The sequence below is a fragment of the Streptomyces sp. NPDC037410 genome (genome assembly GCF_055602235.1).
In genome coordinates this window covers 1-56374 of sequence record NZ_JBVJWR010000020.1, presented here as the reverse complement: position 1 = coordinate 56374, position 56374 = coordinate 1, and the positions used below count along the sequence as shown (strand labels likewise).

Here is a 56374-nt window from a genome sequence, read left to right as displayed (position 1 = left end):
GTGCGACAGTCGTCTACGGGCCACCTTCCACACCTGGCCGCGCCGCGCCTGTATCGGAGTACGACATGCCGTCCCATCTGTTCGCGGACCGCCCCGCCCAGCCGCCGGAGCCGGGCGCGGTGGACGCGCTGATCTCACAGACCCGCCGCCTGCGCGGGGAGTTGGACGCCGTCCGCCGGGATGCCGTGGCGGACGAGGACGACCTCCAGCAGCGGTGGCAGCGCGCCCTGTGCGACCTGGCGGTCCATCAACTCGACGACTTGGGCGCCCACTTGGGTCAGCTCCGGGCCGGAGTCCCGGCGAACGCCGACTTCGTGGACGCGGCCGAGGAGATCGACGTCCCCGTCGGCACCGCGCGCGCGTCCGCCCCCGGCACGGCGTACGGTGTGGCCGCCCCGCCCCGGACCGGCTCGCTGCTCTCCCGGGTCGGCAGCGCCGAGTGGAACCTGCTCACCGACGAGGTCAGCTGGTCCGAGGAGCTGTTCCAGATCTTCGGACGGCTCCGCGAGAGCGGCCCGATGTCGCTCGACGAGATGCCCACGATGGTGTTCGCCGAGGACCAGTCCGTCCTGCAGAGCATGGTGACGGACTGCCTGATCGACGGGAAGCCGTTCGACGGCGAGTTCCGGATCGTACGGACGGACGGCCGGGTGCGCACGGTCCACATGACCGGCGAGCCCGTCCTCGACACCGACGGCTGCACCGCCTCCATGTGGGCCGTCCTGCGCGACGTCAGCGAGCTGCGGCGCAGCGAGCGGGCCGTCCGCGAGAGCCGGGACAGCCTGGAGCGCAGCCGCCACATCGAGCTCACCGAGCGGCGGGTCGCCGTCGAGCTCCAGGAGGCGGTCCTCCCGCCGTGGCGCGGCTCGCTCCGCTTCGCCCACGACGGCCCCGCCCCGCTCGACGTGGCCGCGCACTACCTCCCGGCCGCGAGTACCGGTCTGATCGGCGGCGACTGGTACGACGCGCTCGCACTGCCCGACGGGGACGCGCTGCTCACCGTCGGCGACCTGACGGGCCACGGGGTCGCCGCGACCTCCTCCATGGCCATGCTCCTCGGCGCGCTGCGCGGCATGGCCGTCGCCGGCATCCGCCCCGCCGCGCTGATGGGCCACCTGAACCAGCTTCTGGAGACCTCCGTACAGCCCGCGCTCGGCAGCGCGATGTGCTGCCGCTACGACCCGGTGGCCCAGTCCCTGGCCTGGGCGCAGGCCGGACACCCCGCCCCGCTGCTGTTCCGCGACGGGACGGGGCACGTGCTGCGGCGGCCCGAGGGCGTCCTGCTCGGGGCGACGACCGGCGCCTTGTACGGCGAGGCCGAGACCCGGCTGCTCCCGGGCGACCTCCTCGTCCTGCACACCGACGGGCTGACCCGCGGCACCGGGGCGGACGACGACACGGGCACCCGACGGCTGCTCGCCCTCGGCCCCCGGCTCGCGGAGGCGCGCGACGCGCAGGACGGCGTGCGCGCGGTGGTGGAGGAGTTCGGCGAGGAGTCACGTGAGGACGACGCCTGCGTGATGGTGGTCCGGGTCGCCCGCCGAGCCTGAGCAGGCCGGCCACCCGACGAGCCCGAGGCAGCCGAACCGGAAGCCGCCGAGCCACCCCACGCGCGTGAAGCCACCGAGCCACCGCCGGCCCTGAATCCGCCGAGCCACCCGCCTGGCCCCGACCGAGCCCCGACCGAGCCTCCCGTCCCGCAGGACCGGGAGGCTCAGGCCCGCCCGGTCCTGGGGCGGTTGACGGGGGACCTCGGGAGGGCCAGCTCGATCTCCTCGCGCAGGTCCTCGATCCTCGAGTAGCCCGCGTACTGGCCGGTCAGCCGGTACATCTCCCGCAGCCGGTCCCAGGTCCGGTGGGACGAGGTGTCCCCCATGGACATCAGCGCGAGCCGGGCGTACCGGTCGGCCTGCTCCGGGTCGTCGGCGATGAAGCAGGCCGAGGCGAGGGAGATGTGGTCGAAGAGCTTCGACCGGTCGTGCCCGCCGTGCCGCAGTTCGATGGCCAGCTTGGCATGGCGCTGCGCGGGGATCGCGGCGGTCGGGTCGTGCTCGGCGAGGGTGCGGTAGGCGAGGGCCTGCATGCCGTGCATGTCGGCCTCGTCGAAGTTCTGCATCCAGCTCGGCTTCTCCTCGCCCGTGTCGGAGACGAAGAGGTCCTCGGCCTCGCCGAGGGTCCGCCGCATCGCCTGCCCCCGCCCCATGGAGGCCTGCGCCCAGGCCTCGATGGTGTGGAACATGGCCTGGGTCCTGGGCAGTACCCGTTCGCCCGAGCCCGCCTTGGCGAGCTTCATCAGGTCGAGTGCGTCGTCGGGCCGGCCCAGGTGCACCATCTGGCGGGCGGCCCGGGACAGCGCCTCGCCGGCCCGGGGCCGGTCGCCGCCCTCGCGGGCCGCGTGGGCGGCGATGACGAAGTACTTCTGCGCCGTAGGTTCGAGGCCGACGTCGTGGGACATCCAGCCCGCGAGGACGGCGAGGTTGGCGGCGACGCCCCACAGGCGCCGCTGGAGGTGGTCGGCGTGGCGGTAGGCGAGCATGCCGCCCACCTCGTTGAGCTGGCCCACGACCGCCTTGCGCTGCAGACCGCCGCCCCGGGAGGCGTCCCAGGCGCGGAAGACGATGACGGAGTGCTCCAGGGCCTCGATCTCCTCCGACCCGATGGGGGCGGCCTCGTAGCGGTCGAACCCAGCGGGGTCGGCGTGGAGGGGATCGGTGGCCCGCGGGGCGACGCCCGTGCGCGTGGGTTCGGTCTGCAGCCAGTCGTGCATGGCGTTGCTGAGTACGGAGCCGGCGGCAAGCGCGGCACCCGCGCCCACCAGGCCGCGTCGGTTGAGCATGAGGTCCATTCCCGTGAATTCGGTGAGGACCGCCGCCGCACGATCGGGGGGCCAGGGCAGCCCGTCAGGGTTGTCCGTCTTCCTGACGTCCTGCTTCTTTCCGGCACGCCCGTGTCGTACGAACCCGAGGTCCTCGATGGTCACGACACGGCCGAGTCGCTCGGTGAACAGTGCTGCCAGCACCCGGGGCACGGGATCGCGCGGGGTCTCGCCCCGGTCGATCCACCGCCGCACCCGCGAGGTGTCCGTCGCCAGCTGGGGGTGGCCCATGGCCGCCGCCTGCCGGTTGACGAGTCTCGCGAGTTCGCCCTTGGACCAGCCGGCCAGGCCGAACAGGTCTGCCAGGCGGGTGTTGGTTTGTCCGGTCACGTCTAAGCCCCCAGGTTCTCGGCTGAGTTGACAGTAGCCCGCTGTCATAGGCCTGGCGACAATTCGCCAGGCTTCGCCAGGGTGCGCGAGATGTTCCGCCACCCGCGCCCGGGTGTCAGGTAGGAACGCGCCACCCCGCCCCGCCGACCGGCCCTCATTCCCCAGGGTGCGGACCGGGGGCGGGCGGGGCGACGCACGCAATTCGTCGGCGCACGAAGGGATCTGTCACCTCCATGTACACAGCATCGTCCTCCGTGTCCGCCCCGCCCCGGCCGCAGCACCGCATCGTCCCGGCAGGCGCCGGACCGTACCTCGCCCCCGCGCCCCAGGCCGTCCGGCCGAGGCGCTGGGCTGGCGGCACCGGCACCCAGCCGGTCAGCGGGAGAATCGATCTGTCCGGCCCCCAGGGGGCGCAGTTGAAGATGGCGATCGCGTCGGTCCACCGGATCTGCCCGGAGTTCAACCCGGTGCAGGTGCTGCGGCGCAGCGGCCGTTCCGTACTGATCGTCGGGACGACCGGGCGGATGACGGCGGTCGCCAAGTGTTTACTGGACCACTCCCCCGCGTGGGTCGAGCGGTTCCGGCACGAGATAGCGTCCTATCGCTCCTTCGTCCGCCACCGTCCGCCGGTGCGGGCACCGCGGCTGATCGCAGCGGACCCGGAGAACGGCACGCTGGTGATCGAGCGGATGCCCGGGCGGGCGGCGGCGCTCTCGCGCCACCCCGTCGAGGCCCCGCCCCGGGCCGACGTGCGGGCCGCGCTCGGTGCGATCGCCCGGCTCAACGCCTGGCGGCCGCCGGCCGGGACCTTCGACGCCCCGCTGGACTACGGCGCCCGGATCGCCCGCTACCACGAGCTCGGGCTCTTCACGGACCGGGACCGGGACGACCTGCAGAAGCTGCTGCACGGTCTGGCGCACGCGGGCGGCCGACAGGGCATGGGCCAGTTCTGTCACGGTGACGCCCTGCTCTCCAACATCCTGCTCTCCCCGGCGGGACCGGTCCTCGTCGACTGGGAGCACGCGGGCTGGTACCTGCCCGGCTACGACCTGGCGACCCTGTGGGCGGTGCTCGGTGACGCGCCGCTGGCCCGGCGGCAGATCAGTCAGCTCGCCCAGCAGGCGGGCCCGGCCTCCCGGGACGCCTTCCTGGTGAACCTGATGATCGTGCTGACGCGGGAGATCCGTACCTACGAGACGGCGGTGCAGCGCACCATGAAGGAGGCTCCGCCGGCCGGTTCGGTGCCGGTGCCCTCGGGGGCGCTGGCGCCCGGCGAGGAACAGCGGCTGCTGCTGAGGCGGCTGCACGACGACTGCGCCATGGCACGGCGGGCCGTGCGCGCGGCGGTCGGGACGCGTTGAAGGGGCGGGTCCGGCCGACCACACGGGGGCGGTGCGCCGTGAGCCCGGTGCCGACACACCGGGACGCGGCGCACCGGCTTGTCCGCACCGTCCCCGCCACGAGAACCGCTCCATTGGTCCAGTCCGTTGACGCGTCCCAGGCCCGGGGCCCGTCTTCGCGAAACTCCGCCACACGGCCTCCATTCCCGCCCTGACGTGGGAACTTCCTTTTGTGCGGGTGTGATTGACGCAGCGTCCGGGAGCCGATACCCCTGTACGGGTTCGGCCCCGCACGCCCCCGTGTCACCCCCTGCCTCTGGAGGCTGCCTTGCTCCGTTCCGCCGCGCGCAGACGCCCTGAGCCGATCCGTGTACGAGGGAGGGCGGGCGCCCTGGCGTCCGCCGCCCTGCTGCTTCCCCTGCTGTCCGCCGCTCCGCCCGCCGGCGCCGAGGTGCCCGAGGCGGGTGTCCTGCAGGGGCAGTTCGCGCGGGCCGCCGAGCGTCAGGGCGTGCCCGAGAGCCTGCTGCTCGCCGTCTCGTACCTGCAGTCCCGGTGGGACACCCACGGCGGGGCGCCGAGCGTGACCGGGGGCTACGGTCCGATGCACCTGACGGACGCGGTGACGGCGCTGGCCGGGACCGCCCCGCACCACTCGGAGGGCGGGGAGGACGCCCGGGGCGACGACTCCCGCCCGGCCCGCGCCGGCGGGGACGTCCCGGTCCCCGCGCCGGAGGAGCTGCCCGAGCGGCTGCGGACCCTGGAGCGGGCGTCCGCGCTGTCCGGGATCCCGGCCGGGGAGCTGCGTACCGTACCGGCGGCGAACATCGAGGGCGGGGCGGCGCTGCTCGCCGCGGCGCAGCGCGAGGCCGGCCTTCCGGAGAGTGCGGACCCGGCCGACTGGTACGGGGCGGTGGCGCGCTACTCCGGTGCGGACGACGCGGCGACGGCGGCGACGTACGCGAACGACGTCTTCGACGTGATCCGGAGCGGGGAGACGCGGACGACGGACAGCGGGCAGGTGGTGACGCTCCCGGCCGCCCCGGCGGTGTCGCCCGCGACGGGTCAGGTGGCGGCCCTGGGGCTGCGCCGGCCGGCCGCCGGACCCGTGGAGTGTCCGGCGTCGGTGACCTGCGAGTGGGTCCCCGCGCCGTACGAGGAGTTCGGCGACGGCGACTACGGCAACCACGACAAGGCGAACCGGCCCGCGTCGCAGTCGATCGACTACATCGTGATCCACGACACCGAGGCCGACTGGAAGACCACCCTCAAGCTGGTGCAGGACCCGACGTACGTGTCCTGGCAGTACTCGCTGCGGTCCTCCGACGGGCACATCGCCCAGCACGTGCCGCTGAAGGACGTGGCCTGGCACGCGGGGAACTGGTTCGTGAACGCCAAGTCGGTGGGTCTGGAGCACGAGGGCTTCCTGACCTCGCCGGACTCCTGGTACACGGAGGCGATGTACCGGTCGTCGGCGCGCCTGGTGCGGTACATCGCCGCGCGGTACGCCATCCCGCTGGACCGGCAGCACGTCCTGGGTCACGACAACGTGCCGGGCACGGTGACGTCCACGATCAAGGGCATGCACACCGACCCGGGGCCGTACTGGGACTGGGCGCACTACTTCCAGCTGCTCGGCCGTCCGCTCACGCCGAGCACCGGTCCGCAGGCGGGCGTGGTGACGATCCGGCCCGACTACGACTCCCACCAGCCGGTCTACACGGGCTGTCTGACGGCGGGGCAGGCGTGCGTGCCGCACGGCAGCGGGGCGGTGCGCCTGCACACCGCGCCGAGCGCCGACGCGCCCCTGGTGAAGGACATCGGTCTGCGGCCGGGCGGGCAGGACTCCACCACCGGGGTCAACGACACGGGCGCGCGGGCCTCGACCGGGCAGAGCTTCGCGGTGGCGGAGCGCCGGGGGGACTGGACGGCGGTCTGGTACCTCGGGCAGAAGGCGTGGTTCGGCAACCCGGTGGCGGAGCCGACTGCGGTGAACGTGCGGGGGCAGGTCCTGACGCCCCGGGAGGGTCTGGCGGAGGTGCCGGTGTACGGGCGGGCGTATCCGGAGGCCTCGGCGTATCCGGCGGGTGTGCCGGTGCAGTCGGTGTCGCCGCTGCCGTACAAGCTGCTCGCGGGTCAGCGGTACGTGGTGGGGGGCCGTACCCCGGGCGAGTACTACTTCGCTCCGGTGTTCGATCCCAGCGGGCACACGGTCGTCCGGGGTCAGGAGGAGTACTACCAGATCCAGTTCGGCCATCGGGTCGCCTTCGTGAAGGCTGCCGACGTGCGGGTTTCCGCGGGCTGACGGAGGGCTGGCCGAAAGGAGCGGGGTGGTGCCGGCAGTGGGGTCCGGCACCACCCCTTCGGCGTTCATACGACTATTCAGGAGATCGCGTGCGGCCTCGGGGAGACGGGTAAGGCTGGGCCGAATAGCCGCAGCTCACCGGAAGGTCCCCCAGGAAATGCCTCAGCCCTTCGTCATGCCGGATTTCTATGTTCCGTATCCGGCCCGGCTCAATCCCCACCTGGAGGCCGCCCGCACGCACACGTGCGACTGGGCGCGCGAGATGGGGATGCTGGAGGGCTCGGGGGTCTGGGAGGAGGAGGACCTCCAGTCCCACGACTACGCGCTGCTCTGCTCGTACACGCACCCCGACTGCGACGAGCAGGCGCTGAACCTCGTCACCGACTGGTACACCTGGGTCTTCTTCTTCGACGACCACTTCCTGGAGGTCTTCAAGCGCACCCAGGACCGGGCGGGCAGCAAGGCCTATCTGGACCGGCTCCCGCTGTTCATGCCGGCGGACCCGGCGACCGGCATGCCCGAGCCGACCAACCCCGTCGAGGCGGGTCTCGCGGACCTCTGGCGGCGGACGGTCCCGTCGATGTCCGAGGGCTGGCGGGTGCGGTTCGCGGAGGCGACCGAGCACCTGCTCTACGAGTCCCTGTGGGAGCTCGACAACATCAACGACGGGCGGGTCGCCAACCCCCTGGAGTACATCGAGATGCGCCGCAAGGTGGGCGGCGCGCCCTGGTCGGCCGGTCTCGTCGAGTACGCGGCGGGGGCCGAGGTCCCCGCCCAGGTGGCGTACTCCCGGCCGCTGCGGGTGCTCAGGGACGCCTTCTCGGACGCCGTGCACCTGCGCAACGACCTCTTCTCGTACCAGCGGGAGGTGGAGGAGGAGGGCGAGAACAGCAACGGCGTCCTCGTCCTGGAGCGGTTCCTCGGCTGCACGACCCAGGAGGCGGCGAACGCCGTCAACGACCTGCTGACCTCGCGGGTCCAGCAGTTCGAGAACACCGCGCTCACCGAGGTGCCGCTGCTCGCCGCCGAGAAGGGGCTGAGCCCGGAGGAGTGCGCGGCCGTCGCGGCGTACGCGAAGGGGCTCCAGGACTGGCAGTCAGGCGGTCACGAGTGGCACATGCGCTCCAGCCGCTACATGAACGAGGGCATGGTCGGCGGGCCCTCGCACCGGGACGGGCTCATCGGGACCTCCGCCCTCGACATCCGCACCCTCTTCGGCCGGCCGGCGGCGGCGCGGCACCGGGCGTTCACGCATGCCCCACACCAGCACGTGGGTCCTTCGCTGCTGCCCGAGTTCGACCTGCCGTACCCGCTCACGGTCAACCCCCACCACGAGGCGGCGCGACGGCACACCGTGGACTGGGCGGAGCGGATGGGACTCCTCGACGACCTGTGGGACCGGCCGATGGCCGAGGGCTTCGACCTCGCGCTGTGCTCGGCGGGGCTCGACCCGGACGCGTCCCTGGAGGAGCTGGAGCTCAGCGCCGACTGGCTGACCTGGGGAACGTACGCGGACGACTACTACCCGGCCGTCTTCGGGCGGGCGGGCAGCCTGGCCGGCGCGAAGGAGCAGACCGACCGGCTCAAGGCGTGCATGCCGCTCGACGAGCCCGCGGCCGGCGCGGCGTGCGCGGTGAACCCGCTGGAGCGTTCGCTGGTCGACATCTGGGAGCGGACCGCCGCCCCGATGGCGCCGGAGGCGCGGGCGCAGCTGCGGACCGCGCTCGACGTGATGCTCGACAGCTGGATGTGGGAGATGCACAACGTGGTGCAGCACCGGGTGCCGGACCCGGTCGACTACATCGAGATGCGGCGCAGCACCTTCGGCTCCGAGCTGACCATGCTGCTGTGCCGGCTGCGGCAGGACGTGGCGCTGCCGCCGGAGCTGTTCCGGTCGGGCACGGTGCGCAGCCTGGAGAACTCGGTCATGGACTACGGGGCGCTCGTCAACGACCTCTTCTCGTACCAGAAGGAGATCGAGGTCGAGGGCGAGGTGCACAACGGCGTCCTGGTGCTCCAGAAGTTCTTCGACTGCGACTACCCGACCGCGGTGTCGATGGTCGACGACCTGATGCGGGGCCGGCTCCGCCAGTACGAGACCTTGAAGCAGCGTGAGATCCCGCTGCTGTTCGAGGACTTCGGGCTCGACGCGGCGGGCCGCGCGGCCTTCGGAGCGTATCTGCGGGAGCTGGAGGACTGGCTCGCGGGCGTCCTGAACTGGCATCAGAAGGTACGGCGTTACGGCGCGCAGGACGTGCACGCGGGCAGCGGCAGCCCGCTGCTGCTGCGGGGGCCGAGGGGGCTCGGCACCTCGGCGGCCCGGATCACGGACCTGCTCGGCGCGGGACGCCGCTGACGCGCGACATACGCCGAAGGCCTCCGGGAGGACTCCCGGAGGCCTTCGGGTCGGCGGATCAGGGGCGACGGCCACGCAGCCCGCGTCAGAAGCTACGGCGACGCGGCTCGCCTCAGGAACGACGGCCATGCAGCCCGCCTCAGGAACGACGGCGACGCGGCTCGTCTCAGAAGCGACGGCGACCCGGCTCGTCTCAGGGGCGCCTTCCGCGCAGGTCGTCGAGTTCGCGGCGCTCGCGCTTCGTGGGGCGGCCGGTGCCCCGGTCGCGCACGGCGGCGACGGCGACGTGTTCGCGGGGCGGCGGGGGCGGGCTGTTGTCCACGTACGCCTCGGCGGCGACCGGCGGGCCGACCCGCTTGGTGTGGAGCTCCTTGACCTCGACGATCCGCTCCCGGCCGCCGTGGTAGATCCGGACCTCGTCGCCGGGCTTCACGGCCTGCGCGGGCTTGACCCGCTCGCCGTTGACCTTGACGTGTCCGGCCCGGCAGGCGGCCGCGGCCTGCGAGCGGGTCTTGGTCAGGCGGACCGCCCAGATCCAGGCGTCGACGCGCGCGCTCATCGGCCCCCGCTCCCCCGTCAGCCCTGCTGGAACAGCTCGGCGGGCAGCGGCTTGAGCAGCGCGTACAGATCGTCGGTGATCGGCCGGTCCCAACTGGCGATCGTCACGAGGACGTTGTCGCTGCGGTCGAACTGGACGCAGGAGATGCGACTCTCGGAGAGCTTGAGGCGGCGCACGATGAGGAGGTTGTCGCCCTGCATGACGGGCATGTCCTCGGTGTCGAGGAGCTCGACCGGCTCGTCGTTCTCCAGGGCCACGAGGAGCTGGGCGACCTCGAAGGGGATCTGGCCGTCGACGAGCTCGCGCGCCGGGGAGCCCTCGGGGAGGTTGCCGATGATCATCGCGGGTCCCCGGCCGCCGAACAGGTCGTAGCGGAGGAACACGCCCTGGCAGGAGCCGTCGGGTGCGGGCAGCAGGCCGGCGCCGAGATTGCCGGGCCAGTCCCCCGGATCCATGGCCAGGACGTCGAAGTCCGGGCCCGCGGGTGTGGCGGCGCTGCGGCGGCGGAGGAAGGACATACGGCCATGGTACGTGCCTCCGCTCGTGGCGCGACGCGCCGGGCGGCCGCCTCCGGTCGGCGCCTCTCAGCGGGGCCCCAGTGCCTGCGCCAGGCCCGAGCGGTCGGTGCCGAGCTTGCGGTAGACGGACGACAGGAGCCTGCCGAGGGTGGTCGTGTCGACGCCGAGGGCGGCGGCCGCGTCCTCGTCGCGGACCGTGAGCTCGGCGGCCGCCCGCTCACGGGCGGTGAGCGCGTCCGTGCCCGCCGGGTGCAGGGCGCGGGGGCGCAGCCCGGCCGCGCCGAGCTCGGCCCGCGCCTGGTCGACGAGGCCGTCGGCGCCGCAGTCCTGGGCCGTCTCCAGACCCCGGTAGAGGTGGTCGGCGGCCTCCCCGGCCCGTTCGGTGCGGCGCAGGGCGGTGCCGAGGGCGACGAGGGAGCGGGCCAGCTCGTACGCGGCGGGTGACTGGTCGAGCCAGTCGACGGACTCCTCCAGGAGCTTCACCCGCGCGGAGGGCTCGGAGACCTCGGCGGTCACCCGGAGCGCCTGGCCGATCGCGGAGGGCGCACCGTACTGGCGGGCGCGGGCGACCGCGTCCTCGGCGGTGCGGCGGGCGCGGACCGGGGTGGTGGCGGCCTCGGCGAGGGCGAGGTGGAGCTGCCAGGGGCACCAGGCGGGGTTGCGCATGCCGCGCGGGTCGAGGCGGCGGCCGACGGCGGCGAGCTCGGCGGCGGCCTCCTCGGTGCGGCCCCGGGCGAGGAGCAGTTCGGCGTGGACGGTCTGGGAGTCGGGGAAGGTGACGGCGGCGGGGAAGGGTTCGCCGAATTCGTGGTCGAAGGCGATCCTGGCGGCCTCCTCCGTACGCCCCCGGGCCAGGAGGACCTCGATCAGGACGCCGACCGCGTACCACTGGGCGGGGGTGCGGGGTCCGATGCGTTCGGCGAGGCGCAGGCCGGAGCGGACGAAGTCCTCGGCCTCGACGAGCCGGCCGCGCCGGTGGCGGATGTACCCGAGGAGGGTGTACGCGAAGGAGAGGTGCGCCCCGCGCCAGCCCTGGCGCTCGAACTCGGCGGTGCCGGCGGCGAAGAGCTCCTCGGCGCGGCCGGGGCGGTCGGCGTAGAGGAAGGTGACGGCGGTGAGGACCGGGACCTCGAAGCCGCGGCTCTCGTCGGCCCAGCTGAGTCCTCCTTCGAGGGCGCGCTCGGCGTGGCGCAGGGCGGTGGCGGAGGGTTCGCCGCGGAGGGTGGCGTCCCAGGCGCGCAGGCCGATGACGTACCGCTCGGTGAGGTCGCGGCCGGTGAGCCGGTCGGCGAGGGCCGCGAGGCGGCGGGAGCGCGCGGGCGACTCGGGTTCGTCGGCGCGGAACGCGTCCCACATGAACTTCTCGGCCTGCATCCGCAGTCGGCTGCGGGCGTCGGTGGTGCGGCCCGCCTCGCGGCCGAGGAGCTCGGATGCCTCGACGAGCCGGTCGCTGTGGGCGAGGACCTGGGAGAGGCGGTAGACGATGCCGTGCCGGAGCGCCGGGTCGGCGACCGGCTCCTCCAGGGCCGCGCGGAGGTGGTTGACGGTGGTGGCGGGTTCGGTGAGGAGGGACGAGCAGCCGAGCTCGTAGAGGACGGCGGCCCGCTCGTCGGCGGCGGGCGGCTCGCGCAGCGCGCGGGCGAGGAAGCGGCGGGCCGCGTCGGGGGCTCCGGCGCGGAGGTTCTCCCCGGCGGCGGCGCGCAGCTGGTGGACGACCCAGGGGTCGCCCTCGGGGTGGGTCTCCAGGAGGTGCCGGGCGGCGGCGGTGGGGCCGAGTCCGGCGTCGACGACGCACCAGGCGGCCTGGCCGTGCAGGGCGACGCGGGTGGCGGCGGGGATGGAGTGGTAGACGGTGGTGGCGATGAGGGGGTGGACGAACTCCAGGGGTTCGTCGGGCCCTTCGGCCTCGGCGAGGACACGGGCCTCGCGCAGCCGGGCGGCGCTGTCGGCGACCGCCTCTCCGCCGAGTCCGGCGACGGCCCCGGCGAGCTGCGGGGAGATCTCGGTGCCGAGGACGGCGCAGGCCCAGGCGAGGCGGACGGTGGCGGCGCCGAGGCGTTCGAGGCGGGTGACGAGTCCGCTGCCCTTGAGGGCGGCGGCGAGGTCGCGCAGCTGGCGGGCGCCGTGGGCGGTGGGTTCGAGGCCGCGGTCGCGGACCTTGGCGGCGAGTTCGACGGCCTCGAAGGGGTTGCCCGAGGTGACGGTCCAGAAGTCGCGGCAGAAGGTGTCGTCGGCGTGGGCGCCGACGCGGTCGCGGACGAGGTGCGCGACGGCTGCGGAGGTGAGCGGGGCGAGCCCGTGGGGCCGCAGCCCGGACCGGTGTCCGGTGAACTCCTTCCCCTCGTCGGGGAGTTCGTCCGGCCGGTAGGCGGCGACGAGGAGCATGGGCAGCTCCTCGGCGCGCGGGGCGAAGGCCGCGAGCCAGCCGAGGGACTCGGGGTCGGCCCAGTGGACGTCGTCGAGGACGACGACGAGCGGGTCGCGGCGCACCGCGAGGTGGGTGAGGACCCAGTCGAGTCCGTCGCGCAGGCCCTGGGGGTCGGGCGGCGCGCCCTCGTCGGCGGCCCGGAGCCCGAGCGCGGGGCCGACGATGTCGTACCAGGAGCCGAGGCGTTCGCGCAGTTCGGCGTCGGAGGCGTGGGCCAGCTGCGGCTGGAGCAGCTGCCGGGCCACGTGGAAGGCGACCCGCTGTTCCTGGTCGCCGCCGCGCGCGGAGAGCACGGTGCAGCCGCGGGCGGCGGCGCGACGGCGGATCTCGGCGAGCAGGGTGGTCTTGCCGAGCCCGGCGGGAGCGGCGTAGGCGAGGACGCCGCCGCGCCGGGCGGCGGTGCGGGCACCGGCGGCGGGCGAGGTGGACCCGGAGGTCACCGTCTCCCCGTCCACGCGGGGGCGGGGCGCCCGCACGGTCATGGCTTCGCGGTCCGCACGCGCGTGAGGTCCCGGCGCTGTCACGGTTTCGCCGTCCACGCGCGCGTGGGGGCCGCTCGGGACCACCACGAGGTGCGGGCCGGTGGCCTCGCGAGGGGCGGGGATCCGCTCGGGCCGGGCCGACTCGTCGATGAGGGCCGCCGGCCCGGGCGGCCCCGCCGGATCCCTCTGTCCCGTCAGCGCTGCCAGTCCCGCCAGTCCTGTCAGTCCGGTCGGTCCTGTCAGTCCGGTCGGTCCCGTCAGCCCTGTCAGTCCCGGCGGTCCCGTCAGTCCCGTCAGGAGGTCGAGCGCGTCCTCGGCCGCGTCGAGCGCCGCTTCGCGTTCGAAGAGGCCGAATCCCTGCCGGGTCGGTCGGTCACCCTGTCGCGCCACGTTCCACCCCCACACCGAGGGCGCACGCCCGGCGCGTGTCCGGGAGGACCGGGCGACTGGCCCCGCGAAGGCCTCAGCGTACGCCCGGCGGGGCCGCTTGTGACGTCATTCGGCCAAGAGGGCCGCCCGCTCCGGGAGTCGGTTCACGACCTCCAACGTCTCACCTGCGCGGTCGTGTTCGACGACGAGGTGATCGCGAGGGAATCCGGCCACCACGTGGCAGCTCAGCCGGTGGGCGGGGTATCCCCCACGACCCACATGGAGAAGAACTGGGCGCCGCCCCCGTAGGCGTGGCCGAGGGCCCGACTGGCTCCGTCGACCTGGTGCTCGCCGGCGTCCCCCCGTACCTGGAGGGCGGCCTCGGCGAAGCGGATCATCCCGGAGGCTCCGATGGGGTTGGTGGAGAGGACCCCGCCCGAGGGGTTCACGGGCAGGTCGCCGCCGAGTTCGGTCACCCCGGCCTCGGTGAGCTTCCAGCCCTCGCCCTCCTCGGCGAAGCCCAGGTTCTCCAGCCACATGGGTTCGTACCAGGAGAACGGCACGTACATCTCGACGGCGTCGATCTCCCGCCGCGGGTCGGTGATGCCGGCCTGCCGGAAGACGTCGGCGGCGCAGTCCCGGCCGGCCCGCGGGGAGACGAAGTCCTTGCCCGCGAAGAGGGTGGGTTCACTGCGCATCGCCCCGCCGTGCACCCAGGCGGGGCGATGCGGCGCGCGGTCGGCGCCGGCACGGTCGGTGAGGATCATGGCGCAGGCGCCGTCCGATGAGGGGCAGGTCTCGGAGTAGCGGATCGGGTCCCAGAGCATCGGGGAGGCCTGGACCTTCTCCAGGGTGAGGTCGTGCTCGTGGAGGTGGGCGTACGGGTTCTTGAGAGCGTTGCGCCGGTCCTTGTACGCGACGAGGGAGCCGATCGTGTCGGGGGCGCCGGTGCGGCGCATGTACGCGCGCACGTGCGGGGCGAAGAAGCCGCCGGCGCCGGCGAGCAGGGGCTGCTGGAAGGGGACGGGCAGGGAGAGGCCCCACATGGCGTTGGACTCGGACTGCTTCTCGAAGGCGAGGGTGAGGACGGTCCGGTGCACGCGCGCGGAGACCAGGTTGGCGGCGACGAGGGCGGTGGAGCCGCCGACGGATCCGGCCGTGTGGACGCGGATCATGGGCTTGCCGACCGCGCCGAGGGCGTCGGCGAGGTAGAGCTCCGGCATCATGACGCCCTCGAAGAAGTCGGGGGCCTTGCCGATGACGACGGCGTCGATGTCCGCCCAGGTCAGCTCGGCGTCCGCCAGGGCGCGGAGGGCGGCCTCGCGGACGAGTCCGGCGATCGAGACGTCCCTTCGGGCGGCGACGTGCTTGGTCTGGCCGATGCCGACGACGGCGACGGGCTCTTTAGCCACGGCTGTCTCCTTCCAGGACGGCGACGAGGTTCTGCTGGAGGCAGGGGCCCGAGGTCGCGTGGGCGAGGGCGCGGTCGGACTCGCCGCGGTGGATACGGGCGGCGGCCTCGCCCAGCCGGATCAGTCCGGCGGCCATGACGGGGTTGGCGGCGAGGGCGCCGCCGGAGGGGTTGACGCGCACGCTCTCGTCGAGGTCGAGCGCCTTCCTCAGGACGACCTCCTGGGAGGTGAAGGGTGCGTGGAGTTCGGCGGTGTCGACGGGCCGTTCGAAGGCTCCGGCGCGTTCGGCGGCGAGGCGGGTGGAGGGCGAGTCGGTGAGGTCGCGGACGCCGAGGGAGTGGGCCTCGATCCGGTGGTCCATGCCCCGGATCCACGCGGGGCGCTCGCACAGCTCGCGGGCCCGGTCGCCGGTGGCGAGGATCACGGCGGCGGCGCCGTCGCCGATGGGCGGGCAGTCGCCCGTACGCAGGGGCTGGACGGCGTATCCACCCTGGGGGCGGGCGCCGGGCAGCTGGGCGTGGGGGTTCGTGCGGGCGTCCTCGCGGCTGCGGGCGGCGATCGCGGCGAGGGCGGGTTCGTCGGTGTCCCCGGCGTCGACGAGGGCTTGTGCCTGGAGGGCGGCGAGGGCGACGGAGTCGGGCCACAGCGGGGCGAGGTAGTACGGGTCGAGCTGGCGGGTGAGGACGTCGCGGACGGAGCCGGGCGAGGACTTGCCGTAGGAGTAGACGAGGGCGGTGTCGGCCTCTCCGGTGAGCAGCTTGACCCAGGCCTCGTAGAGGGCCCAGGCGCCGTCGGCCTCGACGTGGGACTCGGAGATCGGCGGCCAGGCGCCGACGCCGTCGAGGGTCATGGTGAAGGAGAAGGCGCGCCCGGCGAGGTAGTCGGAGGAGCCGGAGCAGGTGAAGCCGATGTCGGCGGCCTTCAGGCCGGTCTGCCGCTGCACCTCGTGCAGCACGGGCATCACCATCTCGACCTCGGAGAGGTCGTCGGTGTGCCGCCGGTGGTCGCTCTGGGCGAAGGCGACGATCGCCACGTCCCGGTCCCGGCTCATAGCAGCTCCTTGTACGTGTCGTAGTCGGCGTCGGGCTCGCCGGTGGGCCGGTAGTGGTCGGGGTAGCGGCCGTCGTCGCTCCACACGGGTTCGACGCGCAGGCCCATGCGGACCTCGTCGTAGGGGATGCCGGCGATACGGGCGTGGAGGGCGAGCCCGGCGCCGTCGAGGGCGATGTGGGCGTAGACGTAGGGCACGTCGATGGCCAGGTTCTTCGCTTTGATGTTGACGATGCAGAAGGTGGTGACGGTGCCGCGGGGGCCGACCTCGACCTGCTCGGCGGTGGCGACGCCGCAGGTGGGGCAGGCGCCGCGGGGCGGCACGTACACCTTGGCGCAGGAGGGGCAGCGTTCGCCGACGGTGCGGCGTTCGGCGAGCGCGTGCAGATAGCGGGTCTGGGCGCGGCCGGGGCTGTACGTGTAGTCGAGGCGGGCGGGGGTGACGATGCCGGTCACGGGCTCCTCGAACCGGCCGTCGTGCGCGGTGGTACTGCCCTGCGGGCTGCTCTCGTACGGCTCGAAGCAGGCGATGTCCGTGATGGCGCCGGCCCGTTCGGCGGCCCAGCGGATCCGCACCCGCAGGCCGGTGCGGACGGCCTCGGGGCCGGGGGCGTCGAGGGCGTGGAGGAGGGCGGTGTCGGCGCCGTCGAGACGGACGAGGACCCAGGCGAAGGGGGTCGCGAGGGGCTGCCCGGGGCGGGGCTCGGGGTTCCAGGCCCAGGTGGTGACGGTGCCGGTCGCGGCGACCTCGACGAGCTCGCGGAGCTCGGCGGCGGTCGCGGGGTCGTACTCGACGGGCGGGACGAGCACGCCACCGTCCTCGGTGCGCACACCGAGGACGGTGCGCTCGCGGAGTCCGGTGAGGAAGGCGGACTGGACGGGGCCGAGGGACCGGGTGAAGGGGAACTCGACGACGAGGGGGGCGTGGAGGGCGTCGGGTGGGGGTGCGGCGGTTGTCATGGGACGGCTCCTCTGGGGGGGGTGGGCGGGTGTGGGGTGCGGTGTGGTGCGGTGCGGTGCGGTGGGCCGCTGCGCGGGGCTTGTCCCCCACCCCGCCCCTTCCCGTAGCTGGGGCTCCGCCCCGGACCCCGTACGGCCTTCGGCCGCGCCCTCAAGCGCCGGGCGGGCTGAATTCCCGCCCGCTGGGAGGGAACCTCAGCCCCGCCGGCGCTTGAGGCGCGGGGTCGGGGGCGGAGCCCCGTTGAAGGGGGCGGGCGCAGCGCCCCCTTGACGGGGATCTGGGGCGAAGCCCGTTTGACGGGGGCGGGGGCGAAGCCCGTTGCCGGGGGCGGGGGCAGAGCCCCGTCCACCCCGGTCTGGAGCCGAGCCCCGTCCACCGGGGTCCGGGGGGCGGAGCCCCCGGTTTCAGGAAGGGGCGGGGTGGGGAAGGGCTCACTCCCTCCGGTACAGCGGCGGTCGTTTCTCCGCGAACGCCCGCGCCCCCTCCTTCGCGTCCGCCGTGTCGAAGATCGGCCACCCCCTCTTCAGCTCGGCCGCCAGCCCCTCCGTCTCACTCAGCTCGGCCGTCTCGTACACCGAGGCCTTGACCGCCTCGACGGCGAGCGGCCCACACGCGTTGATGCGCTCGGCGATGTCGAGCGCGGCGTCCAGGGCGGTGCCGTCGGGGACGACGCGGCCGACGAGGCCGATCGCGGCGGCTTCCTCCGCGCTGTACGGCCGACCGGTGAGGAGCATTTCGAGGGCGTGGGTCCGGGCGATCTGCCGGGGCAGCCGGACGGTGGAGCCGCCGATCGGGAAGAGACCCCGCCGAACCTCGAAGAGGCCGAACGTGGCGGAGGCGGCGGCGACCCGGATGTCGGTGCCCTGGAGGATCTCGGTGCCGCCGGCGACGCAGTACCCCTCGACGGCCGCGATGACGGGCTTGCGGGGGCGGTGGTGGCGGAGCATCGCCTTCCAGTGCAGGTCGGGGTCGGCCTTCATCCGGTCCCGGTACCGCTCGCCCTCCATTCCCTTTCCGGCCAGGGCCTTGAGGTCCATGCCGGCGCAGAAGGAACCGCCCGCACCGGTGAGGACGACCGAGCGGACGGTGTCGTCGGCGTCGGCCTCCAGCCAGCCGTCGTACAGGCCGACGAGCATCGGCAGCGAGAGGGCGTTCTTGGCCTCGGGCCTATTCAAGGTGAGGACGAGCGTGGCGCCTTCGCGCCGGACGCTGAGGTGTTCGGTGCCGCCCATGGGGGTCTCCCGTCTCCAGTTCTGGAACAGGTTGCAGGAGGTGCGGGTCCAGTTCAATAGTTTTCTGACACTCAGTCAGATTCTTCTGCGCACCCCCTTCCCCCGTTGGGCGGTCGGCGCTCTAATGACCGCCACGTCCATGTGAACCAGCGAACCGGGGTCAGGAGGAACGGTGGAGTACAACCTTGCCGACCTGTTCGAATCGGTCGTCGACGTGGTCCCCGACCGCGAGGCGCTGGTGTACGTCGACCATCCGGGCACCGGCGAGGAGCGGCGGCTCACCTACGCCGACCTTGACGCCGCCGCCAACCGGATCGCGCACCACCTGACCGACGCGGGCATCCGGCCCGGCGAGCACCTCGGCCTCCACCTGTACAACGGCGTCGAGTACCTCCAGACCGTCCTCGCCTGCCTCAAGGCGCGGATCGTGCCGGTCAACGTGAACTACCGGTACGTGGAGGAGGAGCTCGTCTACCTCTACCGGGACGCCGACCTGGCCGCGCTCGTCTTCGACGCCGAGTTCACCGACCGGGTCGCGGCGGCGCTGCCGCAGACGGAGAAGCTGCGGCACCGCGTGAGGGTGGGGACCCCTCCCGCGGACGCTCCGGCGCTCGACTGCGTGCCGTTCGCCGACGCGGAGGCCTCCGGTTCTCCGGAGCGCGGTTTCGGCCCCCGCTCGCCCGACGACCTGTTCATCATCTACACCGGCGGCACGACGGGCATGCCCAAGGGTGTCCTGTGGCGCCAGGAGGACCTGTTCTTCGCGGGGCTCTTCGGCGGCGACCCCGCGGGCGAGCCCGTGAAGCGCCCCGAAGAGCTGGCGGAACGGGTCGCGGCCGGCGGCGCCGGCATCACCTTCTTCCCCGCGCCGCCCCTCATGCACGGCACCTCCACGCTGACCGCGTTCATCGCCCTCAACTACGGGCAGCGGGTCGCCCTGCACCGCAAGTACGTGCCCGAGGAGGTGCTGCGCACCCTGGAGAAGGAGAAGGTGTCCAGCATCTCCCTGGTCGGGGACGCGATGCTGAGGCCGCTCGTGGACGCGCTGCGCGGACCGCTGCGGGGCACGGACCTCTCCGCCCTCTTCAGCCTCTCGTCCTCCGGGGCGATCATGTCCGAGACGGTGCGGGCCCAGCTCCAGGAGCTCATGCCGAACGTCACGCTGCTCAACAACTTCGGCTCCACCGAGTCGGGTTCCAACGGGCGGGCCACCGAGGACTCGGGCCCGGCCAAGGGCTTCCGGCTGCACGTCAACGAGCGCACCCAGGTCGTCGACCCGGCGACCCGCGTCCCCGTCGCGCCGGGCGAGACCGGCCGGCTCGCGCAGCGCGGGCACGTCCCGCTCGGCTACTACAACGACCCGGCGAAGACCGCCGAGACCTTCTTCGAGCGGGACGGGGTGCGGTGGGTCCTGCTCGGCGACATGGCGACGGTGGACGAGAGCGGGGTGGTCACCGTCCTGGGCCGTGGCTCGCAGTGCATCAACACCGGTGGCGAGAAGGTGTACCCCGAGGAGGTCGAGCAGGCGCTCAAGTCGCACCCCGACGTGTACGACGCGCTGGTCGCCGGTGTTCCGGACGCACGCTGGGGCAATCACGTCGCCGCGGTCGTCCAGCTCCGCCCGGACGCCCGTCCGTTGGACCTGGAGGCCCTCCAGACCCACTGCCGACAGCAGCTGGCCGGCTACAAGGTCCCCCGCCAGCTGGTCCTCACCGACCGCATCCAGCGCTCCCCCAGCGGCAAGGCGGACTACCGCTGGGCCCGCACGGTGGCGGTGGAGGCGGACGCGGGAGAAGGCGCCTAGAGCCCGAACTCCCGGATGGTCGCGAGGAATTCGGCCGGCCGGGCATGGTGGACGAGATGGCCGGTCTCGATCGTGACCAAGCGGGCGTCCGGGATGCGGTCGGCGAGCAGGGCCAGTTGCTCCTGAGGGGCGTGACTGGTCGGGCCGCCGGCCAGGACGAGGGTGGGGGCCGTGATCGCGGCGAGCCCCTCGCGCCAGGCCGGGTCGGGGGCGTTCAGCTGGGCGTCGGTGTCCGTGACGATGCCCCAGTCGAAGGCGAGGGGGCCCTCGGGCCGTTCGGCCACCGGCCGCGGCGGGTCGAGGGGGACGAAGGCGGGTGCCTCCTCCAGGACGAGGCGGCCGATCAGGGCGGGTTCGCGCTGGGCGAGGAGGTAGGCGGCGGCGGCGCCCATCGAGTGGGCGACGACGGTGGCGCCGGCGAGGCCGAGGGCCTTGAGGAAGCCGCCGAGTTCGTCGCGGAAGTCCTCGAAGCCGTAGCGGCCGGGCCGGTCGCTCAGGCCGTGGCCGCGCAGGTCGGGCGCGTACACCCGGTGGTCGGCGGCCAGGTCCTCGGCGATCTCCGTCCAGGTCGTGCTGTCGTCGCCGCGGCCGTGGACGAGGACGACGGGCCGGGCGTCCTCGGGTCCCGCCACCCGGTAGGCGAGGCGCACGCCGTCCACGGTGACGGTACGGACGGCCGGGTCGAGGAAGGCGGCCACGGTGCGCGAGAAGGCGTCCGCGTCGTCGACCCAGGGGACGTGTCCGGCGCCCGGCTGGACGACGAGCTCCGCGTGCCGGAAGAGCGCTGCGCCCTCGGCCGCCTTGGCGGGCGTCGGGCCCGCGTCGTACTCGCCCGCCACGACCAGGACGGGCGCGGTGAGCGCGCCGAGCGCGCGGCGGGTCGCCTCGGGGTCGTAGGCGCCCTCGCCGTGGTAGGCGGGTGCGGCCTCCCAGTTCGTCTCCCGGCCGGTGGCCGCCGCGTGCTCCTGGGCGGCCGCGTCCCAGCGGCCGTACGCGAAGGGGGCGGTGATCTCGTACTCGCGCCGGAGCGGGGTGTCGGGTCCGATGCCGTCGAGGGCGGCCCTGGCCTCCGCGTACCAGTCCCGGTCGGCGAAGACCTCGACGGCCTTGTCCCACTCCTCGTCGGTGGTCCCGACGCCGAGGGCGCGTCCGAGGGAGGTGACGAGGACGAGGGAGCGGATCCGCTCGGGATGGGCGGCGGCGTACAGGACGGCGAGGTTGCCGGCGGCCGAGTGGCCGAGGAGGTCGATCCGGTCCAGGCCGAGGTGGGCGCGGAGGGCTTCGACGTCGCCGACCTGCCGGTCGCAGCGGTACGTGCCGGGGTCGGCGGGCGCGGCGCTCGCGCCGGTGCCGCGGGCGTCGAGCAGGACGAGGCTGCGGTGGGCGGCGAGTCCGCCGAGGTCCCCGAGGTAGCGGGCGTCGCGCATCGGCCCGCCCGCCAGGCAGACCAGCGGCTCCCCCTCCCCGTGGACGCGGTAGGCGAGCTCGGTCCCGTCATAGGTCGTGAACGTCGGCATGCCGTCGATCCTCACCGGCCGCGGTGGATCTTCGCAATCGGTTTCGCCGTGAGCGCCATGCCGGGAGCGGCGGGACGGCGGCGCGATACGGTGGAGGGCCGTCCCCGAACTGCGAAGGAACCGTTCCACCGTGCCCGACACCCGGGAATCCGCCCTGCGCGGCGACTGCGCGAACTGCTTCGGTCTGTGCTGTGTGGCGCTGCCCTTCGCCAAGTCGGCCGACTTCGCCGTGAACAAGTCGTCGGGCGAGCCCTGCCGGAACCTCCAGGAGGACTTCCGCTGCGGGATCCACACACGGCTGCGGCCGAGCGGTTTCCAGGGCTGCACGGTGTACGACTGCTTCGGCGCCGGCCAGCAGGTCTCCCAGGTGACCTTCGGCGGCGTGTCCTGGCGCGAGGCTCCGGAGACGGCCCGGCAGATGTACGAGGTGTTCCCGGTGGTGCGCCAGCTGCACGAGCTGCTGCGCTACCTCACGGAGGCCCTGGCGCTGCGGACGGCCCGCCCGCTCCACGCCGAGCTGCGGGCCGCGCTGGCCCGCGTCGAGGAGCTCACCGGGGGCACGCCGGACGGCCTGGAGAAGCTGGACGTGGGCGCCGTGCGCGCCGAGGTCAATCCGCTGCTCCTGCGGACGAGCGAGCTGGTCCGCGCCACGGCCGGCGGGCGGCCGAAGAGCCGGCGCGGGGCGGACCTGATCGGCAAGCGGCTGCGCGGGGCGAAGCTGCGGGGCACGGACCTGCGCGGGGCGCTGCTCATCGCCGCCGACCTGACGGGCGCGGACCTGTCGCTCGCGGACCTGATCGGCGCCGACCTGCGGGACGCCGATCTGTCGGACGCGGACCTGACGGGCGCGCTGTTCCTGACGCAGCCCCAGCTGAACTCGGCGCGCGGAAACGCCGCGACCCGCCTCCCGGAGGGCTTCGACCGCCCCGCGCACTGGACGGCCTGACCGGCCCTGATCCGCCTGACGGGCCCTAGTGGGGCACGGTCACGACGATCTTGCCGACCTGGTGGCCGGCCTCCATGGCGTGGTGCGCCGCGACGATCTCGTCGAGGGTGAAGGTGCGGTCCACAGCGGGTTCGAAGAAGCCGGTGCGCAGTCCGGACTCGACGAAGGCGCGGGCCCGGCGCAGTCGCTCCGGGTCCCTGGTCGTCTCCGGCATGGTGTAGGTCCGGAGGGAGACGGCGGGCATCCCGAGGTCGAAGCCGGGGTACGGGGTCGGCAGCCCGCTCACGGCTCCGTAGAGCAGCACGGTGCCGCCGGGGGCGACGGACCTGACGAGGCCGGTGAGGCCTGGTCCCGCGACGCCGTCGAAGGCGAGATCGGCGCCGCGCCCGTCCGTGAGGTCCCGCACCCGCTCGGCGACGTCCTCCTCCTCGGTGACGATCACCTCGGCCGCCCCCGCCTTGAGCAGGGCGTCCTTCTTGGCCCGGGTGCGGGTGGTGGCGAGGGGTGTGGCGCCGATCCGGTGCGCGGTCCTGATCGCGGCCAGGCCGACGCTGCTGGAGGCCCCGGTCAGGACGACGGTGTCGCCCGCGCGCATCCCGCCGACCTCGACGAGTCCGCCGTACGCGGTGACGTACGGCATCCACACGGCGGCGCCCTCGACGGGGCCGAGTCCCTCGGGGCGGGGCACGAGGGAGGAGGCCGGGACGACCGCGCGCTCGGCGTAGACGCCGTGGTCGTTCATGGAGAACGAGGGCACGACGCTCACCGCCTGCCCGACGGCGAGCCCGCCGACCCCCTCCCCGAGGGCCTCGACGACACCCGCCGCCTCCAGGCCGAGGCGGGCGGGGAAGCGTCGTGCCGGTTCGATGTAGTGCCCGCCGCGGAAGAGCGCCTCGGCGCGGTTGAGGCCGATGGCCTCCACGCGGAGGAGGACTTCGCCGGGGCCGGGCTCGCCCACTTCCACGTCCTCCAGCCGGAGCACCTCCGGACCGCCGTACTCGTGGAACCGCACTGTCCTGGCCTTGCTCATCGGGCTTCCCCTCCCCGCTCGGCGCCGGCGGCGCGCGGACCGCTCCGCCGCCCTGCCCCAGCCAAGCGCAAGGTTCGACCGCTGTCAAACTTCGACGCTCATGAAACTTCGACGCCTGTCGTACGATGCTCCCGGAGGCGACACGAGGATGAGAGCAGTGACAGGCACCGGCCGACGGGACCGCGTCCCGCCCCACCCCGACCTGCGCGAGATCGGCCTGCAGCAGGTCCTGGAGGCGCTGGTCGACCCGGTCAGGCGACGGATCGTCGCCGAGCTGTACGCGGCGGGCGAGGACCTGGCCTGCGGGACCATCGAGCTGCCGGTCAGCAAGTCCACGGCCACCCACCACTTCCACGTCCTGCGTGAGGCCGGCCTCATCCGCCAGCACTACGCGGGGACGTCCCGCCTGAACACGCTGCGCCGCGAGGAGTTCGAGGAGCGCTTCCCGGGCCTCCTGCAGGCCGTGGTGACCGCCCACGGCCAGGGGTAGGCGGCCTCAGACCTCGTACACGTACGGCGTCGTGGTCGTCAGCGCCAGGAAGCCGAGGCGCTGGAGGATCGGGCGGCTGGTGTCCGCCGCGTCGACCTGGACGTAGCGGTGGCCCCGTTCGGCGGCGATGCGGGCACGGTGGGAGACCAGGGCGCGGTAGAGGCCGCGGCCGCACCAGCCCTCGACGGTGCCGCCGCCCCAGAGGCCCGCGAAGTCCGTGCCGGGGTACAGCTCCATGCGGGCGGCGCTGACGGGTTCTCCCTCGGCGAGGGCGACGACGGCGGCGACCGTGCCGGGGTCGGCCGCGAGCTGGTCGAGGAGCGCGCGGCCGAGGCGGGAGCCGTCCCTGCCGAAGGCCTTCTCGTGCACCTCGACCAGCTGGCGGACCCCGGTCTCGTCGGTGACCGCGTGGAGTTCGACGCCCTCCGGGAGCGGAACCTCGCGGGGCAGGGAGGCGGCCTCGGCGACCATCACGGTCTCGGGGTCCTCGGAGGTGAGGCCCGCCGCGAGGAGCCGGTCGCCGAGGTCGGCGGGGGTGTCGTGCGCGTACAGCTTCCACTCGAAGGACAGGCCGGCGGCGCGGTAGTGCGCGATCTGCGCGGCGATCGCGGCGTCCGCGCCGGGCCCGTCGTGCGCGTCGAGCCCGGACCAGAGGACGCCGTTCCACACGTGTGCGGGACCGGTGTGGCGGACGACGGCGCCGACGCGCTCGACGCGGCAGCCGGGCCCGTCGGAGCGGGCCTCGCGGCGCAGTTGGAGGTCGTAGAGGTCGCGCAGGTGCTGGGGTTCCATGCGGGACACTCCAGCACCCGCGTCCGGCGCCGGGCAACGGGATTTGCCCCGCGCCCCGCCCGGCCGGCGGGTCAGGCGCGCGGACGCACCTCGACGTTCTCCAGGACGCCGACCGCGTCCGGGACGAGGATGGCGGCGGAGTAGTAGGCGGAGACGAGGTAGGAGATGATCGCCTTCTCGTCGATGCCCATGAAGCGGCAGTTGAGGCTGGGCTCGATCTCGTCGGGCAGGCCGGTCTGGTGGAGGCCGATGACGCCCTCGTTGTTCTCGCCGGTGCGGACGGCGATGATCGAGGAGCTCTGCCGGTCGGTGACCGGGATCTTCCCGCAGGGCAGGATGGGGACCCCGCGCCAGGCCGGGACCGGGCGTCCCTCGACGTCGACCGTGCCGAGCACGAGACCGCGCTTGTTGCACTCCTTGCCGAAGGCGGCGATCGCCTTGGGGTGGGCGAAGAGGTAGTCGGTGTCGCGGCGCATGCTGAGCAGGTCGTCTAGGTCGTCCGGGGTCGGCGGGCCCGAGTGGGTCTGGATGCGCTGGTCGAAGTCGGCGTTGTGGAGCAGACCGAACTCGGGGTTGTTGACGAGCTCGTGCTCCTGGCGCTCGCGGAGCTCCTCGATCGTCAGGCGGAGCTGCTGCTGCGTCTGGTTCATCGGCTGGTTGTAGAGGTCGGCGACGCGGGTGTGGACCTTCAGAACGGTCTGGGCGACGCTGAGTTCGTACTCGCGCGGCCGGAGCTCGTAGTCCGCGTACGCGTGGGGCAGCACGGCCTCGCCGATGTGGCCGGCGCTGAGCTCGATGGCCGCCTCGCCGAACAGGTTGGTGGCGCGCTGGTGGCCGTTGGCACCGCCGCCCTGGACGTGGTCGCGGAGGCTCGTGTACTGCTCGGCCACGGCCAGGTAGGCGGTGCGCGGCAGCGCGAGGAGGGTGACGGCGGTGACGGCCTTGGCGGTGAAGTCCCAGGTCGCGTCCCCGGCGAGCACCTGGCCGCCGAAGGTGTCGCCGTCGCCGAGCATGCCGAGGGCGGTCTCGTCGCCGTACTGTCCGGTGCCGAGCTTCTCGATCTTGCCGTGGGCGATGAGGTAGACGTGGTCGGCGCTCCCGCCGGCCTCCACGACGACCTGGCCCGGCTCGTACTCCTGCTGGACGAAGCGGTCGGCGAGCGCGCCGAGCGCGGTGGGGTCGTCGAAGCCGCGCAGCAGCGGGAGTTCGGCCAGCTCGGCGGGGATGACCTCGACCCGGGAGCCGCTCTTGACGAAGGTGACGCGGCCGTCGCCGACCACGTACGAGAGCCGCCGGTTGACCCGGTAGACGCCGCCGGGGGTGTGGACCCAGGGGAGGGTGCGGAGCAGCCAGCGGGAGCTGATGCCCTGCATCTGGGGTTCGGACTTGGTGGTGGTGGCGAGGTTGCGGGCGGCTGCGGTGCTGAGGCTGAGCTGGACCTGGCGGAGCTCGATGGCGGGCGGGGTGGCCGCGGGCTCGGTGTCGACCGACATGAATGACTCGCTTTCTGGGGCGTTCGCGGACTCGTACGTCACTCTCCGCGTCCAGGTGTAACGCACGGTGGTGTCCCTCATCCGGGTGCGGCGCGAACGGGTGGGAGCGCCGCGTGGCGGCGGCCGCCCCGCGAGCGCCGTGCGCGCTCCGCCGTCCGGGCGGTCGCACGGTCGGGAAAGGTTCGTCCACCCCCTTGCCAAACCCCCGGTACCTCCGGTTTTACTGGCCCGGAGCGGATCAACCGAATGATCGGTAGTCCGTTTTACGACAGGAGGAGTGGCGCATGACGGAACTGCTGGACAGCGGCGAACGGCTCGGGCGCGAGGAACTGGCGGCCCTCCAGCTGGAGCGGCTGCGCGCGACCCTGCGCCACGCGTACGAGAACGTGGACTTCTACCGGCGGTCCTTCGACGCGGCCGGGCTGACCCCGGACGACTGCCGTACGCTCGCGGACCTGGCCCGCTTCCCGTTCACCGCCAAGTCGGACCTGCGCGACCACTACCCCTTCGGCATGTTCGCCGTCGACCAGTCCCGCATCCGGCGCATCCACGCCTCCAGCGGCACCACCGGCCGGCCGACCGTCGTCGGCTACACCGACGGCGACCTCGACATGTGGGCCGACGTGGTGGCCCGCTCGCTGCGCGCGGCCGGGGCGCGCCCCGGGCACAAGGTCCACGTGGCGTACGGCTACGGCCTGTTCACCGGCGGTCTCGGCGCCCACTACGGCGCGGAGCGCCTCGGCTGCACGGTGATCCCGGCGTCCGGCGGCATGACCGCCCGCCAGGTGCAGCTCATCCAGGACTTCCGGCCCGACATCATCATGGTGACCCCCTCGTACATGCTGACGCTGCTCGACGAGTTCGAACGGCAGGGCGTGGACCCGCGGTCGACCTCGCTGAAGGTGGGCGTCTTCGGCGCGGAGCCGTGGACGCAGGAGATGCGCAAGGAGATCGAGGAGCGGTTCGCGATCGACGCGGTCGACATCTACGGCCTGTCGGAGGTCATCGGCCCCGGCGTGGCGCAGGAGTGCGTGGAGACCAAGGACGGCCTGCACATCTGGGAGGACCACTTCTACCCGGAGATCGTGGACCCGTTCACCGGTGAGGTGCTGCCCGACGGGGAGGAGGGCGAGCTGGTCTTCACCTCGCTCACCAAGGAGGCGATGCCGGTGATCCGCTACCGCACCCGCGACCTCACCCGTCTGCTGCCGGGGACCGCGCGGGTCTTCCGCCGGATGGAGAAGGTCACCGGACGCAGCGACGACATGATCATCCTGCGCGGGGTGAACCTCTTCCCCACCCAGATCGAGGAGATCGTGCTCCGCACCCCGGGCGTGGCGCCCCACTTCCAGCTGCGGCTGACCCGCGAGGGCCGGCTCGACGCCCTGACCGTGCGGGCCGAGGCCCGCCCGGACGCGACGCCGGAGGAGCACGCGGAGGCGGCGCGGGCGATCGCGGCGGCGGTGAAGGACGGGGTCGGGGTCTCGGTGGCCGTGGAGGTCGTCGCCCCGGAGACGCTGGAGCGCTCGGTGGGCAAGATCAAGCGGATCGTGGACCTCCGGGGCGCGTAGCCTGGAGGGAGGAGGTGGTTGCGATGCTGTCGGACTCCCCCATAGTCGCGATCATTCCGGTCAAGGACATGACCCGGGCCAAGCGGTACTACTCGGAGACCCTCGGACTTCCCCTCACGAAGGAGACGCCCGAGGACACCAGGTATGAGTTCGGAGGCACGGCCATCGGCCTCTACGAGACGCCCTACGGCGGCGAGGCCGGCCATACGCTGGCGAGCTGGAAGGTCGACGACCTCGACGGCGAGATGAAGCAGCTGCGCGACAAGGGCGTCACCTTCGAGGAGTACGACCTCCCCGAGATCAAGACGGTCGACGGCGTGGCCGAGACGGACACCCTGCGGGGCGCCTGGTTCAAGGACAGTGAGGGCAACATCCTCTGCGTGATGGAGGAGAAGGGTCAGAGCTGACCGCCGAAGCGGTCCCTCAGGTCCCTCTTCAGAATCTTGCCGCTGGCGTTGCGGGGAAGCGCGTCCACGAGGAAGACGCGCTTCGGCGCCTTGAAGTGGGCGAGCTTCTCCCGGGCGTGGCCGAGGAGTTCGGCCTCGGTGACGTCCCCGCGCGGGACGACGACGGCCGTGACCGCCTCGATCCACCGCTCGTCGGGGAGGCCGATCACGGCCACCTCCGCGACCCCGGGGTGGGTGTAGAGCGCGTCCTCGACCTGGCGTGAGGCGACGAGCACGCCACCGGAGTTGATGACGTCCTTCACCCGGTCGACGATCGTGAGGTAGCCCTCGGCGTCGCGGACCGCGAGGTCCCCGGAGTGGAACCAGCCGCCCCGGAAGGCCTCCTTGGTCTCGTCGGGCTTGCGCCAGTAGCCCTCGCACAGCTGCGGGGAGCGGTAGACGATCTCCCCCGGCGTGCCGTCGGGGACGTCCTCGCCGTCCTCGCCGACGACGCGGGCCTCGACGTGGCGCACGGGGCGGCCGCAGGAGTCCATCCTGCCCTCGTGCTCGTCGGGGCCGAGGACGGTGGCGAGCGGTCCGATCTCCGACTGGCCGAAGCAGTTGTAGAAGGCGAGCCCGGGCAGCCGGGCGCGCAGCCGCTCCAGGACGGGGACGGGCATGATCGAGGCCCCGTAGTAGGCCTTGCGGAGGGCCGAGAGGTCGCGGGCGGCGAAGTCAGGGTGGTTGACGAGGCCGATCCAGACGGTCGGCGGGGCGAAGAAGCTGTCGCAGCGGCCGGCTTCGATCAGGTCGAACAGGGCGGCCGCGTCGGGTGCGTCGACGATGGTGTTCTCGGCGCCGACGGCGAGGTAGGGCAGCAGGAAGACGTGCGTCTGCGCCGAGTGGTAGAGCGGCAGCGCGTGCACCGGCCGGTCGTCCTCGCTCAGGTCGAGGGCCTCGATCGCGCTCGCGTACTCGTGGGCGAGGGCGAGGTGGGTCATCATCGCGCCCTTGGGGAGTGCGGTGGTGCCCGAGGTGTAGAGCAGCTGGGCGAGGTCGCGGGCGTCGCGGTCGGTGAGGTACTCCTCCGGTTCCGCGAGGGCGTCGAGCAGTGAACCGGGCGCGTCCCGCAGCGTCTTGACCGCGAAGCCCCCGGGGATCCGGTCGGCGAGGGCGGGGTCGGCGAGCACGAGCGAGCTGTCCGACTGCTCCAGGACGTACGCGAGGTCCTCGCCGGTCAGATGGTGGTTGACCGGCACGTGGACCAGCCCGGACCGGGCACAGGCGAGGAACGCGATGAGGTACGCGTCCGAGTTGTGGCCGTACGTGGCGACCCGGGCGTACTCCGGCAGGGCGAGGCCGTGGTGCGGCTCCCGCAGCACGGCTGCGGCGGTGGTGACGGCCGCGTCCAGCTCCGCGTACGTCCAGGTCCGGTCGGCGTACCGGAGGGCGATCCGGTCGGGCACGCGCCGGGCGCTCGCGCGCAGGACACCGTCGACGGTACGGCTGAGGAGTCGATCCATGCGGTGATCCTCGGCGGGTGACGTACGGAAGGTCAAGTACCGTGCGGCGCGCCCCGCATGACCGGACCTCGGATACCGAACGGGATGTTGACACGGGGGCGGGCAGCTGCGTGCATGGTCCGATCCGCAGTGCCCGTCCGCCCGTTGGGAGGCATCTTGCACCTCCGCACCCGTCTGAAACACACAGCGCTCGCCGGCGCCGCCCTCGCCGTCGTCACGGCCCTGCTGCCCGGCGCGGCGGCCGCCGACTCCGGGGACCGGGGCGACCGCCCGTCCGACCGTGGCCTGTCGGCCGTCATCCGCTCCACCGAATACGGCATTCCCCACATCGTGGCCAGGGACTACGCGAACCTCGGTTTCGGCACGGGCTGGGCCCAGGCCGCCGACCAGGTCTGCGTCCTCGCCGACGGCTTCCTGACCGTGAACGGCGAACGTTCCCGGTACTTCGGCCCGGACGCGGCCCCCGACGGCTCGCTCTCCTCCGCCGGCACGAACCTCTCCAGCGACCTGTACTTCCGTGGCGTGAAGGACGCGGGCACGGTCGAGGAGCTGCTCGCCACCCCGGCACCGGCGGGGCCGAGCCGCGACCTGAAGGAGCTGATGCGCGGCTGGGCGGCCGGCTACAACGCCTGGCTGCGGAAGAACCGGATCACCGACCCGGCCTGCGCGGACGCCGACTGGGTCCGCCCGGTCACCGCGCTCGACGTGGCCCGGCGCGGCTTCGCCGTCTCGGTGCTCGGCGGGCAGGGCAGGGCCGTCGACGGCATCACCGCCGCCCGGCCGCCGGCCTCGGCCCCGGGCGTCGCGCGCGCGGGCCTCTCACCCGAAGAGCCCGACCCGACCCGTACGGCCGAGGCGGCGCGCGAGCTGTTCGCTCCCGAGAACGCCACGATGGGCTCCAACGCCGTCGCCTTCTCCGGCGCCGCGACGGCGAACGGGCGCGGGCTGCTCCTGGGGAACCCGCACTACCCGTGGCAGGGCGGCCGCCGGTTCTGGCAGTCGCAGCAGACCATCCCGGGCGAGCTGAACGTCTCCGGCGCCTCGCTCCTCGGCACGGCCGTCGTCAACATCGGCTTCAACGACAAGGTCGCCTGGAGCCACACCGTCGCCACCGGCGTCCCCCTCAGCCTGCACCAGCTGACGCTCGCGCCCGGCGACCCGACCGCCTATCTGGTGGACGGGAAGCCGGAGCGGATGACCCCGCGCGCGGTGACGGTGGCGGTGAAGGACGGCGCGCCCGTCACCCGTACCCAGTGGTGGACCCGGTACGGGCCGGTCGTCGGCGGCCTCGGGGCGCAGCTGCCCCTGCCGTGGACCGCGACCACGGCGTACGCGCTGAACGACCCCAACGCCGCCAACCTGCGCGGCTCCGACACCGCGCTCGGCTTCGGCAAGGCCCGGTCCACGCAGGACATCGTCGACACCCTGAAGCGCACGCAGGGCCTGCCCTGGGTCAACACGATCGCAGCTGACTCCGCCGGACACTCCCTCTTCACCCAGTCGCAGGTGCTCCCCCGGATCACCGACGAGCTCGCCGCGCGCTGCTCCACCCCGCTCGGACGGGCCACCTACCCGGCCTCGGGCGTCGCCGTGCTCGACGGCTCGCGGTCGGACTGCGCGCTCGGCTCCGACCCGGACGCGGTGCAGCCGGGCGTGTTCGGCCCGGCGCGGATGCCGGTCCTGCGGGACGCCCCGTACCTGGAGAACTCCAACGACAGCGCCTGGCTGGCCAACGCCGAGCGGCCGCTGACCGGTTACGAGCGGGTCTTCGGCACGGTCGCGACACCGCGCTCGCTGCGCACCCGGGGCGGGATCGAGGACGTGGCGGCGATGGCGGACCGGGGCCGGCTCACGGTGGCCGATCTCCAGCGCCAGCAGTTCGCCAACCGCGCCCCGGCCGGTGACATGGGGGCCGCCGACGCGGCGAAGGCCTGCGCGTCGGCGCTGCCGGAGGACCCGGAGGTCTGCCGGGTGATCGGGGCCTGGGACCGGACGGTGAACACCGACAGCCGGGGCGCGCTGCTCTTCGACCGGTTCTGGCGGAAGTTCACCGGCACGGTGAAGCCGGCCGACCAGTGGAAGGTGCCGTTCTCGGCGGCGGACCCGGTCCGCACCCCGAACACCCTGAACACCGGCCTCCCGGAGTTCGGCAAGGCCCTCGCGGACGCGGCGGCGGAGCTGCGGGCGGCGGGCATCGCGCTGGACGCGCCGCTCGGCGCCCACCAGTTCGTCGTACGGAACGGGGAGCGGATCCCGGTGAGCGGCGGGACCGAGTCACTGGGCGTCTGGAACAAGGCCGAGCCCGTGTGGAACGCGGCGGGCGGCGGCTATGTGGAGGTCGCGCACGGAACCAGCCACGTGCAGGCGGTGGGCTGGGACGGCGGCCGGTGCCCGGTGGCCCGCACCCTGCTCTCGTACTCCCAGTCGTCGAACCCGGCGTCCCCGCACTACAGCGACCAGACCCGGCTGTTCGCGGGCGAGCGCTGGGTGACCTCCCGGTTCTGCGAGAAGGACGTCCTGCGCTCGCCCGCGCTGAAGGTGGAGGTCGTCAGGGGCTGAACGACAGGAACACGAAGGCCGCGAAGATCGAGAGGTGGACGCTGCCCTGGAGGAGGGTGGCCCGTCCCGGCACCACCGTCAGGGCGCTCACCACGGCCGTGAGCACGAACAGCACCAGGTGGAGGGGCCCCAGGCCGAGGATCAGGGGCCCGTCCAGCCAGATCGAGGCCAGCGCGATCGAGGGGATCGTCAGGCCGATGCTGGCGATGGCCGAGCCGTACGCCAGGTTCATGCTGGTCTGCATGCGGTCCCGGCTCGCCGCGCGCACGGCGGCGAGCGTCTCGGGAAGCAGCACCATCAGGGCGATGACGACACCGACGACCGCCTTGGGCAGGCCCGCGTCCGCGACGGCGTCCTCGATGGTGGGCGAGACGAGCTTGGCGTTGCCGACGACGGCGACGAGGGCGACCACGAGCAGGCCGAGGCTGAACCAGGCGTCGCGGGCGGTGGGCGGCGCCGCGTGCTCGTCCGCCGACTCCGGGATCCCCCGGTCAGGCCGTGGCACGGGCAGGAAGTAGTCGCGGTGCCGGACCGTCTGGACGGTGACGAACACCCCGTAGAGGAGGAGCGAGGAGACGGCGGCGAAGGCGAGCTGGGCGGCGGAGAACTCGGGGCCCGGGTGGCTCGTCGTGAAGGTCGGCAGGACCAGCGTCATGGTCGCGAGGGTGCAGACGATCGCGAGCTCGCCGCCGGAGCCCTCCGCGTTGAAGACGGCGATCCGGTTGCGCAGCGCGCCGACGAGCAGGGAGAGGCCGACGATGCCGTTGCAGGTGATCATGACGGCGGCGAAGACCGTGTCCCGGGCGTAGCTCGTCGCCTTGTCGCCGCCTCCGATCATCAGCATGACGATCAGTCCGACCTCGATGACGGTGACGGCCACGGCGAGGACGAGCGAGCCGAAGGGTTCGCCGATGCGGTGGGCGATGACCTCGGCGTGATGGACGGCCGAGAGCACCCCGGCGAACAGACAGACGACGACGATCCCCACCGCGAAGCCCGGGAGCTCGCGCCCCCAGGCGAGGGCGAGCACAAGCGCCGCCACCACCGGCCCCCAGGTGGTCCACTGCCGTGCCCTTGCCGTAACCGTCGAACTCATGATCCGCATATTGCCACAAGAGGGCGTTTTCACCTCTTTCGGCCGGAGCCCTGCCGGCCGGCCGCACCGAGCACTCCGGGCCGGAAACCCGGCGCGCGAGATGAACGCCCGAACATCACATGCGCGTTGGCGCCGCGCAGTAAGATCACCTCATCCGAACGGACGTTCGGGCACCATTCACGGAGGGGACCCCCTTGAGCATCAGGCGCAAGCTCATCACCGCCGCGGGCACCATCGCCGCGACCGCCTCCCTGGCCTTCCTGGGCGCAGGACCCGCCTCCGCCGGCGGCAACGGCCAGCAGCTGAACTTCCACGACTCCCTCGGCACCGTCTACTCCATCAGCGCCTACGGCATCAACCAGAACGGGGACTACATCACCCACTGCTTCTACACGCCCGACGTGGACAATGCCCTCTCCGGCTGGTGGTGGAAGGGCAACGTGCACGTCAACTTCTGGACCAGCGGCAACTGCACCGGCAACTACGCCCGCCCCGGCCAGTACGTGTGGGTCGAGCCGAGCCAGGCCGACGACTGGGTCTACTTCAGCTCCTGACGAGCCCGTGAGCCCCGCGCCCGATCCTCCGGACGCGGGGCTCCCACGGTCACAGCGGGCGCTCGCGGCCCTCCCAGTACGGGTCGCGGAGGCGGCGTTTGTACAGCTTGCCGTTCGGGTCGCGCGGCATGGCCGTGACGAAGTCGACCGACTTCGGGCGTTTGAACCCGGCGAGGCGGTCTGCGCAGTGGGCCAGGATCTCGGCGGCGAGCGCGTCGCCCGGCTCGTGCCCCTCGGCCGCCTCGACGACCGCCTTGACCTCCTCACCCCAGTCGGCGTGCGGGATCCCGAAGGCGGCGGCGTCCGCGACGGCGGGGTGGGCGAGCAGGGCCGCCTCGATCTCGGCGGGGTAGATGTTGACCCCGCCGGAGATGATCATGTCGATCTTCCGGTCGCGGAGGAAGAGGTAGCCGTCCTCGTCGAGGACGCCGAGGTCGCCGACGGTGAAGAAGTCCCCGATGCGGTTCTTCGCGGTCTTCGCCTCGTCCTTGTGGTACTGGAAGCCGCCGGTGTTCATCTTGAGGTAGACGGTGCCGAGTTCGCCCGGCGGCAGCCGCTTCCCGTCGTCGTCGAAGACGGCGAGTTCGCTGATGGGCCACGCCCGGCCGACGGTCCCCGGCCGCTTGAGCCACTCCTCGGCGGTCGCGAAGGCGCCGCCGCCCTCGCTGGCCGCGTAGTACTCCTCGACGCAGCGGCCCCACCAGTCGATCATCGCCCGCTTGACGTGCTCGGGGCAGGGCGCTGCGCCGTGGAGGGCGTGCCGCATGGACGAGACGTCGTACCGCTCCCGTACCTCCACGGGGAGGGCGAGGAGGCGGTGGAACTGGGTGGGGACCATGTGGGTGTGGGTGCAGGAGTACCGGTCGATGAGCCGGAGCATCTCCTCGGGCGCCCACCGGTCCATGAGGACGAGCGGGTGGCCGATGTGCAGGGCGGCGGCGGCGAACTGGAGCACGGCCGTGTGGTAGAGCGGCGAGCAGACGAGATGGACGTTGCCTTCGGCGGGCCGGATGCCGAAGATGCCGAGGAAGCCGCCGAGATGGGTCTCCTCGGGGAGCTTCCCGGGCAGCGGGCGGCGGATGCCCCGGGGCCGGCCGGTGGTGCCGGAGGTGTAGTTCATGACCCAGCCGAGGGTGCGGTCCCCGGGCGCGGATCCGTCCTGTCCGTCGAGCAGTTCGGCGTACGGGCGGAAGCCGGGGATCGTGCCGACGGCGTACCGGTGGGTGGGCGCGAGGCCGGCCTCGTCGGCGGCGAGGGTCACGGCCTCGGTGAACCGCTCGTGCGCCACCAGGACCTTGGCGCCGGAGTCGGCGACGATCCAGGCGATCTCGGGGCCGACGAAGTGGTGGTTGACGGGCACGAGGTAGAACCCGGCCTGGGTGGCGGCGAGATGGGCGGTGAAGAACTCGGGGCCGTTGGGCAGGACGACGGCGAACGCGTCGCCGCGTTCGAGGCCGGCGGCGCGCAGCCCGTGGACGAGGCGGTTCGCCTCGGCGTGCAGCCGGCCGGCGCTCCACTCCTCGCCGTCGGCTGCGACGAGGACCGTACGGCCGGGGTCGGCGGCGGCCTGGGCCCAGAATCCGGTGGGACCTTGAGTCACGGGGTGCTCCGTCCGGCGATGCGGTTGATGCGGTCGACGGCCTTCTCGAAGCCGCGGGTGAGCTCGTCGACGACCTGCTGGACGCTGCGCTCGGAGTTCATCCGGCCGACGATCTGCCCGACCGGGGTGCCGAGGAGCGGTTCGACCTCGTACTTCTGGATACGGGAGACGGCCTCGGCGACCAGGAGTCCCTGGAGGGGCATGGGGAGCGGGCCGGGTCCCGCCGGGTCGTCCCAGGCGTCGGTCCACTCGGTACGGAGCTGCCGGGCGGGCTTGCCGGTCAGGGCGCGGGAGCGGACCGTGTCGCCGGAGCCGGCGGCGAGCAGCTTGGCGGTGAGGGCGCGGGAGTGCAGTTCGGCCTCGGTGGTGGTGAGCCAGATCGAACCGAGCCAGACGCCCTGGGCGCCGAGGGCGAGTCCGGCGGCGATCTGCTCCCCGCTGCCGATGCCGCCGGCGGCGAGGACGGGCAGCGGGGAGACGGCGTCGACGACCTCGGGGGTGAGGACCATGGAGGCGATCTCGCCGGTGTGGCCGCCCGCCTCGTACCCCTGGGCGACGACGACGTCGATCCCGGCGTCGGCGTGGTGGCGGGCGTGGCGGGCGCTGCCGGCCAGGGCGGCGACCAGGACGCCGTGGTCGTGGGCGCGGGCGACGACGTCGGGCGGCGGTGAGCCGAGGGCGTTGGCGAGGAGCTTGATGGGGTAGTCGAAGGCCACGTCGAGCTGGCTGCGCGCGACCTGCTCCATCCAGCCGGTGATCCGCCAGCCGGAGGCCTCGCCCTCGGCGAGTTCGGGGACGCCGTGCTTGGCGAGCGTGGCGCGGACGTACGCCCGGTGCTCCTCGGGGATCATGGCCTCGATCTCGGCCTCGGTCACCCCCTCGACCGCCTTCTTCGCGGGCATCACGACGTCGAGGCCGTAGGGCAGGCCGTCGGTGTGCTCCTGCATCCAGTCGAGGTCGCGGGCGAGGTCCTCGGGCGCGGTGTAGCGGACCGCGCCGAGGACGCCGAACCCGCCGGCTCTGGTGAGTGCGGCGGCCACCGCGGGGAAGGGCGTGAAGCCGAAGATGGCGTGCTCGATTCCCAGGGTGCGACTCAGCTCCGTCTCCATGGGCGGCAGGATGCCGCAGCGGCGCGGCGGAGGGAAGAGGTTTTCTGATGCATCGTCAGATTCTTTGGGTCCGGTGCGTCCGGTGCGTCTGTGTTTCGCCGGCGCTCCTCGTGGGAGAGGGTGGGCATGACGGAGGATGCGGTACGAGACGGAGGGCCGAGCCGCCGTGTGTTCGGCGGCGGGGTGCTGGCCTTCGGAGGTGCGCTGATGGTCGGTGCGGTACCGGGGGCGACGGCCTCGGCTTCAGCTGCGGCTTCGGCTTCCGCTTCGGCTGCGGCTGCGGCTGCGGCCGGACCTCGGCCGGGGCCGGGATCGGCCGCGCGGCGTACCACGCTGCGGCGGGGCTCGGCGGAGCGGGCCGGGCTGCTCGCGCCGCATCTGGACGGGCTCGTCGCGGAGGCCGAGCGCTTCCTCGGGCCGTCCCCCGCTCATCCCTGGTACGCGGGCGCCGTCCTGCTCGCCGGGCGGGGCGGGACCGTCGCCCTGCACCGGGCGATCGGCTCGGCCGTGCGGTACGCGGCGTACGACGAGAAGACCGACACGGGGATCGAGCTGCCGGAGGAACGGCGGATCCCGATGACCGAGGACACCGTCTTCGACCTGGCGTCGGTCTCCAAGCTGTTCACGTCGATCCTGGCGGTGCAGCAGATCGAGCGCGGGGCGCTGGAGTTGGAGGCGCGGGTCACCGCGTACCTGCCGCAGTTCGGCGGCGGCGGGAAGCAGGACGTCACCGTACGGCAGCTGCTCACGCACACCTCCGGGTTCCGGTCCTGGATCCCGCTCTACCGGGAGCCGACGCGGGAGGGGAAGCTGCGGCTGCTGTGGGCGGAGACCCCCGCGCACCCGCCGGGCTCCGCGTACCTCTACTCCGACCTCAACCTGATCTCCCTCCAGCTGATCCTGGAGGAGATCACCGGTCGCGGTCTGGACACCCTGCTCCACCACGAGATCACCGCTCCGCTCGGGATGCACCGCACTCGTTTCAATCCACCGCTCTCCTGGCGGCCGGAGATCGCCGCCACCGAGGACGCCCGGCCGCCCTGGTCCGGCCTCGACCGGGGCATGGTCCACGGCGAGGTCCACGACGAGAACGCCTACGCCCTCGGCGGCGTCGCCGGCCACGCCGGGATCTTCTCCCGCGCCTGGGACCTCGCGATCCTCGCCCGCACCCTGCTCAACGGCGGCGCGTACGGCCGGGCCCGCATCCTCTCCCCCGCCTCGGTGGAGCTGATGTTCACCGACTTCAACACCGCCTTCCCCGGCGACGAGCACGGGCTCGGCTTCGAGCTCTACCAGCACTGGTACATGGGCGCGATGGCCACCCCGCGCACGGCCGGGCACACCGGCTTCACCGGTACGAGCCTCGTCCTCGACCCCACGACCGACACGTTCCTGATCGTGCTCGGCAACTCCGTGCACCCGGTGCGCGGCTGGCGCTCCGGCTCCGCGCCGCGCGTCGCCACCGCGGACCGGCTGGCCAGGGCCGTGCCGGTGCGACCCGCCCGCGGCCGAACGTCCTGGTTCTCCGGCATGGACAGCGGCGCCGTCGGCACGCTCACCCTGCCCCCGGTGCCGGGCGCCGCCCGCTTCGCGTGCGCGCTGTGGTGGGACACCGAACCGGGCGCGGACACCGCCCTCCTGGAGGCCTCCCGGGACGGCGGGGCGACCTGGGAGCCGGTGCCGTTCGTCACCGTACGCCCCGGAGAGGAGCCACGGCCGCACCCGAACGGGGCGGTGAGCGGCTGGTCCGGCCGGGTCTGGCACCGGCTCACGGCCGAGGTCCCGGAGCCCGGAACCCTCCCCGTACGGCTGCGCTGGCGGTACGCGACGGACAAGCGGTACGTCGGACGCGGGGTGTACGTGGACGGGCTGCGGGTCCTCGACGCGGCCGGGTTCCCGCTCTTCGACGAGGCCCGGCCGGCGGACCGGGCGCGGGTGGAGGCGGTGGGGTGGACGGCGTCGGCGGACTGAGCCGCCCTCTATGCCCCCGGGCCAGTCAGTGCTCGGCGTCCGCCCGTTCCGGTGCCGCCGCCGTGCGGAGTTCCGTCAGGAGCGGGCTGATCAGGGGGTGCTCCTCTGCTCCGCGCCGTACCGCCGCGAAGACCCGGCGGGTGGGGGCGACCCCGTCCACGGGGCGGACCTCGACGCCGGAGAGGTCCATTCCGCGCAGCGCCGAGCGCGGCACGAGCGCCACTCCGGCGGCGGCCGAGGCGAGGGCGGCGACGGCCCGGAAGTCGTCGGAGACATGCGCGAAGTGCGGGGCGAACCCGGCGTACTCGCAGGCCAGGACGGTCACGTCGTGGCAGGGGTTGCCGGTGGACTGCCCGATCCAGGTGTCCCTGGCGAGGTCGGCGAGCGCGACCCGTCCGCCGGCCGCCAGGGGGTGGCCGGGCGGCAGGACCGCGTCGAACGGCTCGGCGTAGAGCGGGACGCGGGTGAGGCGGGCGTCGTCCTCGCCCGGTGCGCCCCGGTACTCGACGGCGACGGCCACGTCCACCTGCCGGTCCAGGACCATGAGCAGGCTCTCGTCGCCCTCCGCGTCCCGGACCCGGACCCGGATGCCGGGCGCGGTGCGGGCGAGGGCCGCGATGGCGGGGGCCACCACGAGCCCGATGCCGGTGGCGAACGCGGCGACCGTGACCGTACCGGCGTCGCCGGAGCCGTAGGCGGCGAGCTCGGCCTCGGCGCGCTCCAACTGGGCGAGCACGGCGTTGGCGTGGCTGAGCAGGATCTCGCCGGCCGGGGTGAGGCGCGCGCCCCGGGCGCTGCGGTCCACCAGGCGGTGGCCCGTCTCCTGCTCCAGGGCGGCGAGCTGCTGGGAGACGGCGGAAGGGGTGAGATAGAGCGCGGCGGCCGCCGCCGTGACCGTGCGGTGGTCGGCCACCGCACGGAGGATGTGCAACCGCCGCGCTTCGATCATGCCCCTAGTGTCTCAGCCTGCGGACGCTCCCCCCACAAGCCCGGCCTGCTCCGGAGGGAGGCCCTGGGGACTGTCCGGCGGATCAGAGTCGGATAGACCCTAGCCGCGCAGGGCTGCGCGGGCGTCGACGAAGGCGTCGACGGCCCGGTTCACGTCCTCCGTCGAGTGGGCGGCGGAGAGCTGGACGCGGATGCGGGCCTGGCCCTGCGGCACGACCGGGTACGAGAAGCCGATCACGTACACGCCGCGCTCCAGGAGCAGCTCGGCCATCCGGCCGGCCTCGGCGGCGTCGCCGATCATGACGGGGGCGATGGCGTGGTCGCCGGGGAGGATGTCGAAGCCCTCCTCGGTCATGCGGGAGCGGAACAGCGCCGTGTTGGCGTTGAGGTGCTCGCGCAGGTCGCCGGCGGACTCCAGGAGGTCGAGGACCTTGAGGGAGGCGGCGGCGATGACCGGGGCGAGGGTGTTCGAGAAGAGGTACGGGCGGGAGCGCTGGCGCAGCAGGGCGACGATCTCGGCGCGGGCGGCGACGTAGCCGCCGGAGGCGCCGCCGAGGGCCTTGCCGAGGGTGCCGGTGATGATGTCGACGCGGTCCATGACGCCGTGCAGCTCGGGGGTGCCGCGGCCGCCGGGGCCGACGAAGCCGACGGCGTGCGAGTCGTCGACCATCACCATGGCGTCGTAGCGCTCGGCCAGGTCGCAGATCTCGTCGAGCGGGGCGACGTAGCCGTCCATGGAGAAGACGCCGTCGGTGACGATCAGCTTGCGCCGGGCGCCGCCGTCCGTGGCCTCCTTGAGCTGCTGCTCCAGGTCGGCCATGTCGCGGTTGGCGTAGCGGAAGCGGCGGGCCTTGGAGAGGCGGATGCCGTCGATGATCGAGGCGTGGTTGAGGGCGTCGGAGATGACCGCGTCCTCGGCGCCGAGGATCGTCTCGAAGACGCCGCCGTTGGCGTCGAAGCAGGAGGAGTAGAGGATCGTGTCCTCCTGGCCGAGGAAGGCCGAGATGCGGGCCTCCAGCTCCTTGTGCACCTCCTGCGTGCCGCAGATGAAGCGGACCGAGGCCATGCCGTAGCCCCAGCGGTCCAGCGCCTCGTGGGCGGCGGCGATGATCTCGGGGTTGTCGGCGAGGCCCAGGTAGTTGTTGGCGCAGAAGTTGAGCACTTCGCCGGGGCGGCCTCCCGAGGTGACCTCGACGGTCGCGGACTGGGGGGTGCCGATGACCCGCTCGGGCTTGTGCAGTCCGGCCTGCTCGATCTCTTCGAGGGTGGCGCGGACGGAGTCGCGTACGGAATCGAACATGGGTCAGGCTCCCGTGGTCCAGTCGAGGATGATCTTGCCGCTCTTGCCGGAGGCCGCGTCGTCGAAGGCGGCCTCGAAGTCGGTGTGGTCGTAGCGGCCGGTGATGACCGGGCTGAGGTCCAGGCCGCCTTCCAGGAGCACCGACATCGCGTACCAGGTCTCGAACATCTCGCGGCCGTAGATGCCCTTGACCGTGATCATGGAGGTGACGATCTTCGCCCAGTCGACGGCGAAGTCCTCGGCGGGCAGGCCGAGCATGGCGATCTTGCCGCCGTGGGTCATGTTGGCGATCATGTCGCGCATCGCGTGCGGGTTGCCGGACATCTCCAGGCCGACGTCGAAGCCCTCCTTGAGCCCGAGGGTGCGCTGGCCGTCGGCGATGGTCTGCTCGGCGACGTTGAGCGCGAGCGAGACGCCCGCCTTGCGCGCCAGGGCCAGGCGCTCCTCGCTGACGTCGGTGATGACGACGTGGCGGGCGCCGGCGTGCTTGGCGACGGCGGCGGCCATGATGCCGATCGGGCCGGCGCCGGTGACGAGGACGTCCTCGCCGACGAGCGGGAAGGAGAGGGCCGTGTGCACGGCGTTGCCGAAGGGGTCGAAGATCGCGGCGACGTCGAGGTCGACGGGGACCCGGTGGACCCACACGTTGGAGGCGGGCAGCGCCACGTACTCGGCGAAGGCGCCGTCGCGCCCGACGCCGAGGCCGACGGTGGCGCGGCAGAGGTGGCGGCGGCCGGCCAGGCAGTTGCGGCACTTGCCGCAGACGAGGTGGCCCTCGCCGCTGACCAGGTCGCCGACGTTGATGTCGACGACGTCACGGCCGACCGAGGCGACCTCGCCGACGAACTCGTGGCCGATCGTCATCGGGGTGGCGATCGTCTTCTGCGCCCAGCCGTCCCAGGAGCGGATGTGCAGGTCGGTCCCGCAGATACCGGTCCGCTTGACCTTGATGAGGACGTCGCCGGGACCCGTCTCCGGCTCGGGCACGTCCGTGAGCCAGAGTCCCGGCTCCGCGTTCAGCTTGACCAGCGCCTTCAATGCAACGGCTCCCGACGTGCGTGTCCTGTGATGTGAGGGTGCGGGCACGACTGTGCGCCCAAGATCCCTGGAAGAGAATCTTCCGTACGCGAGGCCCCAGGTCCATCGAGGATTTCTTAACCGCCCTCGCAGATCAGCTTCACACCCCAGGCGGGGAGGGGGCGACGTCAACGGGGCCGAACGGAGAGACCACCGAAGGAGGCGGTCCCGCCGCGAGGCCCCGTCGGCGTCCGTTCAGCGCCCCAGCGCCGCCATCGCCGCGTTGTGGCCGGGGATGCCGCTCACTCCCCCGCCGCGGATCGCGCCCGCGCCGCACAGGAGGACGTTGGCGTACCGGGTCTCGACTCCCCAGCGGCCGGTGCCCTCGTCCCCGTACGGGAAGGAGAGGTCGCGGTGGAAGATGTGGCCGCCGGGCAGCCGCAGTTCGCGTTCGAGGTCCAGCGGTGTCTTCGCCTCGATGCAGGGGCGGCCCTCCGCGTCGAGGGCGAGGCAGTCGGCGATCGGCTCGTCCAGGTGGGCGTCGAGCTGGGCGAGGGTCGCCTTGAGGAGCTGCGCGCGCGTGCCGTCGTTGTCGGCGGCGAACAGCCGGGCGGGGGTGTGCAGGCCGAACAGGGTCAGCGTCTGGTGGCCCGAGGCGGCGAGTTCCGGGCCGAGGATCGTCGGGTCGGTGAGCGAGTGGCAGTAGATCTCGGACGGCGGGGCGGAGGGCAGGCGCCCGGCGGCGGCCTCGGCGTGGGCGGTGGCCAGCTGTCCGTACCCCTCGGCGATGTGGAAGGTGCCGGCGAAGGCCTCGCGCGGGTCGACGGAGCGGTCGCGGAGCCTCGGCAGCCGGGTGAGCAGCATGTTGACCTTGAGCTGGGCGCCCTCCGGGGCGGGCGGGGGCGCCTCGCCGACCAGGGCGGCGAGCTCCTGCGGCGAGGCGTTGACGAGGACCCGGCCGGCCTCGACGGTGCCCTCGCCGTCGGCGGTGCGGTAGGTGATCGCGGCGCGCTGCCCGTCGGTCTCGATCCGGGTGGCCTCGTGGCCGGTGAGGATGCGGGCCCCGGCGGCGCGGGCCGCGTCCGCGAGCGCGTCGGTGAGGGCGCCCATGCCGCCGACGGGCACGTCCCAGTCGCCGGTGCCGCCGCCGATGACGTGGTAAAGGAAGCAGCGGTTCTGCAGGAGGGTGGGGTCGTGGGCGTCGGCGAACGTGCCGATGAGCGCGTCGGTGAGGACCACGCCCCGGACGAGGTCGTCGGCGAAGCTCCGCTCGACGGCGACGCCGAGGGGTTCCTCGAAGAGCATCCGCCAGGTGTCGGCGTCGTCGACGCGGGCGCGCAGCCCCTCGCGGGTGGGGAGGGGTTCGGTGAGGGTGGGGAAGATCCGGCGGGCGGCCTCGCCGGTGCGGGCGTAGAAGGCCTGCCAGGCCTCGTACGCGCGGTCGGAGCCGGTGAGCGCGGCGAAGGAGGCCCGGGTGCGGTCGGGTCCGCCGCCGACGAGGAGGCCGCCGTCGCCCTTCGGGGTGTACGAGGAGACGGACCGCTTCCGCACGGCGAACCGCAGCCCCAGGTCCCGCACGATCTTGTCGGGCAGGAGCGAGACGAGGTACGAGTACCGGGAGAGGCGGGCGTCGACCCCGGCGAACGGGCGCGTCGACACGGCCGCCCCGCCGGTGGACCCGAGCCGCTCCAGGACGAGGACGGAGCGTCCGGCGCGGGCCAGATAGGCGGCGGCGACCAGCCCGTTGTGCCCGCCTCCGACGATGACGGCGTCGTACGAGCAGGCGGGGGCCGGGGCGTCGCGGAGTGGATCAGGGGCAGTCATGGCTCATGCTCACACGCACCCGCGGGCCGGGGGAACCCCGCCGTCGTGCGCCCTGAACCGTCATGATCATGCAGTGACTGGCGACGGGCGCGGCGGCGGCCCCGTACGGCCCGAAGGAACTCACGCGGCACGGCTGACCGCACCCGGGACCACCCGCCCCCGCCCGTCTTCCTGCGCCGCGCCCCACGGCCGAAGGCCGAGCACGCGACCGTCCCTCACGCCCCCGACTCCCCGTCACGCCCCCGGCGGGGTCGCCGCCTTCAGGAGGAGGGCGGCCGCTTCGGCGTCGCGGCCGAGGCGCTCCAGGCAGTGGGCCTCGTCGTCGAGGGCGGCGAGGGTGTCGGGGTGCGCGGGGCCGAGGAGCCGGGTGCGGGTGGCGGCGATCGCCCGGTGGCACTCCCGCGCCTCCTCCCAGCGGTCGAGCCGGCCGAGGGCGACGGCCGTCTCCCAGCGGCTGGTGAGCGTGTCCGGATGGTCGGCGCCGAGGACCCGCTCGCGGTCGGCGTGCACGGCCTGGGATTCGGCGAGCGCCTCCGTCCAGCGTTCGAGGCGGCCGAGGTTGACGGCGAGGGCCTGGCGGGCGCGCAGCGTCTCGGGACCGTCGGCGCCCTGGGCGCGGGTGCGGGCGGCGACGAGCTCGCGGCAGAGGTCGAGGGCGTCGGCGGCCTGGCCGAGCCGGCCGAGGCAGACGCCGGTCTCGTAGCGGGCCGCGAGGGTGTCCGGGTGGTCGGGGCCGAGGGCGCCGGCCCGCGCGTCGGCGACCGCGCGGTACTGGGCGAGCGCCTCCTGCCCGCGTCCGAGGCGGGTGAGGGTGTACGCCACCTCGTGGCGGGTCATGAGCGTGTCGGGGTGTGCCGCGCCGAGGAGCCTTGCGCGGGCCTCGGCGACCTCGTGGGCGGTGCGGTACGACTCCTCCAGGCGGCCGAGGCGGCCGAGGGTGAACGCCATGTTGTGGCGGCAGCGCAGGGTGTCGGGGTGGTCGGGGCCGACGGTGCGCTCGCGGGCGGCGAGCACCTCGCCGTACACCTCGTACGCCTCGGGGTGCCGTCCCAGGCGGCCCAGGGCGTAGGCCCGCTCCTGTCGCGCGGCGAGGGTGTCGGGGTGGTCGGCGCCGAGGACGCGGGCGCGGGCCTCGGCGACCTTGCCGAAGACGTGCAGCGCGTCGGCGGGGCGGTCGAGCCGGGCGAGCGCGAAGCCGACCTCGTAGTGGCTGGTCAGGGTTTCGGGATGGTCCTCGCCGAGGGTGCGGGCGCGGTCCCGGGCGACGGACCGGTGCACGGACTCGGCCTCGTCCCAGCGGCCGAGCCTGCCGAGGCCCATCCCGGCGCGGAACCGGCCGGCGAGCACCGCGACCAGCTCCGCCGGGGGCTCGGAGGCGGACTGCGGGGTGGTGTCGGGCGCGGCGGTGTCGGGCGCGGCGGTGGTCCACTCGGTGGTGAGGACGGCCGCGGCGGGGTCCTGGGCGGCCGGCCGCGGTCCGGTGACGGCTCCCGGGCGGTGCCCGCCGGTCATCCCCCGGACCCACGCGGGCGCCGGGGCCGGCTCCTCGGGGGGCGGGACGGGCATGGGGACGGTCAGCGGCAGGGCGGGGGGCGCGGGCGCCTCGGCCGGCGGCGGGAACGCGGCGGTGCCGAAGCGGCCCGATACGATCCGGCGGCGCAGGTCGCCCGCGTCGGACGGCCGCTCCTCGGGGACCTTGGCGAGCAGGTCGACGACGATGCGGTCGAAGTAGTCGGGCAGCTCGGCGCGGATCGCGCGCGGCGGGGTCGGCACCGTGTCCCGGTGGCCGATGAGGATGGCCCAGGAGTCGCCCAGGTCGAACGGCGGGGCGCCGGTGGACAGCTCGTACAGCACGCAGCCCAGTGAGTAGAGGTCGCTGCGGTGGTCGATCTCGCCGCCGCCCCCGATCTGCTCCGGGGACATGTAGTGGGGCGTCCCCATGGCGATGCCGGTCCCGGTGAGCTTGGAGGTGAAGCCCATGTCGGTGCCGAGTCGCGCTATCCCGAAGTCGCAGATCTTCACCGTGCCGTCGTGCAGCCGCATGATGTTCGCGGGCTTGAGGTCGCGGTGCACGATCCCCTGCCGGTGCGTGTACGCGAGGGCGTCGGCGACCTGGTCGGCGATCTCGACGACGTCCTGGACGGGCAGCGGCTGCTGGTCGTGGGAGACGAGGAGCTGGCTGAGGTTGCGTCCCTCCAGGAGCTCCATGACGAGGAACAGCACGCCCTCGTACTCGCCGAAGTCGTGCACGACGGTGATGCCCCGGTGCTGGAGCGCGGCCGCCACCCGGGCCTCGCGGCGGAAGCGCTCGCGCACCACGGCGAGGACCTGCGGGTCCTGCTGCGGACCGAGCGGTTTGAGGCACTTCACGGCGACGCCGCGCCCCAGCGCCTCGTCGGTGGCGCGCCACACCTCGCCCATGCCTCCGCGACCGATGACCTCGTGCAGGCGGTACCGGCCCTGGATCAGTCTGGAGTCCCCCATCGTGTGCTGCCGCCCCCGTCGATTCCGTACTGCCTCCTCGGCTCCTCCAGTATGGCCGCCGGGTCGGACAGTGAATACGGGGCGGGGTACGCGTACGGATCGGGGCGGGTCTCCGGGCCGAGCCGGTCCACGGCGCGCAGGATGTGCCGGGGCGGCAGCCGCCAGCGCAGACGGGCCGGGATGCGGCGCAGGAGGCCGGCGGTCGTGACGAGCCGGCGGGTGACGGTCTCCGGGGGCGGGGCGGGATGGCCGTAGAGGGCGTGGGTGTAGGGGGGCAGGGTGTCGTACGCGAGCGCGGTGACGCGCCGCCAGATCACCTCGCGCGCCGGTACCAGGGCGGGTTTGACCGGCGGGCGGCGGAGGAAGTCGGCGACGGTCCGGGCGTCGGGGCCTGCCTCAAGGCCGGGGCGCATCGCCTCGAAGTAGGCGGCGAGCCCGGCGGTGGACGCCGGGACGGTGTCGGGGTCGAGGCCGACGAGCCGGGCCGAGGTGCGGTGCTCGTCGACGTACCGGTCGGCGTCGGCATCGGTGAGCGGGATCCCGGAGCGGCGGGCGACGGAGAGGTACGAGTCGGTCTCGGCGCAGTGGACCCAGAGCAGCAGTTCGGGGTCGTCCACGCCGAGCAGTCGGTGGATCCGCCGGACGCGGGCGCCGGCCGCCTCGGCGGCCTCGGTGGTCCCGTAGCTGAGGGTCCCGACGAAGTTCGCGGTGCGCATCAGCCGGCCCCAGGGGTCCTCCCGGAAACTGCTGTTGATCATGATGCCGCGGACGGCGACGGGGTGCAGGGCCTGGAGCCAGAGGGCCCGGACGCCGGCGATCCACATCACCGGGTCGCTGTGCAGCTGCCAGGTCACGGAGCGGGGACCGAAGAGCCCGGGGTCGGCATCCTGCCTCATGGCGCTCAGGCTACGCCGGAACCGCCCCCGGGGAACCGGTCAGGACCGGTCCTCTTCGACGGTCAGAACGCGCGTCAGCGGCGCACCGGCGAGGGCCGGGGCCTGCGCGGGGCTGGTCCACACGCGCGTGCGGAGGAATCCGAGGAAGTCCTCGGCCCGGTCGGCGGTGGCGAAGGACAGGTCGACGACGACGTAGGCGGTCTGAGCGCGCGCGAGACGGAGCTGCTCGGCCACCTCGCGGAGGGGGCCGACAGCCGGGAGGTGGCCGGGGCGATGGCCCTGTCCGCGCACACGGTCCAGGACCACCTGAAGTCCGTCTTCGCGAAGACGTCCACGCACAGCCGGCGCGCCCTCCTGGCACGCGCGCTGGGTGCCTGACGCCGAGGCACCCTCCTCAGACGCACGCTGGGTGCCTGACGCGGGCGCGCCCTCCTCGCACGCACGCTGGGTGCCTGACGCGGGATCGGCCGTGGCCTCGGGCGTCCCGCCGGTCAGTCGACGCGGCGGCTGCGGCGCTCGACGAGGACCGTGTCGCGCCAGACGCCGTGATGCCGGCCGATGCGCTCGCGGGTGCCGATGACACGGAAGCCGGCGCGGGCGTGGACGGCGAGGCTGGCGGCGTTCTCGGGGAAGGTGCCGGACTGGATGGTCCAGATCCCGGCCGCCTCGGTGGACGCGACGAGCGCGTCGAGGAGCGCGGAGGCGACGCCCCGGCCGCGGGCGTCGGGGTGCACGTACACCGAGTGCTCGACGACACCGGCGTACGCGCTCCGCTCGGAGACCTTGCTGACGGCGACCCAGCCGAGGACTTGTCCCGTCCCGTCGACGGCGGCGAAGCGGTGCTCGGGCAGTCTGGCCGCGTCGAACCGCTCCCAGCCGGGGGCGGCGGTCTCGAAGGTGGCGTTCCCCTCGTCGACCCCGGCCTGGTAGATGGCGAGGACCGCATCGGCGTGCTCCACGCCGAGGGGCACCACCAGGGTCGGTCCGCAGGGTTCGAGACGCGCCTCGTTCGACATCCGGCCATGCTGGCACAGGCCGGGATCGGGCGGGCGGCCGCCGTCCCCGTGCAGGGCGGCGCCCGGCCGCGCATCCTCGAAGCATGGCCAGCAAGCTTCTCGGTCCGCCCGCGCGGACCTGCGCGGGGCGGACGGTGCCGGGATGACGTGGCTGCCCGTCCTCGCGGGAGCGGGGCTGATCCTGTTCATCCTGCGGGACGTCTTCCACACCATCTGGCACCCGACCCGGCACGGCGGCCTGAGCCGCCTGGTGATGCGGGGCGTCTGGCGGCTCTCGGCCCATCGCGGACCGGGGTGGCGGCCCGTGGGTCTGGCGGGGCCGGTGGGCATGATGACGGTCGTCACCGTCTGGGCGTTCGTCATCGCCGTCGGCTGGGGGCTCATCTACTGGCCCCACATGCCGGACGACTTCTCGTACGCCCCGGGGCTCACCCCCGGCGAGCACGCGGGCCCGGTCGACGCGCTGTACGTCTCGCTGGTCACTCTGGCCACCCTCGGGCTCGGTGACATCGCGCCGACCTCGGAGTGGCTGCGCATCCTCGCCCCGGTGGAGGCCCTGGTGGGCTTCGCCCTGCTGTCGGCGACCGTCGCCTGGGTCCTGGGCATCTATCCGGCCCTCGCCCGCCGCCGGGCGCTCGCACTGCGCCTGTCCCATCTGGGCCGCAGCCGGCTCACGGTCGAGGTCCTCGACTCCGACGGGGGTGCCGCGCTCCTGGACGGCCTGGCCTCCGCGTTCGCGACGGTCACCGTCGACTTCCTGCAGTACGCCGAGTCGTACTACTTCTACGACGGTCAGGAGAACATCTCCCTGGCAGCCCGGCTCCGCGACGCCGTGGGCCTGGCGGAGCGGGCCGAGCGGGCCCGCCATCCGGACGTCCGGCTCTCGGCGTCGGTCCTGCGCACGGCACTCGACGACCTGGCCACCGTCCTCGACGAGCGCTTCCTGCGCACGGGCGGGACGCCCGACGAGGTGTTCAGGGCGTACGCGGCGGACCACGGCCGCTCCTGGACGGGTCCACCTCGCGAGCCGTGACGCGCGCCTTGATCCCTCGACGTGACCACTCCCGGCGCCACATCCTGGCCCCATGGAATTCCTCTGCTACCACCGCGACCGGTCCGCGTCCATGCCTCTGCGGGAGGCCCTCCTGGAGGCGCACTGGGCGTACATGGACGGCTTCGCGAAGCAGCTGATCGCACGCGGGCCGACCTTCGACGCGGCGGGCCAGAAGTGCACCGGGAGCGTGCACATCGTCGACCTTCCCGACGCCGCCGCGGCCCGGGCGTTCGCCTTCGACGAGCCGAACTACCAGGCCGGTGTGTACCGGGACGTCCTGCTGCGGCGGTGGCGCAACACGCTGGGGCGGACGATGTGGGAGTTCCCCGGAGGGCGCGAGGGCGGCGACCGCTACCTGGTCCTGGGCCTCGGGGAGGGCGAGCCCGTCGACCTCACCCCGCCGGCTGCCCCGACGGACCGGGAGGACCTGATCGCGTACGGCCCCCTGCTGTCGGACGACGGCACCACCTGGGTGGGCACGGCGGCGCTGGTGCGCGCCGCGGACGCGGCGACGGCCGCGGCCGTCCTGCGGACGCCCGACCGGTACGCCGGCATCGAGGTCCACGACTGGTCCTTCGGCGGCCGCCCGACGACCTGACCGTCCGGGCGAACGGCTCCGTCCAGCACGTGAGATGAACCGGGCGGGCGACCGGGCGACCGCTCCCGCGCCGTTAAGGTTCCCCTACCCGTGGCCGGTACACGAGATGCCCCGGCCACCCCATCCGCCCCACTCACACGAGGACGCCCATGTTCACGGTCAACGAGTACTTCGACGGCACGGTCAAGTCGATCGCGTTCACCCAGGAGGAGGGCCCGGCGACCATCGGCGTGATGGCTCCCGGGGAGTACGAGTTCGGCACCGCGGCGCCGGAGGTCATGCACGTGGTCAGCGGCGCCCTGACGGTCAGGCTGCCCGGCGCCGACGCGTGGGAGACGTACGCCGCCGGGTCCCACTTCAAGGTGCCCGGCGAGAGCCGGTTCCAGCTCAAGGTGGCGGTGGACACCGCCTACCTCTGCGAGTACCGCTGAACACGAGGACGGTGACGAGGACTGTGACCACGGCAGAAGCCCGTATCGAGGACGCGAGCACCCTCCTGGTCGCGCCGTCGACGCTGAAGGACGACGGCCTGATCAAGGACTTCTTCGGGTCCGTGATCACGCCGGAGGACCTCGCCTCCGGTGTGCTCGGCCTGGCACGGAAGACCGTCTACCTGTGCGGCGACATCTCCGGGATCGACGGCCGCCGGCTCGACGCGGCCGCCCGGGTGTTCGTCATCCGGGAGCTGTCGCACGGCCACCACGAGGACCTCGACGCGTCCTGGACGCTCGTCGGCCTCGGCCGGGTCCCGCTCCGCGTCCACGGCGTCGGCGTGTACTACCGCCGGTTCTTCGGGCCCGGCGCCGATCACTTCGAACGGATCCGTGCGGAGCACGAGTTCCAGTCCCTGACGGAGTCCACCAAGCCCGGAACGGCGCATCGCAGCGGAATCTACCTGACGCCCGTCACGCGACACGGTGACGACCTGCACTTCCGCCTGCTCCGGTGCTCGACGAATCTCTCGGGGCCGACCGAGGGTTTCGGACCGACCGACACGCATATCGTCGACGCCCTGAACCGCGAGGCCGCCTCCGTCTTCCGGAACCAGGCGCCGCTCAATCACGTCCTCGCCCAGACGTACCACAACACCCTTGCCACGGCCGGGCGCAAGCAGTCCAAGGCCAAGATCTCGGCCCATGCGGACAAGACCAAGGACATGCCCGTCAACGGCATCATGGCCTTCTGCACCTTCTACGACCGGCTCGACGGTCTTGAGCCCCTGGCCGACGACGTCTTCGACTACGGCGTGAAGGGTGTCAGCGGGCTGACCCGACTGCGCTTCCACCTCAAGGACCCGACCGCAGAACACGACGGGGTGGCGCTCCCCGCGCAGTTCAGCGTGACTCTCCACCCCGGCTCCGTGTTCTTCATGCCGCTGTCCACCAACCGCCTGTACACGCACGAGGTCCGCCCCTCGACGCTGGACGCCGCGCTGCTTCCGACCCGCCTGGGATACGTGGTGCGCTGTTCGAGCACGGAAGCCGTTCACATGAACGGCGAGACGTTCCTCAAGAGGGCCGGGGATCTGGTGAAGCTGGAACCACCCACACCGGACGGCATGGACGAGCTGCGCAAGCTGTACGCCGAGGAGAACAGGACCACGTCCTTCATCGACTACGGCGACAGGTTCCTCTTCAGCATGAACACGGGAGACTACGTTGCCCCCCGAGCCTAGGATCTCGGACGAGATCCTCTCGTACGCTCTGCCGACCGAGGAGAACCTCTTCGCGGAGCTGTCCGCGTCCCTTCGCTGGGAAGACCTGGGCAAAGGCCGGCGAGGCGCGACGCTCACAAGGGTCGGCGAGGCGGGTGGCGCGCCTCTCGTCCGCACCACGACTCGATACGGCAACCCGACGCAGCGTTTCGGCGCGGTGCACGAACGTCTGGCGCACCAGATCCAAGAACGCGCGGCGCTCCCGGTCGGCTTCGACAACGCCCTCATCGAGAGCTACACGGACGCCTACAAAACCATGGGCAGCCATTCCGACCAGGCCCTCGACCTGGCCGACGACTCGTTCATCGCCGTCTTCTCCTGCTACGAGCATCCCGAAGCGAGCCCGACAAGAAAGCTCATCTTCGAATCGAAGGGGGCCGATCCCGAGAAGTTCGAGATCCCCCTCACCCACAACGGCGTCGTCGCGTTCTCCGTCGCCTCGAATCGGCGCCTCAAGCACAAAATCGTGTGGGCCGCGCCCGCCCGGACGGAGACGGCGGACAACCCCTGGCTGGGTGTCACGTTCCGAACGTCGAAGACCGTCGTCCGCTTTCGCGACGGACACGCATACCTCCCGCAGGGTGCGCGCCTCATGCCGGCCGACGACGAACAGAGGAGCGAGTTCTACCGACTGCGGCGCCGCGAGAACCACGAGACGGACTTCGCCTACCCCCCGCTGACCTACACCATCAGCGAAAGCGACCTGATCCCGCCCGTCTGAGCCGCGGTGTGACCAAGATTCCTACGTGGCACCAGGTGAAGTTCGTGACCTGCACTGATGCCAAGCAGCGTCAGCGACCGAAGGAGCAGAATCAGAGAGATAGTTGGCACTTGGGTACAGCGCAGGTCACCGGCCTCGGGAACATCGGTACAGCCGTTGGCGCTGAGAACGATCATGGTCCGGGCGGTGCAAGTGTGCTGACCCGGTTCTCGTACTCGCGGCGGGCCTTGCGCTGGGCCGGGACCGCGGGGGTGCCCTGGACGCCGTCGAGCGGCTGGCAGCGGCGAGAAGCCGGCGGTGCACGGCAGGGACGGCGCTGATGCGCAGGGTGCCCTGGCCGCGCCGTACGGTGACGCCCTGGTCGAGCGCGGCCCGCTCGGCGGGCTCCAGGTCGGCGGTGCGGAGGAAGTCGGCGACCTTGCCCGGCATGTCGAGGACGACCGGCAGCTCCGGGGCCGGGACTTCCGGCTCGCCGGCCGTGTGCTCGGGCAGGAGGTCGGCGACGGCGGTGCGGATCGCGCCGTGGCTGACGCCGTGGTCGCGTGCGAGGGCGGCGATGGACCGGCCCTCCAGGTACGCGGCGCGTACGTCGTCGGTCTTGTCGGCCGCCACGGCGGGACGGCGTCCGCCCTTGCTGCCCTTGGCTTCGGCGGCCCGCAGTCCGTCGTAGGTCAGTTCCCGCTGGAGGTCGCGCTGGAATTCGCCGGCGGCGGCGAGGGTCTGCACCATGAACTTCACAGTGGACAGCAGCTCGCCGGTGCGCGGGTGGCGGGCGGTGAGGTCCATCGCGGAGAACGCGCCGTCGTGAATGCGCAGGGCAACCTGGTCGCGATGGAGGACGTCGAGCACGTCGAAGATGTGGCCGGTGCCGCGGACGAGGCGGAACATCTCGGAGATGTGCACGGATGTCGCCCGGCCACGCGTAGTTCAGCAGCTCGCGGGAGACAGTCGAAGGCGATCTGCCCAGCCGTCTGGCCAGCTGCCGGGCAGACTCCCCGGCGGCGATGCCACGGGATATCTCTTCGCGCTCGCTGCCGCTCAGATGCCGCTCCGATCGCTGCTGCGGGGTGACGCGGACGCCACCGCTCTGATGCAGGAACCGGCGGGCGCTCTGCATCGGTGCCCCGAGTGCCCGCCCGATCAAGCTGAACGACTGCCCCTCGCGCCAGCGTCACCAGATCTCATCCTGCTGCGCCAGCGAAAACCCGTAGTCACGCACCTGTACCTCCATGATCACATGATCATCCGTGGGGTGGTGCGTTGATCACTTGAGGGTGCCATCGCTTGACGACAGGAAGGATGCCCGGGACTCGGCGGTGCGGCTATTCGGGCAGTGGTCTGTCCTGGACGACGTTCTTCATGACGAGGGTAGAGGTCAGGCGCTGGACCCCGGGGAGCCGGGCGAGCTGCTGGTCGTACAGCTCCTGGAACGAGGCCAGGTCCGCGGTCGCGACCCGCAGGAGGTAGTCGGGCTCGCCGAACAGGCGCTGCGCCTGGATGACGTGCGGGACGGCGGCCACGGCCTCCTCGAAAGCGGTGACGGTGTCGGGGGTCTCCCAGCGCAGGGTGGCGAAGACGAGGGCCTCGAAGTTCAGGCCAACGGCCGTCGGGTCGACGACGGCGTGGTAGCCGCGGATGGCGCCCTCGCGTTCGAGGTCGCGCAGCCGGCGGTGGCAGGGCGAGACGCTGAGCTGCACGCGGGCGGCCAGCTCGGTGACCGTCAGACGGCCGTCGAGCTGCAGCTCAGTAAGAATCTTCCGATCCAAGGCATCCATGGAGAAGATTCTCCCCCAGATTGCGCGATCATGGGGTAACAACGCAAACACCTTCGTGATTATCCGGCCTACCCTTCCCTCTAGAGCAAGGAATGCGAGAGGGAATGATCGATGGACACGACGACGCTGGCCGCCTTCTTGGCCGTGGACCTGCTGCTGGTGTTCACTCCGGGCGCGGACTGGGCCTACGCGATCTCCGCCGGACTGCGGGGGCGCTCGGTCGTCCCGGCTGTCACCGGGCTGATCGCCGGTCACTTGGCCTATGCGCTGGTGGCCGTGGCGGGCCTGGCGGTGATCGTGGCGAGCTCCCCGGCCGCGCTCACCGCCCTGACCGTGGCGGGTGCCGGTTACCTGCTGTGGCTGGGCTGGGGCGTCTTGCGCCAGCCGGCCGTTCCGGCGGTAGCAGGAGACAGCGCAGGCGCCTCCCGGCTGCAGGTCATGCTCAAGGGGGCCGGGATCAGCGGCCTGAACCCGAAGGCGCTGCTGCTGTACTTCTCGCTGTTCCCGCAGTTCATCGACCCGGCCACGGACTGGCCGGTGGCCGCGCAGACCGGGCTGCTCAGCACGGTGCACCTGACCGCGTGCACCGTCGTCTACCTCGCCGTCGGCGTCCTGGCCCGCACGGTCCTGAGCACCCGGCCCTCGGCCGCCCGGCTCGTCACCCGGATCAGCGGTGCCATGATGATCGCCATTGGCGCCTTCCTGCTGGTGGAACGCCTGGCCGGCTGAGGAACCCGCCCCGCTCCACCCGACACGCACCCGAAGGAGAGCACGCACGTGGAAGACCGGATGCAGCACGAACAGGCGAGCCCCGCGGTGCAGAAGCGCGTCCAGGACAGCTTCGACCTGCAGGGCCTGATGTCCCACCTCGGCGCGCGACTCACTCACATCGGGCCCGGCCGCGCGCACATCGTGCTCCCGGCCCGCCCCGAGGTGACCCAGCAGCACGGCTACATCCATGCCGGTGCCACCAGCGCCATCGCCGACAGTGCCGGCGGGTACGCGGCACTCACCCTGTTCGACGAGGACTCCGAGGTCCTCACCGTCGAGTACAAGATCAACCTGCTTGCGCCCGCCGCCGGCGATCACCTCGAAGCGATCGGAACCGTCCTCAAGGCCGGGCGCACCCTGACCGTCTGCCAGCTGGAGGTCTACGGCGTTCAGGCCGACGGCGCCCGAGAGCTTGTTGCCAACGGGCAGCAGACCCTCATCCGCGTGAACAGGACTGCCAAGTGAGCCCCCAGCCGTCCCCTCCGGCCCTGCCGTCCTGGCTCACGTGGTGGCAGCGCCCCTTCCCCGACGCCAACACCCTCCTGCTGCCCGGGCAGCGACCGGTCCTGGTCGACACCGGCTTCGTCGGCCACGCCGACGAGACCGCCGCCTGGGCCCGCGCGCACGCCGGGACCGTCGACCTGGTCGTCAACACCCACTGGCACTCCGACCACGTCGGCGGCAACACCCTCCTCCAGGCCCGGGGTGCCGCCATCGCCGCCGGCGCCCCGGAGGCCGAGGCGATCTCCCGCCGGGACCCCGGCTGCTGCGCCGCCGAGTACCTTGACCAGCCCGTCGCCCCGTACACCGTCGACCTTGCCCTTGACGACGGGCAGATCCTCCGTCTCGGGGACGCCGACTGGGAAGTCGTCCGCACCCCCGGGCACACCCCGGGCCACCTCGCCCTGTGGCAGCCGGAGGAGCGGCTCCTCGTCGTCGGTGACGCGTTGTCGGACTACGACGTCGGCTGGGTCAACCTCGCACTCGACGGCCTCGACGCGGCCACGACCGCGCTCGCCTCCCTCAAGCGGATGGCCGACCTCGGCCCCCGGGTGATCCTGCCCTCCCACGGCCCGATCCCCACCGACCCCGAAGCCGCGTTCGCCGTCTCCCTGCGCCGTGCCCAGCGGCTCGTCGACGACCCGGCCGGAGCGGTCTGGTACGGCGCGCGCCGCATCTTCGCCTTCGCCCTGATGATCCGTGGCGGCATCCCGGCCGACGAGGTCGAGCCGTACCTCCACGCCCGCGCCTGGCTGACCGACGCCGCCCGCCGCCTGGACATGGCCCCCGCGGCCCTCGCTGCCGAACTGGTCACGACCATGCTCGACAGCGGGGCCATAGTCCTGCGCGACGGCCGCCTCCACGCCGCAGCCGACCACACCTCCGTGGAGCGCGAGACGCTGCGCGTGCCCTACCCCCGAGCCTGGCCGGCAGCCGAGCCGCGCTGATACCTACTGGAAGGAGGGGCGGGGGGGGGGGGGGGGGGGGGGGGGGGGGGGGGGGGGGGCGGGGTGGGGGGGGGGGGGGGGGGGGGGGGGCGGCCCCGGCTGTTCGCTCACTCTCTTCTCCGGAGGGGTCCTCTCTCTCGTCCCGTAGACGCC

The 56374-nt window shown here is 73.0% G+C and carries 47 protein-coding genes and 1 pseudogene; 21 read left to right on the top strand and 27 right to left on the bottom strand.

Going from position 1 to position 56374, the window contains the following annotated elements:
- Window positions 1-65 precede the first annotated feature (65 nt).
- On the top strand, window positions 66-1550 hold the full coding sequence (locus ACZ7HT_RS28710) for a PP2C family protein-serine/threonine phosphatase (RefSeq protein ID WP_471171229.1): 1485 nt from the start codon (window positions 66-68) through the stop codon (window positions 1548-1550).
- Between the two features lie 164 nt (window positions 1551-1714).
- Here ACZ7HT_RS28710 and ACZ7HT_RS28705 read toward each other — a convergent pair whose 3' ends face one another.
- A complete protein-coding gene (locus ACZ7HT_RS28705) occupies window positions 1715-3205 on the bottom strand; it encodes a DNA-binding protein NsdB (RefSeq protein WP_471171228.1) in 1491 nt (496 codons plus the stop codon).
- Window positions 3206-3438: 233 nt separating this feature from the next.
- On the opposite strand from ACZ7HT_RS28705, the gene ACZ7HT_RS28700 reads away from it, so the two are divergent.
- From ACZ7HT_RS28700 to ACZ7HT_RS28690, 3 genes are all read left to right on the top strand, one after another.
- Complete coding sequence (locus ACZ7HT_RS28700) at window positions 3439-4566, top strand: aminoglycoside phosphotransferase family protein (RefSeq protein ID WP_471171227.1); 1128 nt, start codon at window positions 3439-3441, stop codon at window positions 4564-4566.
- Window positions 4567-4873: 307 nt separating this feature from the next.
- Complete coding sequence (locus ACZ7HT_RS28695) at window positions 4874-6847, top strand: N-acetylmuramoyl-L-alanine amidase (protein WP_471171225.1); 1974 nt, start codon at window positions 4874-4876, stop codon at window positions 6845-6847.
- Window positions 6848-7004: 157 nt separating this feature from the next.
- Window positions 7005-9203, top strand: a complete 2199-nt coding sequence (locus ACZ7HT_RS28690; protein ID WP_471171224.1) for a terpene synthase family protein — start codon at window positions 7005-7007, stop codon at window positions 9201-9203.
- Between the two features lie 193 nt (window positions 9204-9396).
- On the opposite strand, the gene ACZ7HT_RS28685 is transcribed toward ACZ7HT_RS28690, so the two are convergent.
- The 7 genes from ACZ7HT_RS28685 to ACZ7HT_RS28655 all read right to left on the bottom strand — a co-directional run bounded on the left by ACZ7HT_RS28685 (window position 9397) and on the right by ACZ7HT_RS28655 (window position 18214).
- On the bottom strand, window positions 9397-9762 hold the full coding sequence (locus tag ACZ7HT_RS28685; protein WP_471171222.1) for an RNA-binding S4 domain-containing protein: 366 nt from the start codon (window positions 9760-9762) through the stop codon (window positions 9397-9399).
- Window positions 9763-9779: 17 nt separating this feature from the next.
- Complete coding sequence (locus tag ACZ7HT_RS28680; RefSeq protein WP_471171220.1) at window positions 9780-10280, bottom strand: hypothetical protein; 501 nt, start codon at window positions 10278-10280, stop codon at window positions 9780-9782.
- 66 nt (window positions 10281-10346) lie between these two features.
- On the bottom strand, window positions 10347-13190 hold the full coding sequence (locus tag ACZ7HT_RS28675) for an ATP-binding protein (RefSeq protein ID WP_471171342.1): 2844 nt from the start codon (window positions 13188-13190) through the stop codon (window positions 10347-10349).
- 614 nt (window positions 13191-13804) lie between these two features.
- Window positions 13805-14971, bottom strand: a complete 1167-nt coding sequence (locus ACZ7HT_RS28670; protein ID WP_471171219.1) for a thiolase domain-containing protein — start codon at window positions 14969-14971, stop codon at window positions 13805-13807.
- Window positions 14964-16022, bottom strand: coding sequence for a thiolase domain-containing protein (locus ACZ7HT_RS28665; RefSeq protein WP_471171218.1), 1059 nt, complete (start codon window positions 16020-16022; stop codon window positions 14964-14966). Before ACZ7HT_RS28665 ends, ACZ7HT_RS28670 begins: the two co-directional genes overlap by 8 nt.
- The gene (locus tag ACZ7HT_RS28660) at window positions 16019-16981 is read right to left on the bottom strand and encodes a Zn-ribbon domain-containing OB-fold protein (RefSeq protein WP_471171217.1); all 963 of its coding nucleotides are present in this window, start codon (window positions 16979-16981) and stop codon (window positions 16019-16021) included. The genes ACZ7HT_RS28665 and ACZ7HT_RS28660 overlap by 4 nt, the downstream gene beginning before the upstream one ends.
- Window positions 16982-17413: 432 nt before the next feature.
- The gene (locus ACZ7HT_RS28655; RefSeq protein WP_471171216.1) at window positions 17414-18214 is read right to left on the bottom strand and encodes a crotonase/enoyl-CoA hydratase family protein; all 801 of its coding nucleotides are present in this window, start codon (window positions 18212-18214) and stop codon (window positions 17414-17416) included.
- Between the two features lie 172 nt (window positions 18215-18386).
- Here ACZ7HT_RS28655 and ACZ7HT_RS28650 point away from each other — a divergent pair, with 172 nt between their 5' ends.
- The gene (locus ACZ7HT_RS28650; protein WP_471171214.1) at window positions 18387-20018 is read left to right on the top strand and encodes an acyl-CoA synthetase; all 1632 of its coding nucleotides are present in this window, start codon (window positions 18387-18389) and stop codon (window positions 20016-20018) included.
- Here ACZ7HT_RS28650 and ACZ7HT_RS28645 read toward each other — a convergent pair.
- The gene (locus ACZ7HT_RS28645; protein WP_471171213.1) at window positions 20015-21535 is read right to left on the bottom strand and encodes an alpha/beta fold hydrolase; all 1521 of its coding nucleotides are present in this window, start codon (window positions 21533-21535) and stop codon (window positions 20015-20017) included. The genes ACZ7HT_RS28650 and ACZ7HT_RS28645 overlap by 4 nt on opposite strands.
- 130 nt (window positions 21536-21665) lie before the next feature.
- Here ACZ7HT_RS28645 and ACZ7HT_RS28640 point away from each other — a divergent pair, with 130 nt between their 5' ends.
- Window positions 21666-22481, top strand: coding sequence for a pentapeptide repeat-containing protein (locus tag ACZ7HT_RS28640; protein ID WP_471171211.1), 816 nt, complete (start codon window positions 21666-21668; stop codon window positions 22479-22481).
- Between the two features lie 25 nt (window positions 22482-22506).
- On the opposite strand, the gene ACZ7HT_RS28635 is transcribed toward ACZ7HT_RS28640, so the two are convergent.
- The gene (locus ACZ7HT_RS28635; RefSeq protein ID WP_471171209.1) at window positions 22507-23511 is read right to left on the bottom strand and encodes a zinc-dependent alcohol dehydrogenase family protein; all 1005 of its coding nucleotides are present in this window, start codon (window positions 23509-23511) and stop codon (window positions 22507-22509) included.
- A gap of 148 nt (window positions 23512-23659) precedes the next feature.
- Between ACZ7HT_RS28635 and ACZ7HT_RS28630 the strand changes: the two genes are divergently transcribed.
- Window positions 23660-24001, top strand: a complete 342-nt coding sequence (locus tag ACZ7HT_RS28630) for an ArsR/SmtB family transcription factor (RefSeq protein ID WP_471171207.1) — start codon at window positions 23660-23662, stop codon at window positions 23999-24001.
- Between the two features lie 6 nt (window positions 24002-24007).
- Here the strand turns inward: ACZ7HT_RS28630 and ACZ7HT_RS28625 are convergent, their stop codons facing one another.
- Entirely contained in the window at window positions 24008-24793 is a 786-nt protein-coding gene (locus ACZ7HT_RS28625; RefSeq protein ID WP_471171206.1) for a GNAT family N-acetyltransferase, read from the bottom strand.
- A gap of 71 nt (window positions 24794-24864) precedes the next feature.
- Window positions 24865-26286 carry a family 2B encapsulin nanocompartment shell protein gene (locus tag ACZ7HT_RS28620; protein ID WP_471171205.1) on the bottom strand — a complete coding sequence of 474 codons (1422 nt, stop codon included), beginning with the start codon at window positions 26284-26286 and terminating at the stop codon, window positions 24865-24867.
- 284 nt (window positions 26287-26570) lie between these two features.
- Between ACZ7HT_RS28620 and paaK the strand changes: the two genes are divergently transcribed.
- Window positions 26571-27857 (top strand): phenylacetate--CoA ligase PaaK, encoded by a 1287-nt coding sequence (paaK, locus tag ACZ7HT_RS28615; protein WP_471171204.1) that lies wholly within the window; start codon window positions 26571-26573, stop codon window positions 27855-27857.
- Between the two features lie 23 nt (window positions 27858-27880).
- Window positions 27881-28264: a VOC family protein gene (locus ACZ7HT_RS28610; RefSeq protein ID WP_471171203.1), complete on the top strand. Its 384-nt coding sequence runs from the start codon at window positions 27881-27883 to the stop codon at window positions 28262-28264.
- Here ACZ7HT_RS28610 and ACZ7HT_RS28605 read toward each other — a convergent pair.
- A complete protein-coding gene (locus ACZ7HT_RS28605) occupies window positions 28255-29766 on the bottom strand; it encodes a fatty acyl-CoA synthetase (RefSeq protein ID WP_471171202.1) in 1512 nt (503 codons plus the stop codon). The genes ACZ7HT_RS28610 and ACZ7HT_RS28605 overlap by 10 nt on opposite strands.
- A 156-nt stretch (window positions 29767-29922) precedes the next feature.
- Here ACZ7HT_RS28605 and ACZ7HT_RS28600 point away from each other — a divergent pair, with 156 nt between their 5' ends.
- Entirely contained in the window at window positions 29923-32325 is a 2403-nt protein-coding gene (locus ACZ7HT_RS28600) for a penicillin acylase family protein (protein ID WP_471171201.1), read from the top strand.
- On the opposite strand, the gene ACZ7HT_RS28595 is transcribed toward ACZ7HT_RS28600, so the two are convergent.
- The gene (locus ACZ7HT_RS28595; RefSeq protein ID WP_471171200.1) at window positions 32315-33421 is read right to left on the bottom strand and encodes a calcium:cation antiporter; all 1107 of its coding nucleotides are present in this window, start codon (window positions 33419-33421) and stop codon (window positions 32315-32317) included. The two genes, ACZ7HT_RS28600 and ACZ7HT_RS28595, sit on opposite strands and share 11 nt — an antisense overlap.
- A 194-nt stretch (window positions 33422-33615) precedes the next feature.
- On the opposite strand from ACZ7HT_RS28595, the gene ACZ7HT_RS28590 reads away from it, so the two are divergent.
- Entirely contained in the window at window positions 33616-33975 is a 360-nt protein-coding gene (locus ACZ7HT_RS28590; RefSeq protein WP_471171199.1) for a hypothetical protein, read from the top strand.
- A 49-nt stretch (window positions 33976-34024) separates the two neighbouring features.
- Here the strand turns inward: ACZ7HT_RS28590 and ACZ7HT_RS28585 are convergent, their stop codons facing one another.
- Together ACZ7HT_RS28585 and ACZ7HT_RS28580 are read right to left on the bottom strand one after the other, a co-directional pair.
- On the bottom strand, window positions 34025-35575 hold the full coding sequence (locus ACZ7HT_RS28585; RefSeq protein ID WP_471171197.1) for an acyl-CoA synthetase: 1551 nt from the start codon (window positions 35573-35575) through the stop codon (window positions 34025-34027).
- Window positions 35572-36684, bottom strand: coding sequence for an NAD(P)H-dependent flavin oxidoreductase (locus tag ACZ7HT_RS28580; RefSeq protein WP_471171196.1), 1113 nt, complete (start codon window positions 36682-36684; stop codon window positions 35572-35574). The genes ACZ7HT_RS28585 and ACZ7HT_RS28580 overlap by 4 nt, the downstream gene beginning before the upstream one ends.
- A gap of 126 nt (window positions 36685-36810) precedes the next feature.
- Between ACZ7HT_RS28580 and ACZ7HT_RS28575 the strand changes: the two genes are divergently transcribed.
- On the top strand, window positions 36811-38655 hold the full coding sequence (locus ACZ7HT_RS28575; RefSeq protein WP_471171195.1) for a serine hydrolase domain-containing protein: 1845 nt from the start codon (window positions 36811-36813) through the stop codon (window positions 38653-38655).
- A 25-nt stretch (window positions 38656-38680) separates the two neighbouring features.
- On the opposite strand, the gene ACZ7HT_RS28570 is transcribed toward ACZ7HT_RS28575, so the two are convergent.
- From ACZ7HT_RS28570 to ACZ7HT_RS28540, 7 genes are all read right to left on the bottom strand, one after another.
- Entirely contained in the window at window positions 38681-39604 is a 924-nt protein-coding gene (locus ACZ7HT_RS28570) for a LysR family transcriptional regulator (RefSeq protein ID WP_471171194.1), read from the bottom strand.
- Window positions 39605-39703: 99 nt separating this feature from the next.
- Complete coding sequence (locus ACZ7HT_RS28565; protein WP_471171193.1) at window positions 39704-40903, bottom strand: glycine C-acetyltransferase; 1200 nt, start codon at window positions 40901-40903, stop codon at window positions 39704-39706.
- A gap of 3 nt (window positions 40904-40906) precedes the next feature.
- Entirely contained in the window at window positions 40907-41941 is a 1035-nt protein-coding gene (gene tdh, locus ACZ7HT_RS28560) for an L-threonine 3-dehydrogenase (protein WP_471171191.1), read from the bottom strand.
- Between the two features lie 234 nt (window positions 41942-42175).
- Window positions 42176-43744: a phytoene desaturase family protein gene (locus ACZ7HT_RS28555; RefSeq protein ID WP_471171189.1), complete on the bottom strand. Its 1569-nt coding sequence runs from the start codon at window positions 43742-43744 to the stop codon at window positions 42176-42178.
- A gap of 234 nt (window positions 43745-43978) precedes the next feature.
- Complete coding sequence (locus tag ACZ7HT_RS28550; protein ID WP_471171188.1) at window positions 43979-46228, bottom strand: serine/threonine-protein kinase; 2250 nt, start codon at window positions 46226-46228, stop codon at window positions 43979-43981.
- Window positions 46210-47124, bottom strand: a complete 915-nt coding sequence (locus ACZ7HT_RS28545; protein ID WP_471171186.1) for an oxygenase MpaB family protein — start codon at window positions 47122-47124, stop codon at window positions 46210-46212. Before ACZ7HT_RS28545 ends, ACZ7HT_RS28550 begins: the two co-directional genes overlap by 19 nt.
- Before the next feature lie 39 nt (window positions 47125-47163).
- Complete coding sequence (locus ACZ7HT_RS28540; RefSeq protein ID WP_471171184.1) at window positions 47164-47358, bottom strand: hypothetical protein; 195 nt, start codon at window positions 47356-47358, stop codon at window positions 47164-47166.
- A 27-nt stretch (window positions 47359-47385) separates the two neighbouring features.
- On the opposite strand from ACZ7HT_RS28540, the gene ACZ7HT_RS28535 reads away from it, so the two are divergent.
- On the top strand, window positions 47386-47502 hold the full coding sequence (locus tag ACZ7HT_RS28535; RefSeq protein ID WP_471171183.1) for a two-component response regulator: 117 nt from the start codon (window positions 47386-47388) through the stop codon (window positions 47500-47502).
- Between the two features lie 113 nt (window positions 47503-47615).
- Here the strand turns inward: ACZ7HT_RS28535 and ACZ7HT_RS28530 are convergent, their stop codons facing one another.
- Entirely contained in the window at window positions 47616-48140 is a 525-nt protein-coding gene (locus ACZ7HT_RS28530; RefSeq protein WP_471171181.1) for a GNAT family N-acetyltransferase, read from the bottom strand.
- A gap of 142 nt (window positions 48141-48282) precedes the next feature.
- Between ACZ7HT_RS28530 and ACZ7HT_RS28525 the strand changes: the two genes are divergently transcribed.
- The 5 genes from ACZ7HT_RS28525 (at window position 48283) to ACZ7HT_RS28505 (ending at window position 52227) form a co-directional block, all read left to right on the top strand.
- A complete protein-coding gene (locus ACZ7HT_RS28525; RefSeq protein WP_471171180.1) occupies window positions 48283-49173 on the top strand; it encodes a potassium channel family protein in 891 nt (296 codons plus the stop codon).
- A gap of 52 nt (window positions 49174-49225) precedes the next feature.
- Window positions 49226-49792 carry a YciI family protein gene (locus tag ACZ7HT_RS28520; RefSeq protein ID WP_471171179.1) on the top strand — a complete coding sequence of 189 codons (567 nt, stop codon included), beginning with the start codon at window positions 49226-49228 and terminating at the stop codon, window positions 49790-49792.
- Window positions 49793-49941: 149 nt separating this feature from the next.
- On the top strand, window positions 49942-50223 hold the full coding sequence (ppnP, locus tag ACZ7HT_RS28515; RefSeq protein WP_471171178.1) for a pyrimidine/purine nucleoside phosphorylase: 282 nt from the start codon (window positions 49942-49944) through the stop codon (window positions 50221-50223).
- A 23-nt stretch (window positions 50224-50246) separates the two neighbouring features.
- Window positions 50247-51467 carry a hypothetical protein gene (locus tag ACZ7HT_RS28510; RefSeq protein ID WP_471171177.1) on the top strand — a complete coding sequence of 407 codons (1221 nt, stop codon included), beginning with the start codon at window positions 50247-50249 and terminating at the stop codon, window positions 51465-51467.
- Window positions 51451-52227, top strand: a complete 777-nt coding sequence (locus ACZ7HT_RS28505) for a hypothetical protein (RefSeq protein ID WP_471171175.1) — start codon at window positions 51451-51453, stop codon at window positions 52225-52227. The genes ACZ7HT_RS28510 and ACZ7HT_RS28505 overlap by 17 nt, the downstream gene beginning before the upstream one ends.
- 126 nt (window positions 52228-52353) lie before the next feature.
- Here ACZ7HT_RS28505 and ACZ7HT_RS28500 read toward each other — a convergent pair whose 3' ends face one another.
- The 3 genes and pseudogenes from ACZ7HT_RS28500 to ACZ7HT_RS28490 all read right to left on the bottom strand — a co-directional run bounded on the left by ACZ7HT_RS28500 (window position 52354) and on the right by ACZ7HT_RS28490 (window position 54002).
- Complete coding sequence (locus ACZ7HT_RS28500; RefSeq protein WP_471171174.1) at window positions 52354-53130, bottom strand: recombinase family protein; 777 nt, start codon at window positions 53128-53130, stop codon at window positions 52354-52356.
- 27 nt (window positions 53131-53157) lie between these two features.
- Window positions 53158-53446: pseudogene (locus ACZ7HT_RS28495) on the bottom strand (helix-turn-helix domain-containing protein); the annotation flags it as partial.
- A 103-nt stretch (window positions 53447-53549) separates the two neighbouring features.
- Window positions 53550-54002: an Lrp/AsnC family transcriptional regulator gene (locus ACZ7HT_RS28490; RefSeq protein WP_471171172.1), complete on the bottom strand. Its 453-nt coding sequence runs from the start codon at window positions 54000-54002 to the stop codon at window positions 53550-53552.
- Between the two features lie 111 nt (window positions 54003-54113).
- On the opposite strand from ACZ7HT_RS28490, the gene ACZ7HT_RS28485 reads away from it, so the two are divergent.
- The 3 genes from ACZ7HT_RS28485 to ACZ7HT_RS28475 are packed head-to-tail and all read left to right on the top strand — an operon-like array spanning window position 54114 to window position 56221.
- The gene (locus ACZ7HT_RS28485; RefSeq protein WP_471171171.1) at window positions 54114-54731 is read left to right on the top strand and encodes a LysE family translocator; all 618 of its coding nucleotides are present in this window, start codon (window positions 54114-54116) and stop codon (window positions 54729-54731) included.
- 48 nt (window positions 54732-54779) lie between these two features.
- A complete protein-coding gene (locus tag ACZ7HT_RS28480) occupies window positions 54780-55238 on the top strand; it encodes a PaaI family thioesterase (RefSeq protein WP_471171170.1) in 459 nt (152 codons plus the stop codon).
- Entirely contained in the window at window positions 55235-56221 is a 987-nt protein-coding gene (locus ACZ7HT_RS28475; RefSeq protein WP_471171169.1) for an MBL fold metallo-hydrolase, read from the top strand. The genes ACZ7HT_RS28480 and ACZ7HT_RS28475 overlap by 4 nt, the downstream gene beginning before the upstream one ends.
- Window positions 56222-56374 lie beyond the last annotated feature (153 nt).

Excerpts from the sequence above, each read along its gene's own strand:
- ACZ7HT_RS28660 (WP_471171217.1), bottom strand. The coding sequence starts at position 16,981 with ATGACAACCGCCGCACCCCCACCCGACGCCCTCCACGCCCCCCTCGTC.
- ACZ7HT_RS28545 (WP_471171186.1), bottom strand. The coding sequence starts at position 47,124 with ATGAGGCAGGATGCCGACCCCGGGCTCTTCGGTCCCCGCTCCGTGACC.
- ACZ7HT_RS28620 (WP_471171205.1), bottom strand. The coding sequence starts at position 26,286 with ATGTCGGTCGACACCGAGCCCGCGGCCACCCCGCCCGCCATCGAGCTC.
- ACZ7HT_RS28605 (WP_471171202.1), bottom strand. The coding sequence starts at position 29,766 with ATGGATCGACTCCTCAGCCGTACCGTCGACGGTGTCCTGCGCGCGAGC.
- ACZ7HT_RS28595 (WP_471171200.1), bottom strand. The coding sequence starts at position 33,421 with ATGAGTTCGACGGTTACGGCAAGGGCACGGCAGTGGACCACCTGGGGG.
- ACZ7HT_RS28550 (WP_471171188.1), bottom strand. The coding sequence starts at position 46,228 with ATGGGGGACTCCAGACTGATCCAGGGCCGGTACCGCCTGCACGAGGTC.
- ACZ7HT_RS28700 (WP_471171227.1), top strand. The coding sequence starts at position 3,439 with ATGTACACAGCATCGTCCTCCGTGTCCGCCCCGCCCCGGCCGCAGCAC.
- paaK (WP_471171204.1), top strand. The coding sequence starts at position 26,571 with ATGACGGAACTGCTGGACAGCGGCGAACGGCTCGGGCGCGAGGAACTG.
- ACZ7HT_RS28675 (WP_471171342.1), bottom strand. The coding sequence starts at position 13,190 with ATGACCGTGCGGGCGCCCCGCCCCCGCGTGGACGGGGAGACGGTGACC.
- ACZ7HT_RS28680 (WP_471171220.1), bottom strand. The coding sequence starts at position 10,280 with ATGTCCTTCCTCCGCCGCCGCAGCGCCGCCACACCCGCGGGCCCGGAC.
- ACZ7HT_RS28645 (WP_471171213.1), bottom strand. The coding sequence starts at position 21,535 with ATGCCGACGTTCACGACCTATGACGGGACCGAGCTCGCCTACCGCGTC.
- ACZ7HT_RS28665 (WP_471171218.1), bottom strand. The coding sequence starts at position 16,022 with ATGAGCCGGGACCGGGACGTGGCGATCGTCGCCTTCGCCCAGAGCGAC.
- ppnP (WP_471171178.1), top strand. The coding sequence starts at position 49,942 with ATGTTCACGGTCAACGAGTACTTCGACGGCACGGTCAAGTCGATCGCG.
- ACZ7HT_RS28520 (WP_471171179.1), top strand. The coding sequence starts at position 49,226 with ATGGAATTCCTCTGCTACCACCGCGACCGGTCCGCGTCCATGCCTCTG.
- ACZ7HT_RS28575 (WP_471171195.1), top strand. The coding sequence starts at position 36,811 with ATGACGGAGGATGCGGTACGAGACGGAGGGCCGAGCCGCCGTGTGTTC.
- ACZ7HT_RS28635 (WP_471171209.1), bottom strand. The coding sequence starts at position 23,511 with ATGAGCAAGGCCAGGACAGTGCGGTTCCACGAGTACGGCGGTCCGGAG.
- ACZ7HT_RS28710 (WP_471171229.1), top strand. The coding sequence starts at position 66 with ATGCCGTCCCATCTGTTCGCGGACCGCCCCGCCCAGCCGCCGGAGCCG.
- ACZ7HT_RS28685 (WP_471171222.1), bottom strand. The coding sequence starts at position 9,762 with ATGAGCGCGCGCGTCGACGCCTGGATCTGGGCGGTCCGCCTGACCAAG.
- ACZ7HT_RS28630 (WP_471171207.1), top strand. The coding sequence starts at position 23,660 with ATGAGAGCAGTGACAGGCACCGGCCGACGGGACCGCGTCCCGCCCCAC.
- ACZ7HT_RS28530 (WP_471171181.1), bottom strand. The coding sequence starts at position 48,140 with ATGTCGAACGAGGCGCGTCTCGAACCCTGCGGACCGACCCTGGTGGTG.
- ACZ7HT_RS28490 (WP_471171172.1), bottom strand. The coding sequence starts at position 54,002 with ATGGATGCCTTGGATCGGAAGATTCTTACTGAGCTGCAGCTCGACGGC.
- ACZ7HT_RS28485 (WP_471171171.1), top strand. The coding sequence starts at position 54,114 with ATGGACACGACGACGCTGGCCGCCTTCTTGGCCGTGGACCTGCTGCTG.
- ACZ7HT_RS28610 (WP_471171203.1), top strand. The coding sequence starts at position 27,881 with ATGCTGTCGGACTCCCCCATAGTCGCGATCATTCCGGTCAAGGACATG.
- ACZ7HT_RS28580 (WP_471171196.1), bottom strand. The coding sequence starts at position 36,684 with ATGGAGACGGAGCTGAGTCGCACCCTGGGAATCGAGCACGCCATCTTC.
- ACZ7HT_RS28525 (WP_471171180.1), top strand. The coding sequence starts at position 48,283 with ATGACGTGGCTGCCCGTCCTCGCGGGAGCGGGGCTGATCCTGTTCATC.
- ACZ7HT_RS28625 (WP_471171206.1), bottom strand. The coding sequence starts at position 24,793 with ATGGAACCCCAGCACCTGCGCGACCTCTACGACCTCCAACTGCGCCGC.
- ACZ7HT_RS28655 (WP_471171216.1), bottom strand. The coding sequence starts at position 18,214 with ATGGGCGGCACCGAACACCTCAGCGTCCGGCGCGAAGGCGCCACGCTC.
- ACZ7HT_RS28690 (WP_471171224.1), top strand. The coding sequence starts at position 7,005 with ATGCCTCAGCCCTTCGTCATGCCGGATTTCTATGTTCCGTATCCGGCC.
- ACZ7HT_RS28555 (WP_471171189.1), bottom strand. The coding sequence starts at position 43,744 with ATGACTGCCCCTGATCCACTCCGCGACGCCCCGGCCCCCGCCTGCTCG.
- ACZ7HT_RS28570 (WP_471171194.1), bottom strand. The coding sequence starts at position 39,604 with ATGATCGAAGCGCGGCGGTTGCACATCCTCCGTGCGGTGGCCGACCAC.
- ACZ7HT_RS28565 (WP_471171193.1), bottom strand. The coding sequence starts at position 40,903 with ATGTTCGATTCCGTACGCGACTCCGTCCGCGCCACCCTCGAAGAGATC.